At 64.7% G+C, this 47,581-nt stretch carries 48 protein-coding genes and 1 tRNA gene (1 of these 49 running past the window's edge); 29 read left to right on the plus strand and 20 right to left on the minus strand.

From position 1 onward, the window contains the following. The 4 genes in view from AB4Z38_RS14525 to AB4Z38_RS14540 are tightly spaced (at most 5 nt apart) and all read right to left on the minus strand, a layout consistent with a single transcriptional unit that may run on beyond the window. A protein-coding gene (locus AB4Z38_RS14525; RefSeq protein WP_441430362.1) for an FtsW/RodA/SpoVE family cell cycle protein crosses the window boundary here: on the minus strand, positions 1-713 show its 5' portion. Its footprint begins 655 nt before the window's first position; only the first 713 of its 1,368 coding nucleotides appear in the window; it begins with the start codon at positions 711-713; the stop codon falls past the left edge of the window. Next, on the minus strand, positions 710-2,413 hold the full coding sequence (locus tag AB4Z38_RS14530; RefSeq protein ID WP_441430363.1) for a protein phosphatase 2C domain-containing protein: 1,704 nt from the start codon (positions 2,411-2,413) through the stop codon (positions 710-712). The genes AB4Z38_RS14525 and AB4Z38_RS14530 overlap by 4 nt, the downstream gene beginning before the upstream one ends. Before the next feature lie 3 nt (positions 2,414-2,416). Then, complete coding sequence (locus AB4Z38_RS14535) at positions 2,417-2,899, minus strand: FHA domain-containing protein FhaB/FipA (protein WP_441430403.1); 483 nt, start codon at positions 2,897-2,899, stop codon at positions 2,417-2,419. Between the two features lie 5 nt (positions 2,900-2,904). Further along, complete coding sequence (locus AB4Z38_RS14540) at positions 2,905-3,648, minus strand: FhaA domain-containing protein (protein WP_441430364.1); 744 nt, start codon at positions 3,646-3,648, stop codon at positions 2,905-2,907. A gap of 362 nt (positions 3,649-4,010) precedes the next feature. Between AB4Z38_RS14540 and AB4Z38_RS14545 the strand changes: the two genes are divergently transcribed. After that, a tRNA-Leu gene (locus tag AB4Z38_RS14545) sits at positions 4,011-4,093 on the plus strand. A 124-nt stretch (positions 4,094-4,217) separates the two neighbouring features. Here the strand turns inward: AB4Z38_RS14545 and AB4Z38_RS14550 are convergent. Beyond that, positions 4,218-4,892, minus strand: a complete 675-nt coding sequence (locus AB4Z38_RS14550; RefSeq protein ID WP_236813984.1) for a TetR/AcrR family transcriptional regulator — start codon at positions 4,890-4,892, stop codon at positions 4,218-4,220. Between the two features lie 139 nt (positions 4,893-5,031). On the opposite strand from AB4Z38_RS14550, the gene AB4Z38_RS14555 reads away from it, so the two are divergent. The 5 genes from AB4Z38_RS14555 to AB4Z38_RS14575 all read left to right on the plus strand — a co-directional run bounded on the left by AB4Z38_RS14555 (position 5,032) and on the right by AB4Z38_RS14575 (position 11,430). Next, the gene (locus AB4Z38_RS14555; protein WP_441430365.1) at positions 5,032-6,423 is read left to right on the plus strand and encodes a flavin monoamine oxidase family protein; all 1,392 of its coding nucleotides are present in this window, start codon (positions 5,032-5,034) and stop codon (positions 6,421-6,423) included. Between the two features lie 164 nt (positions 6,424-6,587). After that, positions 6,588-7,346 carry a LamB/YcsF family protein gene (locus AB4Z38_RS14560; RefSeq protein ID WP_441430366.1) on the plus strand — a complete coding sequence of 253 codons (759 nt, stop codon included), beginning with the start codon at positions 6,588-6,590 and terminating at the stop codon, positions 7,344-7,346. Then, complete coding sequence (locus AB4Z38_RS14565) at positions 7,343-8,977, plus strand: 5-oxoprolinase/urea amidolyase family protein (RefSeq protein ID WP_441430367.1); 1,635 nt, start codon at positions 7,343-7,345, stop codon at positions 8,975-8,977. The genes AB4Z38_RS14560 and AB4Z38_RS14565 overlap by 4 nt, the downstream gene beginning before the upstream one ends. After that, the gene (locus AB4Z38_RS14570) at positions 8,974-10,707 is read left to right on the plus strand and encodes an acetyl/propionyl/methylcrotonyl-CoA carboxylase subunit alpha (protein ID WP_441430368.1); all 1,734 of its coding nucleotides are present in this window, start codon (positions 8,974-8,976) and stop codon (positions 10,705-10,707) included. The genes AB4Z38_RS14565 and AB4Z38_RS14570 overlap by 4 nt, the downstream gene beginning before the upstream one ends. A 36-nt stretch (positions 10,708-10,743) precedes the next feature. Then, positions 10,744-11,430, plus strand: a complete 687-nt coding sequence (locus AB4Z38_RS14575; protein ID WP_441430369.1) for a GntR family transcriptional regulator — start codon at positions 10,744-10,746, stop codon at positions 11,428-11,430. Between the two features lie 33 nt (positions 11,431-11,463). Here the strand turns inward: AB4Z38_RS14575 and AB4Z38_RS14580 are convergent, their stop codons facing one another. Both AB4Z38_RS14580 and AB4Z38_RS14585 read right to left on the minus strand, forming a co-directional pair. Then, complete coding sequence (locus AB4Z38_RS14580) at positions 11,464-12,081, minus strand: hypothetical protein (RefSeq protein WP_441430370.1); 618 nt, start codon at positions 12,079-12,081, stop codon at positions 11,464-11,466. Between the two features lie 152 nt (positions 12,082-12,233). Beyond that, positions 12,234-12,683, minus strand: coding sequence for a DUF5997 family protein (locus tag AB4Z38_RS14585; RefSeq protein ID WP_441430371.1), 450 nt, complete (start codon positions 12,681-12,683; stop codon positions 12,234-12,236). Between the two features lie 133 nt (positions 12,684-12,816). Here AB4Z38_RS14585 and AB4Z38_RS14590 point away from each other — a divergent pair, with 133 nt between their 5' ends. The 4 genes from AB4Z38_RS14590 (at position 12,817) to AB4Z38_RS14605 (ending at position 16,109) form a co-directional block, all read left to right on the plus strand. Then, a complete protein-coding gene (locus AB4Z38_RS14590) occupies positions 12,817-13,620 on the plus strand; it encodes an ABC transporter permease (protein ID WP_441430372.1) in 804 nt (267 codons plus the stop codon). Beyond that, positions 13,617-14,681: a sulfate/molybdate ABC transporter ATP-binding protein gene (locus tag AB4Z38_RS14595; protein ID WP_441430373.1), complete on the plus strand. Its 1,065-nt coding sequence runs from the start codon at positions 13,617-13,619 to the stop codon at positions 14,679-14,681. The genes AB4Z38_RS14590 and AB4Z38_RS14595 overlap by 4 nt, the downstream gene beginning before the upstream one ends. Before the next feature lie 69 nt (positions 14,682-14,750). Then, positions 14,751-15,485 (plus strand): LysR family transcriptional regulator substrate-binding protein, encoded by a 735-nt coding sequence (locus tag AB4Z38_RS14600; RefSeq protein WP_441430404.1) that lies wholly within the window; start codon positions 14,751-14,753, stop codon positions 15,483-15,485. 3 nt (positions 15,486-15,488) lie between these two features. Beyond that, positions 15,489-16,109 carry a LacI family DNA-binding transcriptional regulator gene (locus AB4Z38_RS14605; RefSeq protein WP_441430374.1) on the plus strand — a complete coding sequence of 207 codons (621 nt, stop codon included), beginning with the start codon at positions 15,489-15,491 and terminating at the stop codon, positions 16,107-16,109. 101 nt (positions 16,110-16,210) lie between these two features. On the opposite strand, the gene AB4Z38_RS14610 is transcribed toward AB4Z38_RS14605, so the two are convergent. Next, positions 16,211-17,710: a SulP family inorganic anion transporter gene (locus AB4Z38_RS14610; protein WP_441430375.1), complete on the minus strand. Its 1,500-nt coding sequence runs from the start codon at positions 17,708-17,710 to the stop codon at positions 16,211-16,213. Between the two features lie 6 nt (positions 17,711-17,716). Further along, positions 17,717-18,820: a GTP pyrophosphokinase gene (locus AB4Z38_RS14615; protein WP_441430376.1), complete on the minus strand. Its 1,104-nt coding sequence runs from the start codon at positions 18,818-18,820 to the stop codon at positions 17,717-17,719. Positions 18,821-19,331: 511 nt separating this feature from the next. On the opposite strand from AB4Z38_RS14615, the gene AB4Z38_RS14620 reads away from it, so the two are divergent. The 4 genes from AB4Z38_RS14620 to AB4Z38_RS14635 all read left to right on the plus strand — a co-directional run bounded on the left by AB4Z38_RS14620 (position 19,332) and on the right by AB4Z38_RS14635 (position 22,563). Further along, a complete protein-coding gene (locus tag AB4Z38_RS14620; RefSeq protein ID WP_441430377.1) occupies positions 19,332-20,141 on the plus strand; it encodes an alpha/beta hydrolase in 810 nt (269 codons plus the stop codon). 70 nt (positions 20,142-20,211) lie between these two features. Next, a complete protein-coding gene (locus tag AB4Z38_RS14625; RefSeq protein ID WP_441430378.1) occupies positions 20,212-21,177 on the plus strand; it encodes a carbohydrate kinase family protein in 966 nt (321 codons plus the stop codon). Further along, entirely contained in the window at positions 21,174-21,698 is a 525-nt protein-coding gene (locus AB4Z38_RS14630) for a YbhB/YbcL family Raf kinase inhibitor-like protein (protein WP_441430379.1), read from the plus strand. Before AB4Z38_RS14625 ends, AB4Z38_RS14630 begins: the two co-directional genes overlap by 4 nt. Before the next feature lie 46 nt (positions 21,699-21,744). Then, the gene (locus tag AB4Z38_RS14635) at positions 21,745-22,563 is read left to right on the plus strand and encodes an HAD family hydrolase (RefSeq protein ID WP_441430380.1); all 819 of its coding nucleotides are present in this window, start codon (positions 21,745-21,747) and stop codon (positions 22,561-22,563) included. Between the two features lie 17 nt (positions 22,564-22,580). Here AB4Z38_RS14635 and AB4Z38_RS14640 read toward each other — a convergent pair whose 3' ends face one another. After that, the gene (locus tag AB4Z38_RS14640; protein ID WP_441430381.1) at positions 22,581-23,894 is read right to left on the minus strand and encodes a LuxR C-terminal-related transcriptional regulator; all 1,314 of its coding nucleotides are present in this window, start codon (positions 23,892-23,894) and stop codon (positions 22,581-22,583) included. A gap of 138 nt (positions 23,895-24,032) precedes the next feature. Between AB4Z38_RS14640 and hxlB the strand changes: the two genes are divergently transcribed. The 4 genes from hxlB (at position 24,033) to AB4Z38_RS14660 (ending at position 26,641) form a co-directional block, all read left to right on the plus strand. Beyond that, positions 24,033-24,653: a 6-phospho-3-hexuloisomerase gene (gene hxlB, locus AB4Z38_RS14645; RefSeq protein ID WP_441430382.1), complete on the plus strand. Its 621-nt coding sequence runs from the start codon at positions 24,033-24,035 to the stop codon at positions 24,651-24,653. Between the two features lie 54 nt (positions 24,654-24,707). Beyond that, entirely contained in the window at positions 24,708-25,331 is a 624-nt protein-coding gene (gene hxlA / locus AB4Z38_RS14650) for a 3-hexulose-6-phosphate synthase (protein WP_059388908.1), read from the plus strand. A 237-nt stretch (positions 25,332-25,568) separates the two neighbouring features. Continuing rightward, positions 25,569-25,817: a hypothetical protein gene (locus AB4Z38_RS14655; protein ID WP_284990232.1), complete on the plus strand. Its 249-nt coding sequence runs from the start codon at positions 25,569-25,571 to the stop codon at positions 25,815-25,817. Positions 25,818-25,855: 38 nt separating this feature from the next. Continuing rightward, complete coding sequence (locus AB4Z38_RS14660) at positions 25,856-26,641, plus strand: glycerophosphodiester phosphodiesterase family protein (protein ID WP_441430383.1); 786 nt, start codon at positions 25,856-25,858, stop codon at positions 26,639-26,641. Here the strand turns inward: AB4Z38_RS14660 and AB4Z38_RS14665 are convergent. Beyond that, the gene (locus AB4Z38_RS14665; protein WP_441430384.1) at positions 26,583-27,872 is read right to left on the minus strand and encodes an RNA polymerase sigma factor; all 1,290 of its coding nucleotides are present in this window, start codon (positions 27,870-27,872) and stop codon (positions 26,583-26,585) included. The genes AB4Z38_RS14660 and AB4Z38_RS14665 overlap by 59 nt on opposite strands. Positions 27,873-27,879: 7 nt before the next feature. Continuing rightward, positions 27,880-28,230 carry a YciI family protein gene (locus AB4Z38_RS14670; protein ID WP_441430385.1) on the minus strand — a complete coding sequence of 117 codons (351 nt, stop codon included), beginning with the start codon at positions 28,228-28,230 and terminating at the stop codon, positions 27,880-27,882. 132 nt (positions 28,231-28,362) lie between these two features. On the opposite strand from AB4Z38_RS14670, the gene AB4Z38_RS14675 reads away from it, so the two are divergent. Both AB4Z38_RS14675 and AB4Z38_RS14680 read left to right on the plus strand, forming a co-directional pair. After that, positions 28,363-29,523: a glycerate kinase gene (locus AB4Z38_RS14675; protein WP_441430386.1), complete on the plus strand. Its 1,161-nt coding sequence runs from the start codon at positions 28,363-28,365 to the stop codon at positions 29,521-29,523. Positions 29,524-29,790: 267 nt separating this feature from the next. Further along, positions 29,791-30,255 (plus strand): GatB/YqeY domain-containing protein, encoded by a 465-nt coding sequence (locus tag AB4Z38_RS14680; protein ID WP_441430387.1) that lies wholly within the window; start codon positions 29,791-29,793, stop codon positions 30,253-30,255. 66 nt (positions 30,256-30,321) lie between these two features. Here AB4Z38_RS14680 and AB4Z38_RS14685 read toward each other — a convergent pair whose 3' ends face one another. Continuing rightward, positions 30,322-31,674, minus strand: a complete 1,353-nt coding sequence (locus tag AB4Z38_RS14685) for a uracil-xanthine permease family protein (RefSeq protein WP_441430388.1) — start codon at positions 31,672-31,674, stop codon at positions 30,322-30,324. A 188-nt stretch (positions 31,675-31,862) separates the two neighbouring features. On the opposite strand from AB4Z38_RS14685, the gene AB4Z38_RS14690 reads away from it, so the two are divergent. Both AB4Z38_RS14690 and AB4Z38_RS14695 read left to right on the plus strand, forming a co-directional pair. After that, on the plus strand, positions 31,863-32,468 hold the full coding sequence (locus AB4Z38_RS14690) for a malonic semialdehyde reductase (protein WP_078107055.1): 606 nt from the start codon (positions 31,863-31,865) through the stop codon (positions 32,466-32,468). 229 nt (positions 32,469-32,697) lie between these two features. Further along, on the plus strand, positions 32,698-33,198 hold the full coding sequence (locus AB4Z38_RS14695; protein ID WP_441430389.1) for a 2'-5' RNA ligase family protein: 501 nt from the start codon (positions 32,698-32,700) through the stop codon (positions 33,196-33,198). 7 nt (positions 33,199-33,205) lie between these two features. On the opposite strand, the gene pgm is transcribed toward AB4Z38_RS14695, so the two are convergent. Continuing rightward, positions 33,206-34,882: a phosphoglucomutase (alpha-D-glucose-1,6-bisphosphate-dependent) gene (gene pgm, locus AB4Z38_RS14700; RefSeq protein ID WP_441430390.1), complete on the minus strand. Its 1,677-nt coding sequence runs from the start codon at positions 34,880-34,882 to the stop codon at positions 33,206-33,208. Between the two features lie 207 nt (positions 34,883-35,089). On the opposite strand from pgm, the gene AB4Z38_RS14705 reads away from it, so the two are divergent. Then, positions 35,090-35,719, plus strand: a complete 630-nt coding sequence (locus AB4Z38_RS14705; protein WP_441430391.1) for a DUF4190 domain-containing protein — start codon at positions 35,090-35,092, stop codon at positions 35,717-35,719. Here the strand turns inward: AB4Z38_RS14705 and AB4Z38_RS14710 are convergent. The 3 genes from AB4Z38_RS14710 to AB4Z38_RS14720 are packed head-to-tail and all read right to left on the minus strand — an operon-like array spanning position 35,716 to position 39,395. Then, positions 35,716-37,137 carry a peptide MFS transporter gene (locus tag AB4Z38_RS14710; RefSeq protein ID WP_441430392.1) on the minus strand — a complete coding sequence of 474 codons (1,422 nt, stop codon included), beginning with the start codon at positions 37,135-37,137 and terminating at the stop codon, positions 35,716-35,718. The genes AB4Z38_RS14705 and AB4Z38_RS14710 overlap by 4 nt on opposite strands. 58 nt (positions 37,138-37,195) lie before the next feature. Next, the gene (locus AB4Z38_RS14715) at positions 37,196-38,653 is read right to left on the minus strand and encodes an amidase (RefSeq protein WP_441430393.1); all 1,458 of its coding nucleotides are present in this window, start codon (positions 38,651-38,653) and stop codon (positions 37,196-37,198) included. Continuing rightward, the gene (locus AB4Z38_RS14720; RefSeq protein WP_441430394.1) at positions 38,646-39,395 is read right to left on the minus strand and encodes a Type 1 glutamine amidotransferase-like domain-containing protein; all 750 of its coding nucleotides are present in this window, start codon (positions 39,393-39,395) and stop codon (positions 38,646-38,648) included. The genes AB4Z38_RS14715 and AB4Z38_RS14720 overlap by 8 nt, the downstream gene beginning before the upstream one ends. Positions 39,396-39,475: 80 nt before the next feature. On the opposite strand from AB4Z38_RS14720, the gene AB4Z38_RS14725 reads away from it, so the two are divergent. The 3 genes from AB4Z38_RS14725 to AB4Z38_RS14735 all read left to right on the plus strand — a co-directional run bounded on the left by AB4Z38_RS14725 (position 39,476) and on the right by AB4Z38_RS14735 (position 41,125). Then, the gene (locus AB4Z38_RS14725; RefSeq protein WP_234754882.1) at positions 39,476-39,802 is read left to right on the plus strand and encodes a rhodanese-like domain-containing protein; all 327 of its coding nucleotides are present in this window, start codon (positions 39,476-39,478) and stop codon (positions 39,800-39,802) included. Between the two features lie 27 nt (positions 39,803-39,829). After that, entirely contained in the window at positions 39,830-40,777 is a 948-nt protein-coding gene (pheA, locus tag AB4Z38_RS14730; protein WP_441430395.1) for a prephenate dehydratase, read from the plus strand. Positions 40,778-40,906: 129 nt separating this feature from the next. After that, a complete protein-coding gene (locus tag AB4Z38_RS14735; RefSeq protein ID WP_078107002.1) occupies positions 40,907-41,125 on the plus strand; it encodes a hypothetical protein in 219 nt (72 codons plus the stop codon). A 27-nt stretch (positions 41,126-41,152) separates the two neighbouring features. On the opposite strand, the gene AB4Z38_RS14740 is transcribed toward AB4Z38_RS14735, so the two are convergent. Next, positions 41,153-42,199 (minus strand): diacylglycerol/lipid kinase family protein, encoded by a 1,047-nt coding sequence (locus AB4Z38_RS14740; protein WP_441430396.1) that lies wholly within the window; start codon positions 42,197-42,199, stop codon positions 41,153-41,155. Between the two features lie 110 nt (positions 42,200-42,309). On the opposite strand from AB4Z38_RS14740, the gene serS reads away from it, so the two are divergent. The 3 genes from serS to AB4Z38_RS14755 all read left to right on the plus strand — a co-directional run bounded on the left by serS (position 42,310) and on the right by AB4Z38_RS14755 (position 45,654). Further along, positions 42,310-43,590, plus strand: coding sequence for a serine--tRNA ligase (serS, locus tag AB4Z38_RS14745; RefSeq protein WP_441430397.1), 1,281 nt, complete (start codon positions 42,310-42,312; stop codon positions 43,588-43,590). Between the two features lie 79 nt (positions 43,591-43,669). Next, complete coding sequence (locus AB4Z38_RS14750) at positions 43,670-44,704, plus strand: hypothetical protein (RefSeq protein WP_441430398.1); 1,035 nt, start codon at positions 43,670-43,672, stop codon at positions 44,702-44,704. 101 nt (positions 44,705-44,805) lie between these two features. Then, a complete protein-coding gene (locus tag AB4Z38_RS14755; RefSeq protein ID WP_441430399.1) occupies positions 44,806-45,654 on the plus strand; it encodes an HAD family hydrolase in 849 nt (282 codons plus the stop codon). Positions 45,655-45,694: 40 nt separating this feature from the next. Here the strand turns inward: AB4Z38_RS14755 and AB4Z38_RS14760 are convergent, their stop codons facing one another. Together AB4Z38_RS14760 and AB4Z38_RS14765 are read right to left on the minus strand one after the other, a co-directional pair. Further along, positions 45,695-46,774 (minus strand): FUSC family protein, encoded by a 1,080-nt coding sequence (locus AB4Z38_RS14760; RefSeq protein WP_441430400.1) that lies wholly within the window; start codon positions 46,772-46,774, stop codon positions 45,695-45,697. Between the two features lie 67 nt (positions 46,775-46,841). Next, the gene (locus AB4Z38_RS14765; protein ID WP_441430401.1) at positions 46,842-47,441 is read right to left on the minus strand and encodes a hypothetical protein; all 600 of its coding nucleotides are present in this window, start codon (positions 47,439-47,441) and stop codon (positions 46,842-46,844) included. Between the last annotated feature and the right edge of the window lie 140 nt (positions 47,442-47,581).

Raw genomic sequence — 47,581 nt, forward strand, 5'->3', positions numbered from 1 at the left:
AAAAGGATCGAGGTGCCGAGGTCCCGCTGGAACACGAGGATGCCGATGCTCACGAGCCAAGCGGTGATCATGGGGCCAAGATCCTTGAAACGCGGCAATTGCATGGGGCCGATTTTGCGGCCGGCAAGCAGGATGAGGTCCCGGTTGGAGGAAAGATAACCTGCGAAGAATATAGCCAAGGTGATCTTGGCGATTTCGCCCGGCTGGAAAGTCATGGGACCGATCCGGATCCAGACGCTGGCGCCCAGCACTTCGCCGGCGGAAATACCGGGAACGAGCGGCAATACAAGGAGAATTGCGCTGGCCGCTAGCGAGATAAAAGTGAAGCGGCGAAGGATGCGGTGGTCCTTGAGGAACCAGATCACGACGATTGACACGGCCATGGCCAGGAGGGTCCAGCGCAACTGGTTGTTACCCGTGTCCTCGCCTGGCTGGTCCATGCGATGGATGAGGGCCAGTCCCAAGCCGTTGAGGGCAACGACGATCGGGAGGATGATCGGATCGGCATATTTTGCGCGGAACCGGAGGATCATGTGGAAAGCGAATGCCGCCACGACCAAGAGACTCGACTGGAACCAGAAATCGCTGTCGAAAGCGGCCGGACTATTGAGCCCGACCATGGCGCTGGCACCGATTCCCACAGCAAGGGCAAGGACCAGCAGGACGAGCTCGACGTTGCGGCGCGGCTTGGGTGTAGTTATAGCCAGAATCATGGGGACACCGCGCACGTAGGGACCGCCGTGGACGTGGGTGACGATGTTGGCCGGTTCGAAGGACTCGGGCCTGACGGCGTGGGGGTGGGACTTGACGTCGGCTTGCCTGTGCCTGTAGGGCAATTGACGGGCAGCCCGGTGGTGCCCTTTTCCTGCAGGTTCTTCACAATCTGCTGGGCATCGGCCAGATCCCGCGCCGGAACGGTCTGGCGAACAACCTGTTGCGTGAATTCAGGCAAAGAGTCCATGCGGATGTTCGTCGTGGCCTCTACTTTCGAGAGCTGGAAAGGGCCAAGGCTCTGGGAAATGCCGTTGAAAATTGCGACGTGCTGCTCGAATTCACCGACGTAATAGCGTGTCTGGGTCCACGCATAGCCGAGCCACAGCCCGGCGACCACGAATATGGCCAGGACCGCGGCAATGGCCGGCGTCAACCAGCGCCGCTTCCGCGCGACAAGCAGTTGGGGATCCTGGCGGTCCTGTTCAGCCTTGTGCGTCAGCACCGTGGCGGCCCGGCGTGCAACGCTTCGTCCGGCTATGGTCGGGATCGAACCCGTGTCGGCGGCGGTCGCGGCAGCACCGACCAGTTCGTGCGGACGGCTTGCGAGCTCTTCGCGGAGGATCTCCGCCGACAGGTGCTCGCCAAGGTGGGGGTCTGTCGCCGTCGGAGGCTCAGTAGTCCCGGCGGGTTTCCCAGGACCCGCCGGTGCGGGCCCGGTGGCGGCGGAAGGCCCGGCGTCGGACGTTGTTTCCGGCCGCGTGACCGCCGGCGTGACCCGGCCAGCCGCGGGGCTGTTGGCTCCGGTCTCTTTGACCGGGGCTGCCGCATCGCTAGCGCTGTCCTTGCCCGGCGCGGACTTTACGGGATCCGCTTTCGGTAGCGCTGGCGCTTCCGGGACGACGTCGACGGCGGCTGTGCTCAGGTTGTCGCTGGTCTCTTCCACGATTTCCAACAGCACCACGGTGACGTTATCCGGAGCGCCGTTGGCGAGCGTGAGCTCAACAAGGAGGTCGGCGCACTCGGCGAGGTCCTTGGTTTCGCGGACTACTTGCTCCACGACTGCGCCTTGGACGTAGTTCAGGCCATCGGAGCAGAGGAGCCAGCGTTCGCCCGGTTCGACGTCGAGCTCGTCCAGGTCCAGTTCGGGGCTGGCGTCCACGTCGCCCAGAACGCGCATGAGGACGTTCTTGTGCGGGTGGGTTTCGGCTTCTTCCGGGCGGAGCCGGCCTTCATCGATCAGCCTCTGGACGAAAGTGTGGTCCACGCTGATTTGCTCGAATTTGCCATTGCGCAGGCGGTAGGCGCGGGAATCGCCGATGTGCGCGAAGTGCAGCCGCCTGCCTTCGAGCAGCAGGGCGGTGACCGTGGTGCCCATGCCTGCGAGCTTCGGGTCTACGTGGACGAGCTCGGAGAGGAGGGAATTGGCGGTCTGGATTTCGTCTGCCAGGACTGTTTCCGCGCCGTCCGGGTAGGAATCGTGATCGAGGTGGATCATGTCCAGCACGGTGGATGCTGAGGCGACGTCCCCGCCCGCGTGCCCGCCCATGCCGTCTGCGACGACGGCAAGATGCCGGCCGGCATACGCGGAGTCGTCGTTTTTCGAGCGGACACGCCCGACGTCGGACCGTGCCGCGTAACGCATGATGAGGGGGAGTTCCGGAGGCAGCGACTTGCCTTCGGAAGCCTGGGGGGAAGCCATGGGCTACGCCCTCAATTCGATGACCGTCTTGCCGATCCTCACGGGGACGCCAAGCTCCACCGGCAGGGCGCGGGTCAATTGCTGATCGGCGAGGTAGGTGCCGTTGGTGGAGCCAAGATCTTCGATGAACCATCGGCTGCCCTGGGGGAACAAGCGCGCGTGCCTGCCCGAAGCGTAGTCATCCTCGAGGACCAACGTGGCCTCTTGTGCGCGGCCCAGCAGAATGGGGCTCGCCGCCAAAGGAAGCGTGGTCCCCTTGAGTGGTCCCTCGACGACGACGAGTTGGTGCGCCTGCTGCTTCACGGGCTGGGATGGTGCGGGGGCGAGCTCCGGGTGCTTGCGTACTTCGCGCGCCGTCGGAGTTCCCATGGCTGCTTTGCGGCCGATCACGAGATCGCGACGCATGGTCGAGACGATGCTGAAGATCAGTATCCACAGCAACAGCAGGAAGCCGAAGCGGAGCGCGGTGATGGTCAGTTCGCTGATGTCGCTCACGGGCGCCCACCAGAGGGCTGGGGGAGAAGTCTGAAGATGATCTTGGTCCGTCCCATGCTGATGGTGGATCCGTCAGTAAGTTCCACACTACCGTCCACTCTGTGGCCGTTGACGTAGCTTCCGTTGGTGGAACCGAGGTCGACGGCGCGGATGACTCCGTCCGCCGTCTGGATTTCCAAGTGCTTGCGCGAGACGCCGGTATCGTCCACCATGATGTCGGCCTCGGATGACCTGCCCAGCACGATGGAAGGCGCGTTGAGGGAATAGCGTTGCCCGCCAATGTCCAGGACAGGCTGGAGCCGTGCGGGCTCCCGGCTCGGCGCGGCGGGGACTACGGGCCGGGGAGCAACAGGCGCCGCAGTCCCGTCGGATTTCTCCGTGCGGGACGTGATTTCGAAATGGCCTTCGCGCTGGGCATCGTCGTGACGGAAGGAGATCCGTACCGGACCCTGCAGGATATAACCCTGGCTGCGCACGTGCTGGATGACGACGTCGCACAATTCTTCGGCCAGGGGAGTTCCCCAGTCCTGGGCGCGTGCGAAGTCTTCATCGCTCAAGAGGACATCGAAGACGTTGGGAGCCAAGGTACGGCCGGCCGAAATAGTGATGGACTTGTTGTCCAGTTCACGGCGAAGCCTGCTCGCTATCTCCACAGGCTCCACCCGTGCCCGCGACCCGGTAGAGAAGACGCCGCGGACGGCCTTTTCGATGCCACGCTCAACCCTGTCAAGCAAGCCCATGGTCCTTCTCCTTCCGTTTCGTTGACCCTGCAGTATCAGTAGCCAAGACGAATCCCCGCAGTGGCCGGAGCGCATGCAAGAAGCCTGTCTTCAACCCCGATACTACTGGGCAAGACTGTGAATGGCCTTATTCCACAACGGCTGGAACACCGGAAAAGTTCGCCGGGCTGCATCATTTCGGGACGCTTGTCGCGTGATTTCCGCATCATGCGGGGGACCGGCAATCCGTGGCGTCCCGGGGTTTTATGGCCCCTTCCTTGGTCGATTGGCGTTTTCAACACGTTGTCCGTTATGCTTGATCTCGCTGCTTTCGGAGGGTTGAGGCCGGGGAAACCTGGTACGGCCCGGTCGAAAGAAGTTGCGCGCGAGTGGCGGAACGGCAGACGCGCTGGCTTCAGGTGCCAGTATCCGAAAGGGTGTGGGGGTTCAAATCCCCCCTCGCGCACGCAATTCTAAGGAACCCTGGTCTCTGACCGGGGTTCCTTTGTTTAACTCACCCAACTCCCAACTAGCTCGCATTTGTTGTCGTTATGCCGGCTCATAACGACAACAAATGCGAGTCAGTTGGGCTACACCCGCAGCGCCCCGAGTCCGGTGATCAGTGCATCCAAGCCCATGCTGAACGCGAGATCGGACGGGTAGTTGTTCCGTTCGGGTCCAAGGCTGCGGACCGCTGAGGTGAAGTGCGGCGTGGAGTCGGCCAAGCGGCCGGAATCGAAAATGTCCGCCGGCGCGTTCGCGTCGAAAGCGGCACCGAAAATGTAGGCCTCGAGAGCCACGATGCTCGGGATGATCTGCTTCTCAGGGAAACCCGCGCGGAGGAATCCCTCGGTGACGGCTTCGTACATGGCGAGCGTCTGTGGGGCGTCCGTCACGGGAAGGACCGCGATCACTGAGATCAGCGGGGTGTGCCTTGCGAAGATGCCGCGGTAGGAATACGCCCATTGCCGAACGGCCTCCTCCCAGGGGAGCGTGCTGAAACCTCCGAAGTCGACCTTGGACATCAGATCCTCTTCGACGAGCTTGAGGACTTCATCCTTGGAGGACACATGGTTGTAAAGGGCCGACGGCGCCACGCCCAGGGAGCGCGCGAGTGCGGCCATGGTGAGGCCGTCGTAGCCCTTCTTGCTGATCAGTTCCAGCGCCGCTGCAGTGATGCCGTCCTGGTCCAGGACCGCCGCCATTGGCCGGCCTGCCCTGCGACGCGCTTTAGTCTCGCCGGGAGCGGGGGTGGGTTCAGGCATTGCTGACCTTTCTGGAGGCTGTGTCAAAGCATTATTCCATTTGGGTCTTCACACCCGGGGCCAATCCAGCTACAGTTGAGATAAATGAACGTCATTCATTTATTGGTCAGCCAACGGGGGCGGCCACAGAAAGGACATCATGTTGAATCTTGATCGCGACGTCGTAATTGTCGGTGCCGGTCCGTCGGGGTTGACGGCCGCCCGCGAATTGAAGAAGGCCGGACTCAGCGTTGCCGTACTCGAGGCACGCGACCGCGTCGGTGGCCGCACGTGGACCGACACTATTGACGGGGCCATGCTGGAAATCGGCGGACAATGGGTGTCCCCGGACCAGACCGCCCTCATGGGGCTCCTCGATGAACTCGGCCTGAAGATGTACTCCCGCTACCGCGACGGCGAATCTGTGTACCTCGCGCCGGACGGCAGCCGCACCCGCTACACCGGGGCTTCCTTCCCGGTGAGCGAAACCACTGCGGCCGAGATGGACAAGCTCAGCGCCATTCTGGACGGCCTCGCCGCTGAGATCGGTCCGGAGGAGCCCTGGGCCCACCGCAGGGCCCGTGAACTGGACACCATCTCCTTCCACCACTGGCTGCGCCAGAACTCCACGGACGAGGAGGCCTGCAACAATATCGGGCTCTTCATCGCCGGCGGCATGCTGACCAAGCCGGCCCATGCTTTCTCCGCGCTGCAAGCGGTGCTGATGGCAGCTTCGGCAGGTTCCTTCTCCAACCTGACAGACGAAGACTTCATCCTGGACAAGCGGGTTATCGGCGGCATGCAGCAGGTCTCCCTGTTGATCGCCGCGGAACTGGGTGACGACGTCGTACTTAACAGCCCGGTCCGCACCATCAATTGGGAGCCGGCCGGCGAAGGCCATCGCGTCACCGTTGAATCCGAGCGTGCAACCGTCAATGCACGATTCGTGATCATGGCTGTCCCGCCGAACCTGTACTCCCGGGTGTCCTTCAATCCGCCGCTGCCGCGCCGGCAGCACCAGATGCACCAGCACCAGTCCCTGGGCTTGGTCATCAAGGTCCACGCTGTCTACAGGACGCCGTTCTGGCGCGAAGACGGACTGTCCGGTACGGGCTTCGGCGCCGACGCCCTGGTCCAGGAGGTCTACGACAACACCAACCACGGAGACACACGCGGGACCCTGGTGGGCTTCATCTCGGACGAAAAGGCAGACGCGGTATTCGAGCTCAGTGCCGAGGACCGCAAAAAGAAGGTCCTTGAGTCCATCGCGAGCTTCCTGGGTGACAAGGCCCTGGATGCCGAGGTCTACTACGAATCCGACTGGGGTTCCGAGGAATGGACCCGCGGAGCCTACGCGTCCAGCTACGACCTGGGTGGTCTGCATCGCTACGGCAAGGACCAGCACGCCAACGTAGGACCCATCTACTGGTCCTCCTCCGATCTGGCTGCGGAAGGCTATCAGCACGTGGACGGAGCAGTCCGGATGGGCCAGGCAACGGCCGCCAGGATCGTCACCGCCAACAACCGCGTCGCTGCGGTACCGGTGGCCTAGGAACAGGTACTGATCCACACGTGAGGTCTCGGCTCTTTCGCTCGGCGAAAGGGACGAGACCTCACTTTTGGAATACGGACAGCTGCTCCATAAGGCAGGATTGTTGAACAATCTTGACGTTTCAGGGATGATGGTGAGGTATTCAACCTGAGACGGGGATCACAATGCCTTATATCGACCTCAACAGCGACGTCGGAGAATCCTTCGGCAACTGGACCATGGGCGACGACGCTGCAGTCTTCCGCCACGTGTCGAGTGCCAATGTGGCCTGCGGATTCCACGCCGGAGATCCCAGCACCATCGCCAGGACCTGCCGCGAGGCCATCGCCGCAGGAGTGACCATTGGTGCCCACGTCGGATATCGCGACCTCGCAGGTTTCGGCCGCCGTTTCCTCGACTGCTCCGCGACAGAACTGGCCGACGACGTTCTCTACCAACTCGGCGCACTCGAGGCCTTGGCCCACGCGGCCGGCTCCGAGATCAAGTACGTCAAGCCGCACGGCGCCCTCTACAACACGATCGTCCACCACAAGGTCCACGCGCAGGCAGTGGCCGACGCCGTCCATGCATTCAGCCCCGGACTCGCGATCCTTCTCCTGCCGGGCTCCGTTGCACTCGCCAAAGCCGAAGCGAAGGGGCTCCGGGGAGTGGCCGAGGCGTTTGCCGACCGGGCCTACAACGCGGACGGCACCCTCGTATCGCGGCGCGAAGAAGGCGCCGTTCTGCACGACCACGCCGCCATCACCGAGAACATGGTCCGCCTGGCAACCGAGGGCAAAATCGTGGCCAGCGACGGTTCCATCCTGGACGTCCACGCAGAAAGCATCTGCGTCCACGGAGACACTCCCGGCGCCGTGGCCATGGCAGCCGCCGTCCGCGCAGGGCTCGAAGCCGCAGGCGTCACCGTACGGAGCTTCGCGTGAGCCTCACGGGAATACGCTGGGCAGGCCCGCGCGCCCTGCTGGTGGAACTTTCCGACCTCCCTTCGGTGCTGGCGTTTCACTCACGGCTGCTCACCGAGCCCCTGCCCGGCCAGCTCGATGCGGTCGCGGCGGCAGCCACCGTACTCCTTAAGTTCGGCACGCACGCCGAGGCACTCGCGGCACGCACCGCCGTCGGGCATGTTGACCTGGGCGCGGTGCCACGCGACAGTTCCCGCCACGTCACCATCGAAGTGGTGTACGACGGCGAGGACCTCGCCGAGGTGGGCATGCTCACCGGTCTGGGCCGGGACGGCGTCGTGGCCGCCCACACTGGACAGCTCTGGACTGCGGCTTTCGGCGGCTTCGCACCGGGCTTCACGTATTTGCTCGGCGAGAACCACAGCCTCGACGTTCCGCGCCGCAGCTCGCCACGCACCGCCGTTCCGGCCGGTTCCGTGGCGCTCGGCGGGACGTTCTCCGCCGTCTACCCCCGGCAGTCCCCGGGCGGCTGGCAGCTGATTGGACGCACGACGGCGGTCCTCTGGGATCTCGAGCGGGAGTCACCGGCGCTGGTTCGTCCGGGAGACAGGGTCCGGTATGTGGCCGTCCGCGAGGCCGTTGTCCTGACTCCCGTACCGCCTGCGTCACCCGCGGCCCGCGAAGACACCGGCCCCGCCCTGGTGGTGGACTCACCCGGACTGCAATCGCTGGTCCAGGACCTCGGTCGCCCCGGACTGGGGGACCTGGGAGTATCGGCCGCGGGCGCCGTGGACCAGCAATCGACCCGACAGGCCAATCGCTTGGTGGGCAACGAAGCCGGTGCCGCGGTTGTGGAAACGGTGCTGGGCGGACTTTCGGTTCGGGCCGTCGGCGACCAGGTGCTCGCTCTTGCCGGAGCGGTGGTGCCCTTGGAAATCCGCGATGCATCGGGGGCTCCGGCCCGCTGCGCCGCCATGTGTGCGCCCTTCGCTCTTCTGGACGGGGAAACCCTCAGCCTGGGGGAGCCGACGCTCGGGGCCCGAAGCTACCTTGCCGTCCGCGGCGGGATTGATGTGCATCCGGTGCTCGGCAGCCGCTCAAGCGACTCGATGTCCGGAATCGGTCCCGCACCGTTGTCGGCCGGGACCCGCCTGCCCGTCGGAAGAGCGCCGCTGTTCCAGATGGTCGGCGCCCCGGAGGAATCGACGCTGCGGCTAGGAGTGGCGTCCGCGGAACTCCGCATCACCTTGGGCCCGCGGGACGACTGGTTCGATTCTCGCGCCTTGGAGACGCTCACGGGGCAGGACTGGATCACCAGCGAGCAGTCCAACAGAATCGGTGTCCGGCTTGCCCCCGGAGGCAGCCGTGCGCTTGGACGAAACCCCGACCGCGGCGCTGGCGAGCTCCCCAGCGAAGGTGCCGTTGCTGGCGCACTGCAAGTGCCACCCAGCGGACACCCCGTCCTTTTTCTGGGCGACCACCCGGTGACCGGCGGGTATCCAGTGATTGCCGTCGTCGTACCCGAAGACCTGCCGACGGCGGCGCAATTGCCGCCCGGCCACAGCGTGCGGTTCACGATCGTGGACCCCGCAACCCTTGAACCCCTTGAACCTGCCGCTACCGGCGCTGTCCCCGAAGGAACCCAGCCATGAAAAAGGTCCTGATCGCCAACCGCGGCGAGATCGCCGTGCGGATTGCCCGCGCCTGCTCCGATGAGGGCTTGGAGTCTGTTGCCGTCTACTCGGACCCCGATGCCGATTCCCTCCACGTGCGGTTTGCCGACGAGGCCTATGCACTGGGCGGTTCCACCGGCGCCGAGACATACCTGGACATCACCAAGCTGATCGATGTCGCCCGCCGCGCCGGTGCCGACGCCGTGCACCCCGGGTATGGCTTCCTGTCCGAGAACGCCGACTTCGCGCAGGCCGTGATCGACGCAGGCCTTACGTGGATCGGCCCCGCGCCACAGTCCATACGGGAGCTGGGCAATAAGGTGACGGCCCGCGAGATCGCCGTCCGCGCCGGCGCTCCGCTTGTTCCTGGCAGCGACGGTCCTGTGGCCAACGCCGCCGAAGTACTTGCGTTCGCCTTGGAATACGGCATGCCAGTGGCCATCAAGGCTGCTTTTGGCGGGGGAGGCCGCGGGCTCAAGATTGCGCGGCGCCTGGAGGATATCGAGGACGCATTCGAATCGGCCGTGCGTGAATCCAAGGCAGCGTTCGGACGGGACGAATGCTTCGTGGAGCGCTTCCTGGACCAGCCGCGGCACGTCGAGGCCCAGGTCCTGGCGGATATGCTTGGCAACGTTGTGGTCCTCGGAACCCGCGACTGCTCACTGCAGCGCCGAAACCAGAAGCTCGTGGAGGAGGCCCCCGCACCCTTCCTGAGCCCTGAACAGCGCACGCTCATCCACGAATCGGCCAAGGCCATTTGCCGCGAGGCCGGATATTACGGTGCCGGAACCGTCGAATACCTCGTGGCCGTGGACGGCACCATCTCCTTCCTGGAGGTCAACACACGGTTGCAGGTGGAGCATCCCGTCACCGAAGAGACCTCCGGGGTGGACCTGGTCCGCGAACAGTTCCGGATTGCCGCAGGCGGCATCCTCTCCCTCACGGAAGACCCTGAGCCCAAAGGACACGCCTTCGAGTTCCGCCTCAACGCCGAGGATCCCGCGCGCGGCTTCCTGCCGGGCCCCGGCACGGTGGACGTGTTCGAAGCGCCCACCGGTCCGGGTATCCGCGTTGATTCGGGGGTTCGCTCCGGCTCAGTGGTCCCCGGAGAATATGATTCCCTCCTGGCCAAGCTGATTGTCCATGGCGAAAACCGGCAGCAGGCCCTGCGCCGCGCCCGGGCTGCCCTGGACGAGATGCAGATCAAGGGTTTGCCCACCGTGCTTCCCTTCCACCGGGCCGTGGTCCGCCACCAAGCCTTCACCTCGGACGACAAGCTGGGCGTCTACACCACGTGGATCGAGACCGAGTTCGCCGAAGAGCTGGCCGCGTCTCCGGAGATCGCCCGCGTGGCCCCCGGCTCCGAACGCAGCACGTTTACGGTGGAGCTGGATGGAAAGGCGGTCCAGCTTGGGCTGCCCCTTCGCTTGTTCGAAGCGCTGATGAGCGGAGGTGGCGGTTCCAAGGCTGCTGTTTCGGCTCCGGTTGTGGCCGACGACGCCGGGCTGGCCTCGCCGATGTCCGGCTCGCTGGTGAAGTGGCTGGTTGAGGATGGTGCGGCGGTGGAAGTCGGACAGCCCGTGGCCGTGTTGGAGGCCATGAAGATGGAAGCCACCGTTCCGGCCCACCGTTCCGGCACAGTGGCGCGTGGTCCGCACGGGCCGGGCACCGCCGTCGGGCGCGGGGAAGTGCTGGCGAGCATCGGCTGAGGTCCGTCGGCCATCGCCGTTCGGTAGATTTGGGGCATGCCCATGAACGCTGCCCTTCAAGGAATCGCCGACGCCGGCCACGCCACCCACGCCCACACTGGAGCGTGGGTTGCCGCCCAGCTTCGCCAGCGCATCTCCCACGGCTTGTTGCCGCCCGGAACGAAGCTCTCCGAACAGGCCTTGTCCGAGGCACTCGGCGTTTCCCGGAACACCTTGCGGGAGGCCTTCACCGTTCTGGCGGGTGAATCCGTGGTCCAGCGCATCCCCAACCGTGGCGTGTTCGTAGCCGCCCCCGGTGCCGACGACGTCCGCGAAATCTATCGGGTGCGGCGCCTGATCGAACCGGCGGCCGTGTTGTGGGGCGATGTCCCGGTGGGAGCCCTCGACGCCATGGACGCCATCGTCGACAAAGCCCGGGTCGCCCTCGCGGAGGGATCGGTGGCCGGCATGGCGGACGCCAACCAGGAGCTGCACAAGGCCTTGGTGTCGTTGTCCGGAAGCGCCTCCCTGGACGCACTGATGGAGAAGGTGCTGGCCGAGATGCGATTGGTCTTCCACGCCATGGCCACCACCCCCGACTTCCACGGACATTACGTGGAACGCAACGCCGCCTTGGTTGCCCAGATCCGTAACGGCCAGCGCGACGAGGCCGCGGCCGAGTTGCGCCGCTACCTCGACGGTGCCGAACACGAACTCCTGGTGCACATCGGGGCAATTCCGTAAGGCGTTCGCGCCACCACGCAGGGTACGAGCTAGTTACGGGGCAGAAACGCCCGCCGCTGCTTCGGCTTCGGCCATCGCAACATCCAGCTGCTCAACGGCGCGGGCGTAGTCCGTCCCCGCGGTGAGGCGGCAGCGTTGGGCTTCCTGCAGCGCGCGGACCAAGGCGGCGGTTTGCGGAACGTTGACGTCGCTCATGCCGGGGAAGTCGATGCCCTTGGCGGGATCCAATTCATACATTTGCCAACGAGCCAGGAGTGTTTCGTGACGCGCAGCCGCTTCCATGAAACCGCTGCGGTTTTGACGCCTCTGCTCCAGTTTCCGGCCGACGGCAAAGGCGGCAACAGCGGCAGCTATGCCGAGGAAGAGCATCAAGAGCCCGACGGCGGGTGAGGCCAAGGCGGGGATGACGACTGCGGGGACAACCACCACGAGTCCGGCGAAGATGTTCCAGAAGATGGCGTCCGGCTCTTTGAGCAGGTCCCGATCGCGGTGCCCGAGGGGCCCCTGCAAGGCGACGTGGCCGCCGTCGGGGGTTCCGCGGATGACCCCTTTGCGGACGGCGTTGACCGTAAAGGCCACCGCGCACATGAGCAAAACCGCCCACAGCCCGATCTCCCAGATCGTCAGCTGGATTCCAGTTGTGGCGGGCAATCGGACCACCTCCACGCGAACGCGCACCGCTTTGAATTCAGTATGCGCCGAGGAAGACCTGGAGGCGAGGGCCCCGATTTGGGCGTAAAGGCAGGAAGGCAGGACACTCCGGCCGGGGGTGTCCTGCCTTCCTGCGGAAGTCCGGTTGGAGCTTAAGCGTGGTCCCGCTTGGATGCCTTGGGCGCGTCCCGCTTGGCAGTGGCGTTGGTCTTGGCTTCCTTCGTAGCTTCCTTCTTGGCAGCTTCTTCCTTGATGCGCTTTGCCTCGGAGCGTACGGCTGCGTGCGTGGCGCGCTCGACGACGAGCCACTGCGGGGGAGCTGCCAGCAGTTCGGTGATTTCCGCCGTCGTGAGGGCTTCGGTGATTCCGCCTCGGGCGAGGCCGCTGATGGAGACATTCAGCTTCTGGGCTACCACGGGACGCGGGTGGGGACCCGTCCGGCGGAGCTCGGCGAGCCACTCCGGGGCGTTAGCCTGGAGCTCGGCGAAATCGGCGCGGGTGATTTCCGAATCCTGGAACTCCTGGGGTGTTGCAGGCAGGTAGATGCCAAGTTTCTTGGCAACGGTGGCCGGCTTCATGGACTGGGAGTTTGCAGAGGTCATGGTTCAAGGGTATCCGCCACCGCAGGGAAGTGGCACAGCCGCTGTTCTAGGATGAACCCATGCCGCACATAAGAGTCGCCCGGGCCGACCGGAAAGTCCCGGAGACGCAAGCCTCGGCGTACCGTAGGCGTTGATGGACTTCAGCGGGATTCCACGGTGGGTCTATGGCCTTGCGGTAGTGGGCGGGTTGTTCGTCCTGTTGCCGCTGGCTGCGATGGTCGCGAAGGTCAATTGGGCACAGTTCATCCCGCTGGTGACCTCCGATTCCTCGCTGACGGCGCTGGGGCTGAGCCTCCGTACCTCCGCCGCGAGCACCGCGCTCTGCGTCGTCCTGGGCATCCCCTTGGCCCTTGTCCTTGCCCGCCGGCCCTTCCAAGGGCAGCGGCTCCTCCGTGCCTTCGTCCTCCTGCCCTTGGTGTTGCCGCCGGTGGTGGGCGGCATTGCGCTGCTCTACACGTTCGGGCGGCAGGGTCTCCTGGGGAAGAGCCTTGAGCTCGCGGGCATCCAGATCGCCTTTTCGACGACGGCGGTGGTCCTGGCCCAGACGTTCGTCGCCTTGCCGTTCCTGGTCGTCAGCCTTGAAGGCGCCTTGCGGACGGCCGGCAACCGCTACGAAGCTGTTGCCGCGACGCTCGGCGCCCGCCCCACCACCATCCTGCGGCGCGTGACCGTACCTATGGTCCTCCCCGGGCTCGCGTCCGGGGCGGTGCTGTCCTTTGCCCGCAGCCTGGGCGAGTTCGGGGCCACGCTGACTTTCGCAGGGAGCCTGCAAGGTGTCACGAGGACCCTGCCGCTGGAAATCTACCTGCAGCGCGAGACCGACGCGGACGCCGCCGTCGCCCTTTCGCTGGTTCTCGTCGCGGTGGCAGTGATCGTCGTCGGGCTGTCCTACCGGCGTCCGCACCGCGCGGACATTCCCGCGGAGGCAGCCGCATGAGCTTCCACATCGACGCCACGGTCCGGGCACGCAACCTGGACGTGTCATTGAGCGTCGGACAGGCGGAAACCGTGGCAATCCTCGGACCCAACGGGGCCGGGAAATCGACGCTGCTATCCGTCGCGGCGGGACTCGTGCGGCCCGATGCCGGCTCTGCCCGCTTGGGCGAGCAGGTCCTGTTCAACCTCGACGGCGGCAGCCGGGTATGGACTCCTCCGCACCTTCGTGGCACTGCACTGTTGGCCCAGGAACCGTTGCTGTTCCCACACCTGAGCGTCCTGGACAACGTGGCCTTCGGCCCGCGCAGCGCAGGCGCTTCCCGGGCGGAATCACGCGAAACTGCGCGGCGCTGGCTCGCCGAAGTCGACGCCACCGAGTTCGCCGGCCGGAAGCCCGGGCAGTTGTCCGGGGGGCAATCCCAGCGCGTCGCGGTAGCCCGCGCGCTGGCGGCCAGTCCCGAGTTGCTGCTCCTTGACGAGCCGATGTCCGCGCTGGACATCCACGCCGCTCCGCACTTGCGCCGGCTCCTCAAACGCGTCCTGTCCGGACGTCGCGCCCTGATCATTACCCATGACGTCCTGGATGCGCTCATGCTCGCGGACCGCGTGATCGTCATGGAAAAGGGCAGGATTGTGGAGGAAGGCGCCACCCGTGAGGTCTTCCGGCGTCCACGAAGCCAGTTCGCCGCAGGCCTGGCCGGGGTGAACCTCATGGCGGGCACCGTCACGGAGGACGGACTCAGGACGATCGCTACCGCCGAGCTTCCCGGCCTGCTTGTCGCGGGACATCTCGATGACGAAGCGGAACCCGGCCAGCCCGGCGTCGCCGCCTTCCCGCCGTCGGCCGTTTCCATTTTCCTGGATGCCGCCCACGGCAGCCCGCGCAACTCTTTCCCGGTTGCAATCACGGATCTTGAACCGCATGGGGACCACATCAGGGTCCGGGCCGGCGATTTGGCAGCGGACATCACGCCCAGCGCGTCCGCCGAGCTGGGACTGGAACCCGGCTCCCGCGTCTACTTTGTGGTCAAAGCCACTGCGGTCCAGGTGTACGCGGCGTAGCCTGGGCAGGCGCTGCGTCGGCTACCGCCCGCGCGGTACTGTGAACTGGTGCCTTCCGATCAAGAATCCCTGCCCGCCGTCGGCGCCCCCGACGCCTCCGATACTGAAGCCGGCGATCCCCGGGGGCTCACTTTCGCCTACGTCGCCGGCGTGACGCCCGGGAAATGGATCCGGCGCTGGGAAGAGCGCATGCCCGGTGTTCCGCTGCACTCGTTCATGTCCGACGACGGTGCGCAGTTGGAGGTTCTGCGCGATGGTTCCGCGGATCTCAGCTTTGTGCGCTTGCCGGTGGATCGCGATGGACTCCACGTCATTCCGCTCTACGAAGAGCAGCCTGTGGTGGTGGCCCCGAAGGGTCACGAAATTTCGGTGTTCGAAGAGGTGGCACTGGAGGATCTCGCGGAGGAGAACTTCCTGGATGTGGCCGGGATGGGCGGGCCGGAGATGGCCATGCAGGTGGTGGCCTCGGGTGCCGGTCTCGTGATCCTGCCGATGTCCGTGGCCCGGCATTTCAACGTCAAGGACACGGTGGCGCGGCGCCTGACAGGGGCCGAAGGTACGCAGATCGCCCTTGCCTGGCCAAGCGACTCCACCAGCGAGGTCATCGAGGAATTCATTGGCATTGTCCGTGGCCGGACCGCGCAGAGCTCGCGGCAGCCTTCGGCGCAGCAAGAGAAGCCGAAGAAGGCACCCAAGCCGGACCGGCGCGGCACCGGCGGGAAGAAGCCGGCGGTGGCTCAGCGCTACGCGCCGAACCCCGACAAAGGCCGGGGCAAGGGCTCCCGCAAGAAAGGAAAGCGCTAGGCCATGGGACTTGGAGCGAAGCCGACCATCCGGGACGTCGCCAAGAGCGCCGGCGTTTCCCTCACCACCGTGTCCTATGTCTTGTCCGGGCGCCTTGGCGGCACCACCCGCATCAGCGAAGCAACACAAGAGCGTGTCCAGGCCGCGGCCAAGGAACTTGGTTACGTACCCAATCAGGCGGCCCGCGGAATGCGGCGCGGCAGGACCGACCTCGTGGCGATTGCCATTGGCGACCTGGAATGGCCGTGGGACCGGGCCTTGGCAACGGCCGCCGCACGCATTTTGCCCCAGCACGGCTACCAGCCCGTGATCCTCATCGGCGAAGGGTGGCGGCGGTTCATGCTCTCCGGCGGTGCCGACGGCGCCATTATCGGGGCTCTTCCGCCCGGCACCCTTCTTGACCTCACGGTGGGCGAGTTGGCCCGGCGCGGAGTAGCCCAAGTCATCATTTCGGACACGATGCAGCCTGCCGGCTTCGATGTCCTGGCACCTGGATCCGCGGGCGGGACCCCGGAACCGGAGGCCCTCGAAGGGGCCATCACCCTGCTTCTGGACCGGCTTGCAGGCCGCACCATTGGCGCGGGAACCACCAAGGCCGCGCCTTGGGAGTTCAAGACTCCGTAGCTTTCCCGACCCAACTGACTCGCATTTGTTGTCGTTTTGGCGGCTCATAACGACAACTAATGCGAGTCAGTTGGGGGGCGAGTCAGTTGGGCGCGGCGACGTTAGCCAGCGTTGAGCTTGCCCGCGAGCCGCTTGCGCATCCGTACGCTCGCCGCGTTGAGGCCTATCAACTCCACCTCCCGGCCGTGCCTGCGGTATTTCTCGGTAACGGAATCAAGTACGGCAACGGTGGAAGCATCCCAGATGTGCGAAGCATGAAGGTCGATGACAACGTGGTCGATTCCCGACGAGGAATCCTTTGCATAGTCGAACTGCGTGTAGAGGTCGTTGGAGGAAGCGAAGAACAACTCGCCGTCCACCGTGTAGCTCGCCACCGTCCGGCCGTTGAGCTCGAGTTCGCTCCGCTCCACCGTGGCGAAATGGGCCACTCGGCGGGCAAACAACACCATGGCCGTGAGGACGCCGGCTCCTACCCCGATGGCAAGATTGTGCGTCGCCACCACCACAATCACCGTCACGAGCATGACGCCCGTCTCGGACTTCGGGAGTCGCCTGAGCGTCGAGGGCCGGATCGAATGCCAGTCAAAGGTGATGAGGGAAACGAAGATCATCACAGCCACCAGAGCGGCCATCGGGATCATGCCGACCACGTCCCCGAGCACCACCACGAGCATCAGCAGGAAAGCCCCGGCCAGGAACGTCGACAGCCGGCTGCGGGCACCAGAACCCTTGACGTTGATCATGGTTTGGCCAATCACGGCGCAGCCACCCAGGCCACCCAGGAAACCAGTGACGATGTTGGCAACGCCCTGGCCCCAGGAAACCCGGGTCTTGTTGGATCGCGTGTCCGTAATGTCGTCCACGAGCTTGGCCGTCATGAGGGACTCCAGCAGGCCCACGAGCGCCATCGACAAAGCGAACGGGGCAATCGTTTGGAAGGTCTCCCAGGTCAAAGGCACGTTGGGCAGGAAGAAACCGGGAAGGCTGTTGGGGAGTTCGCCCTTGTCATGCACAGTGGGGACGCGGATGCCGGCCAGTGCCGTGACGATGGTGAGGGCGACTACCGCAACCAATGGCGCGGGCACCGCCGCCGTGATTCTGGGCAAACCGAAGACGACCAGCAACCCGACGGCCACAATCGGGTAGACCATCCAGGGAACGCCGATCAGCTCGGGCAACTGGGCCATGAACACCAGAATGGCCAAGGCGTTCACGAATCCGATCATCACCGAACGCGGAATGAAGCGCATGAGCCGCGTGACACCGAGGACCGCCAGGACGATTTGGAAGACCCCGGCCAGGATGACCGTGGCAATCAAGTAGTTGAGCCCGTGATCCTTCATGACCGGGGCAATCACGAGCGCGACGGCGCCGGTGGCCGCGGAAATCATGGCGGGCCGACCACCCACGATCGCCGTAGTGACTCCCATGGTGAAAGACGCGAAGAGCCCGATCCGAGGATCGACGCCGGCGATCACGGAGAACGCGATGGCCTCCGGAATGAGCGCAAGTGCCACCACTAAGCCGGCCAATGCTTCCGTCTTGAGCCTGCGGGGTGAGCGCAGGGTGAAACGGAGGGACTGGAGCTGCTCGGGTGTCATGGGTCCTTAGCTATTGGTCAGGCGGTACCGCTCAATCTGCTTGAGACGCCGCTGGAGGCTGTCCCGCCGGGGGTGGGGGACGACGTCGGGCGCCTCAGCAGTGAGGTCGATGTGTTCAGTGCCGTACTGCCACAGCAGGAGGTCATCCAGGAGGCGGTCCGGTCCAGGGGAGTAACGGTGGTCCAGGGCTTTGCGGACCTCGGTGATCCGGTTGGCGCTGAGGAGCCCGGCGAGTTCCACGGTCTTGTTCAGTCCGTGGGCCGCAAGAAGCTCGGCAGCCCAACCCCAGTCGTCATCAACTTTACGGTCAACGTGCGGAAGCAGCGTCCGCCACACGTCACGCACACGATTGGGGGTGAGGGGCATGGAACCTTCACCATCGAGATCCCAGTAGCCGCGAACTTCCTCGTAGCGTTCGTGGAGGTCGGCGAAGGCGCTCTCCACGGTTTCCAGCATTGCCGCCGTGGCAGTGAACTGGCGGTCGAAATGCGGCGTCCAGGCGCGCGGATCCTCGGCCTTGAAGCGGATGTCGTGTTCGATCTCGCTCCAGGCGTGCGCAAAAACCGTCCGGATCTGGCATTCGAAGAAGTAGCTGCCATTCGGCGGAATGTCCGGATTGAAGACCCGTTGGTACGCCTTCACGGACTCGTTCTGGATGGTGCGGAGGATAAGGTGGCGGCTCGAGTATCCGTAGGTGCCGGACTCGATGGAGCCGATGTCCTTCTCAAGGTCGCCGCGGCAATCGAAAAGCTGGCGCTGGCGCTTGATCAGGTTGGCCACCGCGGCGTTCTCGGCGGGAAGCTTGGTGATGACACGCAGCCCCACCATGTCGTTAAGGGTCCGGAACGGATCCGGGAACTTCAGGACCCGCGGACCCCCCTCCAAGGGCACCTCGGTGCGGGAAATCTTTTCCCGGAAAGATTCGACCGTCTTGGTGCGTCCCGTGACGAAGAGGGGCACGGACTCGCTGTTCTTGAGCATGTCCCGCAGGGTCAACAGGACATCGCGGGTGACGAGTTTCAGGGCAGGACGGACGCGCTCGTAAAGCTCCACGTTCGCCTGTACTGATTCGCGCAGCTGAGGATCCAAGCTGTCCCAATTGCTAGCCATGCCTCCAGCTTACGGTGGAGGGCCGACAGTGAAGGGGAGCCGGGGCCGCTGGCGTTACCGGTGCGACACCTGGAAGCAGGCAACATCGTATTGGGAGGTGGGGGAGTAGTTCTGTCCCCCCACGCCGCCGTTGATGCTGTTGATGCCTGGTTCATTGAAAGGCGATCCTGGGCTGTTGGCGGCGTTGCCCGGGGTGTTCGGTTCGAGGGATTGACAGGACTGATTAGGCTTTCCAGTTCCAGGCGGGTTTGCCGCCGAAGCCGGCGAAGCCACAGCCAGCACGCTCAAAATCAATGCCACAAGAACCGACGCGGAGATACGACGGATCATTGAAATCACCTCCGGATAAAGAAGCGTTCCCGCAAAAACACGGGGGTGAAGCGAGGGTCACGCTTCACCCCTGAGGGTACGCTCGGGCAGTGGCTTCAGGAAGGCTCCGCGTTGATCCTCAAACCATTGCTCCCCCTCCGCGGCGCTCCTCCGCGATAGGCTCGGCACAAAGGAGGACACGATGAAGCGGCACAAGTACTACTACGGCCAGCACTCCAGCCAATGGGGCGAGCTGTTCGTACCAGATTCGCTGCAGCCACACCGCACTCGACCAGACGGCGTGGTGGTGGTGATCCACGGGGGGTATTGGCGTTCCCAGTACGGCGCGGAACTCGGTGAGCCGATTGCCAGGGACCTCGCTGCGCACGGAATAGCTGCCTGGAACCTTGAATACCGGAGGGCAGGGAACGGTGGCGGCTGGCCGCATACGTTCGAAGATGTCCTCGACGGGATCGACCATCTGGGCGAGATTGCCGGCAAGCATGAACTCAATCTGAACAAAGTGGTGGCGCTGGGACACTCCGCAGGCGGCCATCTCGCGGTCTGGGCAGCGGGGCGGGAAAAGCTCTCCAAGATCGGTGCCCCCGACGCCGACCGTCAGCTCCATCGGCATGAGAACGGCGCGGCAGTGCGGTTGACCGGCGTCGTGAGCCAATCCGGACTGCTGAACCTGGCGGACGCCGAGCGGCTCAACCTTAGCAACGGCGCCGTTGACAACCTCATGGGTGGCGACTCGGTGAGATTCCCCAAACGGCATATCTATGCGGACCCCATGAGGTCGCTGCCTATCGCCGTTCCCGTCTTCGCAGTCCACGCTGCATCGGACGAGGATGTCCCGTGCAGCCAGTCCGAGGCTTATGTTGCCGCAGCCACCGCTTCCGGGGGAGCGGCCCAGTTCCTCAAGGTGCCCGGCGACCATTTCGACCTGATCGACCCCAGGGCCATTGCGTACAAGAAGTGCCGGGAGTTGGTGCAGCGGCTGCTGGTATGACCGGATTGCTGACAAAGTCACCGGCTGTCATCGTGAGACGCACACCACATCCGCGTGGCAGAGTTGTCCCATGCTGACAGTCATAGGTGAAGCGCTGGTTGATGTCGTCGAGCGTTCTTCGGGAATCGACGCCCACGTGGGCGGAAGTCCGCTCAACGTTGCCGTGGGTCTGGCCAGGCTGGACCATGCAGTCCAGTTCATTGGCCGCTTCGGCACGGACGCCTACGGGGATTCGATAGCGGCGCATCTGCGCTCCAGTTCCGTCATGGTTCCGCTGCCGCCGGACGAGAGTCCCACCAGTGTGGCCACCGCCCTGATTGACGACGACGGTGCTGCCAGCTACACCTTCGACCTCGCCTGGGAGCTTCCCGGCCTCGCAGCGCGCCTCCCCTTCATGCTTCAGGGGACATCGCTCCTGCACACGGGCTCGATTGCCACCATGCTGGAGCCGGGCGCAGCGGATGTCCTTGCCGCCGTCGAGCATGCCCATCCGAATGCGACCGTTAGCTTCGATCCCAACTGCCGGCCCAGCATCATCAAGGATCGCGACTATGCGCGCGCCCAAGTGGAGCGTTTCGTGGCGCTTGCCGACGTGGTCAAGGCATCCGACGAGGACCTTGAGTGGCTCTACCCCGGCGTCGACGTATTGGAATCGGCCCGGCGCTGGCTGGCCCTGGGCGGCAGTGGGGGACCCGCCGTCGTGGTCGTCACGAGAGGTGCGGGCGGCCCCTGGGGCGTCACGGCCGCGGGCGAGGCCCAGGTGGACGCCCCGAAGGTAGAGGTGGCGGATACGGTGGGTGCGGGCGATTCCTTCATGGCGGCGCTGCTCTCGGGGATCGTTGACTGCGGACTGGCAGGGGCCCAAAACCGGGAAGAGCTGCACGCCATGCCCGTCGAAGTGCTCGAAGGGCTCCTCAACCATGCGGCGCGCGCCGCGGCTATCACGGTCTCCCGGCCGGGCGCGAATCCGCCGACGCGCGCGGAACTCAACGCTGTGGGCGTCCCGGAGTCGGGGGCAGGCGGAAGGCAGTCATGAGCTACGCCGACCTTCCACAGGTCCCATCCTTCGTTGTCACCAGCAAGTCGCTCAAAGATGGCGACGTGCTCAGCAGCGCGCAGACCAGCAAGCGCTTCGGCGTGGCGGGCGGCAAGGACGAATCCCCGGAACTGAGCTGGAATGGAGCCCCGGCGGGAACCAAGGGTTATGTCGTCACCGTCTTCGACCCCGATGCCCCCAGGGCCGGCGGCTACTGGCACTGGGCCGTGGTCGACATACCCGCCGGTACGAACTCCTTGCCGGCCGGCGCCGGCGTTCAGGGCGGCTCGCACTTGCCCGCGGGCGCGTTTCAGCTAAAGAACGACGGCGGGTTCCCCGGCTACCTGGGTGCCGCGCCTCCGCCCGGGCATGGCCCGCACCGGTACATCGTGGCCGTGCACGCAGTCGACGTCGAAGAACTGGGGCTCGACGCCGGTGCCTCCACGGAAGCCCTCGTCCGCAGGCTCGCAGCACACACGCTGGGCCGGGCCGTCATCACGGGCCACTTCGAGCGGCACTAGCTTTGGGCGCGGATCCGACGGCCGCCGCCCCACGTAGACTGACATAATGCGGCTCGTAGCAAGTGACATTGACGGCACCATCCTTGGACATGACGGCAAGATCAGCAGCCGCACCATCCGCGCTTTCCATGCCTGCCGTGACGCGGGCATCGAGGTGGTGTTCGTGACAGGGCGGCCGCCGCGCTGGCTCTACCCCCTTCGCGAGCAGATCGGGCACAGCGGCATCGTGATTTGTTCAAATGGGGCAGTCGTGTGGGATCTTGAAGCTGACAAGCTGATTTCGGCCAATGCTTTGAGTATCGAGTCCGTGCTGGAGGCCCGCCGGATCATCAAGCAGCTCCGGCCCGACGCCTTGTTCGCGACCGAAACCCTTACCGGATTCCATCTCGAGCCCGGGTTCATCGAGAACGAAACCAGCGAGCTCCTGGCCGAGTTCACCCCTGCTTGGCTGGACGAAACGCTGACCGCGGACGACGCCGTCGTTAAGTTCCTTGCCGTGACGCGCAGCGGCACTCCGGATGATTTCCTTGCAAAGGTGCAGCCCGCCGTCGCGCACCTCGTGGAAACCACCCACTCGGCGCCGCGGACCGCGCTCCTGGAAATGTCGGCGCCCGGTATCAACAAAGCCGTCACACTCGCCGAATATGCGGCGTCCCGGGGCATCGGGGCCGCTGAGGTAGTGGCTTTCGGCGACATGCCCAACGACGTCGAGATGCTGCGCTGGGCCGGCGACGGTTACGCGATGGCCAGCGGCCATCCGGAGGCAATCAGCGCAGCCGGCCAGCAAGCCCCCCATTTCGACGACGACGGCGTGGCCCAGATCCTCGAGGCAAAGCTCGCTTCCCTGCGGGTCTCCCCCAAGTAGCTCGCATTTGTTGTCGTTTAGACGCGTTTTAGCGACAACAAATGCCAGTCAGTTGGGTCTAGCGGCGCCCGCAGCCCGTGGCTGTGCGCCAAGGCGATGGCCTCCGTTCGTGAACTGACGCCGAGTTTCCTGAAGATATTCCTGACATGGAATTTAACGGTGTTTTCGCTGATGTGCAGCTTGGCGGAGATGGCTCGGTTGCGCTGTCCGGCCGCCAGCAGTTGAAGAACTTCCATTTCGCGCTCGGCCAGGCCCCATCCACCGATATCGCCGACGGGGGCTGATGGCGGGTCCAGCGGCAGGACCACCTGCACGTCCGCTCCCCAGCCGGCCATGACTTCGATGTTCATGCGGCCGTCGAGTGCTGCGACCCTGCTGTTGAGCCGGGCAATGTTGGGCGAATCCGCAGTCAGTTCACCCAGGCCGTCGTCGCGCACATTGATGAGCAGATTCACGCCGTCGCAGTCCCACTGAACCCGGACACGCCTTACCGCGGGCTGCTCCACGATGGCCAGTACCAGACCCCGCACGATCGCCCTGGCAGCGTGCGCGACTTCGCCGGGCAAGGCGCGGCCGTTGACCGGCGGTTCGATGAACTGGACGTCGAGCCCGCTGAAATGCATGAGTGGCCGCAGGTCCTCCCGCAGCCTTTCAAACGCGGTGGCTACAGGCTCTTCCACGAGATCCGATGTGCGGTCGCTCAAGGTCCGCAGATTGACGAGCGAGGTCGCGGCGAGGTCCGTGACTGCCTTGCGGGCCGCGGCGTCGTCGAGGGAGCTTGATCGTAGGGCCGCCAACATCGTCTCAAGTGTGGTGGAATGCCTGTCCACGAGTTCGGCAGTGACGCGGAGCCGCTCGGCGGACGCCGCCCGGGATTCCAAGAGGTACGACGGCGGCGCGTCCGCCACCTTCTCCTGGATGCGCCGCGCCGTCAATTGCCAGAGGTAGTCGAGCATCCGCAGCGCTGACTCACGCTCCACTGGCCCTTCGGGCAGGACGGGTTCAGTGAGGGTGAGCAGCGCATTGGTCTCGGACGTCAAGGCAAGAACGGGAAGCTGGCCTCCGGCGATGGTTGCTTCTCCTTGCCATTCCTCGCGTTCCGCAACGTGGGAACGCAGCTGGTCCAGTTCGGGTATGGAGACGCGGCTGATGATGCCTTCCGCTCCGGCCTTCTTCTGTGGCCGGCCAGTGCAGTCTTCGGTGAAAATGATCAGCGCGCTGCTACCAACGTAGGGCAGTGCTGCTTCACGAAGCCGCTCGGCGATGCTCATCAACGGCGCGTTCGCGAGTGCGGCAATTGCTTCGAGGAGGGTCCACGTGCTGGGAGTCATCCCGCCACTGTAGCGCCTCACGTCTTGGGCATACTACCCAAACGGGTAGCTAAGACTGCCCATGTACAGCGTTACACCTATCCGTTCAATCCTGAACGATTGATTCAAACGGAGCATTCACTGAGTAGGAGGAAACGCATGACCACCACCGCAGAGACGTTCCACACCGCCTCGGACGGCGAGTCAACCCAGGTCCTCGATCTAAGCCTGGCCCTCGTGGGCAGCGAGATCGCGGAAACGGCCGCTGAAGTGGACCTGGGGCAGCTGTCCCGCCTGGCCACGGAAGTCCAGACCGCTGGGAACTCGACCACCGGACGGACCTTTGTTGCAGGAGCCGGCCGCAGCGGCCTTGTCTTGCGGATGGCCGCGATGCGGCTGATGCATCTCGGATTCGACGTGCACATCGCGGGGGACACCACGACGCCGGCCATCCGCTCGGGCGACCTCCTGCTGCTTGCCTCGGGCTCCGGGAAGACCTCCGGCGTCGTGCGTGCTGCCGAGACGGCCTCCAAAGCCGGCGCCAGGATCGCCGTGTACACCACGAACGCCGCGTCCCCGCTCGCGGAACTGGCCGACGTCGTCGTCGTGATTCCTGCGGCGCAGAAGACAGACCACGGTTCCACACTGTCCCGCCAGTACTCCGGCAGCCTGTTCGAGCAGGTGCTCTTCCTCGCCTCCGAAGCAGTCTTCCAGACCCTGTGGGACAACGACGCAACCCCGGCCGAGGAACTCTGGCTTCGCCACGCCAACCTCGAATAGCCCCTGATTTCCACTGCACCAACACCACAACAAACGACAGAAAGAGATCCCTCCATGAAGCTGCAAGTCGCTATCGACGTCCTCACCACCGAAGCCGCCCTCGAGATCGCCGGCAAGGTCGCCGAATACGTTGACATCATCGAACTCGGCACCCCCCTCGTGAAAAGCGAAGGCCTGTCCGCCGTGACCGCCATCAAGGATGCCCACCCGGACAAGGTCGTGTTCGCCGACCTCAAGACCATGGATGCCGGTGAACTCGAAGCCGACATCGCTTTCAAGGCCGGCGCAGACCTGGTCTCCGTGCTTGGCGGCGCAGATGACTCCACCATCGCGGGTGCAGTCAAGGCAGCCAAGGCCCACAACAAGGGCATCGTGGTTGACCTGATCGGCGTGGCTGACAAAGTGACCCGTGCCAAGGAAGCCCGGGCCCTCGGTGCCAAGTTCATCGAGTTCCATGCCGGCCTCGACGAGCAGGCAAAGCCGGGCTACAACCTGGATGTGCTCCTGAGTGCCGGCGAGGAAGCCCGCGTGCCGTTCTCCGTGGCTGGCGGCGTGAACCTGTCCACCATCGGAGCGGTCCAGCGCGCCGGAGCTGATGTCGCCGTCGTCGGCGGTTCCATCTACGGTGCAGACGACCCCGCCCTTGCCGCGAAGCAACTCCGCGCAGCTATCATCTAGGCCCCACTTTCCGGCCGGGCGGGCCCAACTAACTAGCAGTTAATGTCGTTTTCAGGCCTCTAAACGACAACAATTGCGGGGGCCCACGCCGCCAGGGTTCCCTGGCCGAGCTTGCGAGGCGAGGGTGGCGGTGGGGACCAGTTGGGCCCGCTCACCCATTACACAGCTTCAGTCCAACTGCCGTTCAACTACTCCCCGTAGGCTCTTGTCGTATTCGATGCCGATCAAGGGGACATGATGGCCAAGAGAAAGACGACGGGATGGCCCGAGGCCCCCGTTCGCCGCGCAGTGCCGGCCGAACATTGGAAACAGTTGCGCCGCGGAGACCGCGTGAGCGTCAAGCTCGCGCCCGGGTTTGAGAACCCCGGCCAGGTGGACGCCGTTTCGAGCGACCATAGCGTGGTCTGGGTAAACCTCGACGGCGGTCGCGGCCGCACGCTGGTGCACTGCGGCGACGGCGTGGAGATCGTCCGGCAGGAATCCTGACGGGGTCGCGGGCGGCACGGCCGGGTTACGCTACCCGTGTGAGCTCGCATTTGCCCTTCTTCAGTCGCCCGGACGGACAATCCGCTCCGCTTGCTTTCGCGCACCGCGGGTTTTCGCCGGATCGCCTTGAGAACTCGGCCGCGGCATTCAGGGCCGCGCTTGAGCTTGGCTTCACGCACCTTGAAACCGATGCCCGCACCACTGCCGACGGCGTGGTGCTCCTTTTTCACGACGACACCCTCGACCGTGTCACAGATGCCCACGGCCCCATCTCCAGCCTCAGCTCCACCGAGATCGCCAAGGCCCGCATCGGGGGCCGAGAAGCAATTCCCCGCTTGGCAGACGTCCTGACGGCATTCCCCGGGGCCCGGCTGAACGTCGACGTCAAGGATTGGCATACCGTCAAGCCCCTCGCCGGAGTCATTGAACAACTCGATGCCCATGACAGGGTGCTGATCGCGAGCTTTTCCGACCGCAGACGCCGTGCGGTCCTGCGGCTGCTCCGCCGTCGAACCGGATCGTCAGCGGGAATCGTCTGCAACGCTGCCTTTACTCTTTTGGGACCGCTTCTTCCCGAGCGCTGGCTGCGCAAGATTCTGCACGACGTCGATGCCCTCCAGGTACCCGTCCGCTACGGCCCCCTGACGGTAGTGACGCCCGGTTTCCTGCGGCGCGCGCATCGGCTTGGGCTGCAGGTTCACGTCTGGACGGTCAACGATTCCGCCGAGATGGCCAGGCTGCTGGACATGGGCGTGGACGGCCTGGTCACCGACCGTGCGGATCGTCTGAAGTCGGTGCTGCAAGGCCGGGGCCAGTGGTGGTGAGTGCCCGGACGCGCCCTTCGAGGAAGTCTCTCTCGGCGTCGTTACCGGTGTGCTCCTCCGCGGCGCGGTAGGCGGCGACAGCTTCTGTGTTGCGGCCCAGGCGCCGGAGCAGATCGGCCCGCACTGCGTGGAAAAGATAGTAGTGGCCCAGCTCAAGGACGTCGACGGCGGCAAGCCCAGCCGCGGGTCCTTCCACTTCCGCGAGGGCAACGGCCCGGTTCAAGGCGACCACCGGGGTTGGCTCCATAGCTAGGAGTTGCCCGTACAGCGCCAGGATTTGGCGCCAATCCGTGTTCGCGGGCTGTGCGGCATCGCTGTGCACCGCGTTGATGGCAGCTTGTAATTGGTACGGGCCGGGCTGGTTCCTCTTCAGGCATTGCCGCACGAACGACTGCCCTTCCGCAATTTGGTCCGCGTCCCAGAGGCTGCGGTCCTGGTGCGCGAGGAGCACAAGGCCGCCGTCGGAAGTTGTCCGTGCCGCGCGGCGGGCATTTAGCAGAAGCATGAGGGCCAGGAGCCCTTTGGCTTCGGGCTCGTCAGGCATGAGTTCCATGATGAGCCGGCCCAGGCGCAGGGCCTCCTGGCAGAGGTCTTCGCGCACCAGCCCTGGCCCCGAGCTTGCCGCGTAGCCCTCGTTGAAGACCAGGTAGACCACGGCCAGCACCGACTTCATGCGCTCAGGCAGCTCGGCCCCGCTCGGTACCCGGTAGGGGATACGGGCGTCGCGGATCTTGCCTTTCGCCCGCACCAGGCGCTGCGCCATGGTTGGCTCAGGCACGAGGAAAGCGTGCGCGATTTCGGCGGTGCCGAGCCCGCCCAGGAGCTTGAGTGTCAGCGCTACTTGGGCTGACCGGTTGAGTGCGGGGTGGCAGCACGTAAAGATCAGCCGGAGCTGGTCATCTACCACGCTGTCCACCTCGATTCCTTCGGGTTCATCGCCGGGTTCATCACCATGTTCATCGCCGCGCAGGAGCGCGGCCTGGGCGAGCTTCTCCCTGCCGGAGGCCTCGCGGCGGAGCCGGTCGATGGCGCGGTTGCGGGCGGTAGTGATGATCCAGCCGACGGGACTTGGCGGCAGCCCGGCGTCGGGCCAACGGGCCACAGCTTCGGTGAAGGCGTCCTGGACCGCGTCTTCGGCGGCATCTATGCTGCCTAAAACGCGGACCAGGACCGCCACGGAGCGTCCATACTCTTCGCGGAATATTTGTCCGATCTCCGAAATATGGACCATGGGGAAACTATTCCCGGTAGCCCGCGAACGGCCGGACCTCGATAGGCAGCGTGGTGGCTTGGGCGGCTTTGCGTCCCCAGCCGAGTGCCACGTCCAGGTCCGGGGCTTCGATCACCCACAGGCCGCCCACATGTTCCTTGGCCTCGGCGAAGGGGCCGTCCGTGGTGAGTACTTCGCCGTCGTTGACACGCACCACTGTGGAGGTGCTGGCCGGGTGCAGGCCGCCCGTGAAAACCCAGACGCCGGCATCGCGCATTTCCTGGTTCAGGACGTCAAGATCGGCCATGATCTTGTTGAGGGCTTCGGGTTCCGGGGCGGGGCCGTCGGGCTGGTAGATGCTGAGCAGATAGCGTGACATGACTGTTCCTCCTTGGGATGTGGCGCTGGCTCCTTGCCTGCGTCTCACCCTCTATACGAACGGCGTGAGCTGTTTTCGACATCTCCACGTACGAATCTGCGAAAAGCTTAGCCCCGCTGGCAGGATGGGAGCATGCGTATCCTGATTGCTCCGGACAAGTTCAAAGGTTCCCTCACTGCCGCAGAAGCAGCTTCGGCGATGGCCGAAGGGGCATTGCGCGTTTATCCGGATGCCGTGGTGACGCAGTTTCCGATCGCCGACGGTGGCGAAGGAACATTGGAAGCAGCCGTGGCGGCAGGCTACGAAGAGCGGATCAATGCCGTCGTAGGCCCCATTCTCAAGCCGGTGGGCGCCGCGTGGGCCATCCGGCAAAATGCTTTCGGCGGAGCCACTGCGGTGATCGAAACAGCGCAAGCGTCCGGACTGGCACATATGGAGCCGACGCCGGAAAACGCCTTGCGCGCCCACAGCTACGGTTGCGGCCAGCTCATCGCGGCGGCCCTCGACGCCGGAGCCACCGAGATTGTGCTCGGCGTGGGCGGATCTGCGATGTCCGACGGCGGCAGCGGGGCCCTGCGTGCGCTCGGACTGAAGCCCCTGGACGCGGTCGGAAATGTGGTTCCGCTCGGCGGTGGCTCGCTCGCCGACGTCGTGTCCCTCGACGTCTCCGGGCTTGATCCGCGCCTGACCGCGGTGAGGTTCCGGATCGCCGTCGACGTCCAGAACCCACTCTTTGGCAGCGACGGCGCCGCCTATGTGTTCGGCCCGCAGAAGGGTGCGGACGAAGACGCGGTGGAACTGCTCGACGCCGGCCTCCGCAACTGGGCATCCCTGCTGCGGGAAGCGGGCGGACAGGACGTCAACATTCCGGGCGCCGGGGCGGCCGGCGGATTCCCGGCGTCGTTCTTGGCCTTCACCCAGGCGACGCTGGAAGGCGGGTTCGCCCTCGTGGCGGGACTGACGGGGCTTCCCGAACAGCTGGGCGGCGCCGACCTGGTGATCACCGGCGAAGGATCCATGGACTCACAGTCGCTGACAGGCAAGGCCCCCATCGCTCTCGCGGATTCGGCCCACGGGCAAGGCATACCGGTGATTGTCGTAGCCGGCAGGATCCTGGTGACCCCCGAGGAACTAGCCGGCCACGGAGTGGTTGCCGCGGCGCAGCTCCTCGACATTGCCAGATCCAGGGACGCGGCGCAGCGCAAGAACGGACTGCCCGACGCAGACGACGCCGTAGCCAACGCGGCCAAGTACCTCGCGTGGGCCACGAGCCAGGTGCTCGAGGGGGTCTAAGCTCCTGTCCACCGGGGGACATGCCCCTCGTTGGGTGCGAAGAGTGGACATAGTGCGAATATGTCCATTCCTCGCGGCTAAGAGGGTGCATGCCTGTGTTGGATTGCGGGGCTGTTAGCCGTAGCCACCGGGCAGATAATTAACGTACAAAGCATGGCTCTGACTTCTGCCATGCACCTACGATGCGACGACCCCGCCCGGGACGCCGTCACCGCCTGCCGGGCTGGCAACCGGCCAGCACGGCACCATCGAATCGAGGAGCACACCATGTCCACCTTGAAAGAGCGGCTGCACGCAGACGTCGTCAGCCACATGAAGGATGGCAACCGCATCGCCCTAAACGCCACACGGAACGTCCTCAGCGAGATTGACACCCGTGAGAAAGCCGGCCAGACGCCGATCCACCTGGACGACGCCCAGATCACCACCATGTTGCAGAAGGAAGCTTCCGAGTATCACGAGGTCGCCAGGCTTTACCAGGAGGCCGGAGAGTCCGAGCGTGCTGCCACGGAGATCGCGGATGCCGAGGTAATCGAGGCCTATCTGCCGGAACCACTGACTGTCGGGGAAGTTGAGTCCATCGTTGACGAGGTCATCGCCTCGCTCAAGGCCGAGGGCGTGGAGTTGTCCCTTATGCACATGGGCTACGTCATGAAGCCTGTCACGGAAATGGTCGCCGGACGCTTCGACGGCAAGGCCGTCAGCGAGATTGTTCGCACGCGGCTCCCATAGCTAACTGTCCTCGGCGGGGAGGGCTGCCATCCCCGCCGAACACATGAATTGCCCTGGAACGGGCCCCTACTTCTTCTTCCCGTTCCTCTTTGCCGCCGCGTTCATCGCTGCCTTCGCCGCCGGCGGCAGCCCTGCCGTCTCCATCTCCGGCTCGGCAACCGTTCCGCGCCAACGGGCCAGGCCCTTCATGCCGTGGTAGACCGCCAAGGCAGCGGCCGAGCCCAGTGCGATGCCCGTGAACTTCAGTTCGCCGATGGTCCACGTGTAATCCGCGATCCCGATAATCAACGCGACGGCGGCCGTGGTCAGGTTGATGGGGTTGGAGAAGTTGACCTTGTTCTGCACCCAGATCTTTACGCCCAGGACGCCGATCATCCCGTAGAGCATGGTTGCTGCACCCCCCAGCACGCCGGCGGGAACTGTGGCGATCAGTTCGCCGAACTTGGGCGAGAAACTCAGGAGGATGGCGAAGGTCCCGGCAACCCAGTAGGCCGCCGTCGAGTAGACCTTTGTGGCTGCCATGACGCCGATGTTCTCGGCGTAGGTGGTGGTGCCGGAGCCGCCGCCGAATCCGGCGAGGACCGTCGCGACGCCGTCGGCCATCAACGCGCGGCCGGAGACGTCGTCGAGGTTCCGTCCAGTCATCGCGGCCACGGACTTCACGTGCCCCACGTTTTCGGCCACGAGCACCAAGACAACCGGCACGAACAAGCCCACGACGCCGAGGTGGAATTCCGGAGTCTGGAAGTGCGGCAGGCCAATCCACGAGGCCGAGTCCATCTTGGAGTAGTCCACTTCGCCGCGCGTCATGGCGGTGAAGTAGCCCACCACGACGCCCACCAGGATGCTCAAGCGACCCAGAATGCCGCGGAAGAGGACGCTCACCAGGATGATCGTCACCAGCGTCACGAGGGCGGTGACCGGGGCCTTGTCGAAGTTCGCTTTTGCGGCCGGCGCCAAGTTCAGGCCGATCAGGGCGACGATTGCGCCCGTGACGATCGGCGGCATGGTCCGGTTGATCCACTCAGCACCGAACTTCTGCACCACTGCGCCGACAAGAGCCAGTACGACGCCGGCGAGCACCACTCCGCCCAGCGCGCCGGGAACACCGAACTGCTGCTGGGACGCCAGGATGGGGGCGATGAAGGCAAAGCTCGAACCAAGGTAGCTGGGTACGCGGCCCTTGGTGATGACCAGGAACAACAGGGTGCCGATGCCGGAAAAGAGCAGTGTGGTGGCCGGCGGCATGCCCGTGATGATGGGCACCAGGAAGGTAGCTCCGAACATCGCGACGACGTGCTGCATGCCGACGCCGATGGTCAACGGCCACGCCAGCCGTTCCTCGGGTGCCACCACGTGTCCCGGCCGGATCGTCTTGCCGTTGCCGTGCAGCTTCCATTTGGTTCCGAGCATGCTCATCTACGGGAGCCTTCCCTGAAAGTTGTGATTGTCCGGGTGCAACCTTACCGCCCGGACGGCCTGCTGATTCCGCTGTGTGGAACGTCACGCGGCTTCACGGGAAGAGGCGCGGGGAAGTTGAAGTTGCAACCATGGAAAGCATAAACGCCCGGCCGTCCATGGCTGCGGGCACAGCGAAAGGTACGCGAATGACGATCGCCCACGAAGAAGCAGTCATTGACGCCGCAGCAGTCGACGCCATTTTTGCCGAAGCCCGCACTGCCAACTCCTTTGCCGGGGAGGTCTCGGAGGAGCAGGCACAGGCGATCTACGAACTGACAAAGTTCGGCCCGACGGCGTTCAACTCCCAGCCGTTGCGCGTCACCTACGTCCGTTCGGACGAGGCCCGGGCCAAGCTCGTCGAGACCCTCTCCCCGGGTAACAAAGCCAAGACCGCTTCTGCTCCGTTGGTCGCCGTGCTTTCCTACGACACCGCTTGGCACGAGCAGTGGGACAAGTTCCTCCCGGTCTACTCCGCCCCGAAGGCCATGTACGACGCCAACCCCGAGTTCACTGCAACCACGGGCAACAACAACGCCCACCTGCAGGCCGGCTACTTCATCCTCGCCGTCCGCTCCCTCGGCTTCGCTGCCGGCCCGATGACCGGTGCCGACTTCGCTGCGATCGACGCCGAATTCTTCCCGGCCGGTGACCAGAAGAGCTTCCTCGTGGTCAACATCGGCCAGCCTGGTCCGGACGCTTTCGGCGAAGCCAAGCCGAAGTTCGCCTACGAGGACGTCGTCCGGACTGTCTAACCCTCGGTCACTTTGACGTCCTTTTCGCCGACGCCCGCTCACTTGTGAGCGGGCGTTCGCGCTTAAGGCGGCATATGTGAGCGGGCGTCGGTACGAAAGGCGGCATATGTGAGCGGGCGTTTTCCTCGCCTGACGCTAGCTCACCTTTGAGGCCCTTTCCGCAGACGCTCGCTCAGCACCGTGGGCAGGCGTCGCTGTGGGAGGGGCGCCGCAGTGGCAAAATTTCCTTATGCGGAACCTGATTCTGGTGGCCTTTGTCGAAGCCGTGGCCGACGGGCTGGTCTTCCCGCGTAGTGACTGGCCGCTGCACATCACCCTTTTGAGGTTCGACGTCGAGCCCTCCGATGGTGACGACGTCGCCGCGCGCCTCACGGAGCTTGTTGCGGCGCCCGCGATGGGCGCCTTAGGGGCGGCTCTCACGGTAGGGCCCGACGCCGGATTCGGTCACCAGGGGTCCATTCCGGTCAGCCTTGTGGAACACCATCCCATTTTGCAGGGTCTGCACGAGGAGTTGTTCGACGCCGTGGCAAGCGTCGGAGGGCGCGTGGCTACCCCGCGTTACGTCATGGAGCACTACCGCCCGCATATTTCGCATCACGACGGCAAGCGCCCCAGGCCGGGTGACGCCGTCGTGCTCGACCAGATCGCGCTGGTGGACATGGCGCCGGAAGGCAACCACACCATTCGCCGAATCCTCAAGCTGTGGCGCCTCCCGGCGGAGTCGAACTAGCTAGGGGCTAGGAGATCACGCCGTCCACGAGCGCCTTGGCCTCTTCCTGGACCTGCTTGAGGTGGTCGGCACCCTTGAAAGACTCGGCGTAGATCTTGTAGACGTCCTCGGTTCCCGACGGGCGGGCCGCGAACCAGGCGTTCTCCGTGACAACCTTGAGGCCGCCTATTGAGGCGCCGTTGCCGGGAGCCTCGGTCAGCTTGGCGGTGATTTCCTCTCCCGCCAGCGTGGTGGCCGTGACATCCGCAGCGGAGAGTTTGCCGAGCTTGGCCTTCTGCTCACGCGTGGCAGCGGCGTCGATCCTGGCATAGACTGGCGCGCCGAACTGGTCCGTGAGGCCCTTGTACAGCTGGGACGGCGACTTGCCGGTGACCGCCGTGATCTCCGACGCCAGGAGGGCCAACAGGATGCCGTCCTTGTCGGTGGTCCAGACGCTTCCATCGCGCTTGTTGAACGAGGCGCCCGCCGATTCTTCGCCACCGAAGGCACCCTCGCCGGAGAGCAGGCCGGGGACGAACCACTTGAAGCCCACGGGAACTTCTACGAGCTTGCGGCCCAGTCCGGCAGCTACCCGGTCAATGATGGACGAGGACACGAGGGTCTTGCCGACCACGGACTCCGGGTTCCAGCCTGTGCGGTTGCGGTACAGGTAGTCGATCGCGACGGCGAGGTAGTGGTTGGGGTTCATCAAGCCGCCTTGCCCATCAACAAAGGGCGTGACGATGCCGTGGCGGTCGGCGTCGGCGTCGTTCCCCGTAGCGACGTCGAAGGCACCGGTGCCGGCCGAAGCACTGTCGGACATGCGCCTGATGAGTGAGGCCATGGCCGACGGCGAGGAGCAGTCCATGCGGATCTTCTCATCCCAGTCGAGGGTCATGAATGCCCATTGCGGGTCCACGGTGGGGTTGACCACGGTCAGGTCGAGCTGGTGACGCTCGCCGATTTCACCCCAGTAGTCCACGGACGCGCCGCCCATGGGGTCCGCGCCGATGCGCACGCCGGCGGTACGGATCGCATCGAGGTCCAGGACGGATGGGAGGTCGTCCACGTAGCTGCTCAGGAAATCGAATTTGCCCGTGCCATCCGCTTTGAGGGCGTCGTTCAACGGAATCCGCTTGACGCCGCGCAGCCCGTTTTCCAGAAGCTCGTTGGCGCGGTTGGCGATCCAGCCGGTGGCGTCCGTGTCGGCAGGGCCGCCGTGCGGGGGGTTGTACTTGAAACCGCCGTCGGCGGGAGGATTGTGGCTCGGGGTGACCACGATGCCGTCCGCCTGGGGCTGGCCGGGGCCGGCTTCGTTGTTGTACTTCAGGATTGCGTGGCTCAGGGCAGGGGTGGGTGTGTAGCCGTGCCGCGCGTCGATCAGCACGTTGACGCCGTTGGCAGCGAGCACTTCAAGGGCGGAATTCTGCGCTGGTTCGCTGAGTCCGTGGGTGTCCTTGGCCAGGAAGAGAGGGCCGGTAATGCCCTGCCCTGCACGGTATTCCACAATCGCCTGCGTAATGGCGAGGATATGCCCTTCATTGAATGAGGCCTTGAGGCTCGACCCCCGATGCCCGGAGGTGCCGAAGGCAACGCGTTGCGCGGGATCATTCAGATCCGGCGTTACGTCGTAGTACGCGTCAAGAAGAGCGGTGATGTCTACAAGGTCCTGGGGAAGGGCAACAGTGCCCGCACGGCTAGCCATTGACCCAGCATGCCAGACCGTCCGGTGCGCATGAAGAGAAAACCCACTATTGCGGTGCCTGTGACTTCGTATTTCCGCTCGACCGAGGAAGATTCACTGCCCGTTTACCGGAGTGCGGCATGGGGTTGGGGAGCTGGGGCTCCGGAGCTTATGTGCGCCTTCGCTCGGCGGTAGGCTGGGCACAAAGACTCGCAAGGGGGATTTTCCATGACCGACCAGCCAGCTAAACCCGAGAACGCTCCGGAGGGCGACGAACCGCCCAAGGGCGACGAACCGCCGTCGTACATTCGGCCCGCACCCCAACCCGGCGAAAACCCGTACGGCGAGCAGCCGTTTGCCTCGCCGGCGGCCTCTGGCCCCTACGGCCAGCCCCAGGCGCAGCAGCCGCCTTCGCAGCAGCCGCAGGAACCGTACGGCCAGCCCCAGGGCGGTCCGGCTCAATTCGGCCAGCCCGCCTACGGACAGCAGTCGGCCAGCCCCTATGGACAGCCTGCTTCGACGTATGGGCAACCTCCCCAAGGGCCGCCTGCATACGGGCAGCCAGCCAGCCCTTACGGCCAGCCCGCTTACTATGGCATGCCCGTCGAGCCCAAGGGCCTGAGTATCGCGAGTATGTGCTGCGGGATCGCTGTCTTCGTGGGCCTTGGCTTCTTCGTCCTGCCCCAAATTGCCGCCGTGATCCTCGGCCACATGGCCCTCAGGAAGGAACCGGCCGGCAAAGGCATGGCCATTGCGGGCCTTGTAATGGGGTACCTCGGAATTGTTGGCGTGATCATATTCTGGGTCTTTATCGCGATTTTTGCCGCCACCGCTTCGCGTTACAACTACAACTACTAACAACAACGACGGCGGCCGGTGCGTCTGGYGGGAAACCCACCAGACGCACGTTCGTTGTCAGGGTTGTACAGTCCGGCCAGGATTCCGGCCAGCGCGGTGCCGAGAGATACCGAGAGGAAGAAAAGGGCCACCATCTGGGTGTGGAAGGCCTTGGGGGCCAGCTTGGTGCTCACGGACAGGCCGATGGGGGACAGGAACAACTCGGCCAAGGTGAAGAGGAACAGGATTCCCACAAGCACCAGCAGCGGGGTCTTTCCTGCCCCGGTCAGGGGGATGAAGGCCAGGAATGCCAGGCCCATGACGAAGAGTCCGGCAGCGAACTTGATGGGGGATCCCGGCTGCTTCGGACCAAGTTTTGTCCACAGGGCAGCCATGACGCCTGCGAAGACGATGATGAATACAGGGTTGATGGACTGTACCCAGGCTGCCGGCATTTCCCAGCCGAAGAGGTTGCGGTCCAGTTTTTCCTCCGAGTACACAGCAATGAACGTGAACTGCTGCTGGAAGAGTGCCCAGAACGCTGCCGACGCGATGTACAGCGGAATGAACGCGACAACACGCTTGCGCTCAAACGGCGTGACCTTCTTGCTCCTGAAGATCAGCGTGAAATAGATCAGCGAGGCGACTATCGCTGCGTAAGCCATGCTGCGGGCCAGGTTGCCGGGGTTCACCACACCGGTCATGAGCAGCACTGCGATCACGACGGCGATGCCGAAGAAGATGAGCCCGTAACGGCTCCGCTGTGCGGAGGGAAGGGGGTTCGGGATGCGGTGGGCTTCTTCGGGGAGCTTGTTTCGGCCCAGTGCGTAGATGACGAGGCCGATCGCCATGCCGATTGCGGCTGCGCCGAAGCCCCAGTGGAAGCCGTTGCTTTCCTGTAGCCAGCCGGTGACGAGCGGTCCAATGAGGGCGCCGAGGTTGATACCCATGTAGAAGATCGAGAAGCCGGCGTCACGGCGTTCGTCCTTCTCCCCATAGAGGGTGCCGACCAGCGCTGTTGCGTTCGCCTTGAGGCCACCGGATCCGATGCCCACCAGCACCAAGCCCGCCACCAGGCCCGGGATCCCGGGCAGGAGGGCAAGTGCGATGTGGCCGGCCATGATCATGATGGCGGAACCGAAAAGTACCCGTTCGGAGCCGAAAAGCCGGTCCGCCAACCATGCGCCCAGGATCGTGGAGAGGTATACACCTCCGCCGTACGCGCCAACCAGTCCGGCGGCGAGCGATTTGTCGATCGAGAGTCCGCCGTGGTCCGCGGTGAAGTACATGTAGTAAAGCAGGATGCCCTGCATGCCGTAGAAGGAGAATCGTTCCCACATTTCTACGGAGAAGAGGCTGGCCAGCATCTTTGGGTGGCCGAAAAATGACGAATCGCCCACGTTTTTGGCGGGCGTCCGCGTGTCTAGAGTTGTGCTCATCTAATCCATGGTGACATTGACTGAGCGTGTTGTCACATCATTTAGATGCCTAGGGCAACTATTCGGCGGGGTGGAACGCCCGTTCTTGCTGCCGCTCAAGCTGCCTCGCGAGCCGCAGGAGCAGAAGCTCGGATCCCGGGCTTCCGATGAGCTGGATGCCCATCGGAAACCCCGTTCCAGGCGTTGGACCGGTCCAATGAACCGGCACTGTGATGGCCGGCAGTCCGCACACGTTCACCATGGAGGACCAGGGCGCAAACTCGCATTGCTTTCGGTAGTCGTCGTCCGCGTCGCCGGGCCAATCGGGGCCCGGCCACTGCCCGCCTCCGGGCATTGTCCCGGTGAACCAGCCCACGGGCCGGGGCGTCTGTGCCAGCGACGGCGTCAGGACGAGGTCCCACTGTGCGTACTGGGCGACGGTGTCGTGGGTGAACTGCCGCAGGAAGCCGAGCGCTTCGTTGACCTTGCCCGCGCTCCGCTGTTGCGCCCGACGCCGGAAGGTCCGGGTCAGCGGGGTCAGCAAGGCTTCGCGCTGGGGCAGGATACGGGCGCTCCCGACGCCGGCGGTCCATGCGGTGGTGAACGCTTCCGGATAGCGATTGTCGTAGCGGATCTCGGCGTCGAGCACTGAATGGCCCGCTTCCGTCAGCAGTTCGATGCCCTTGGCGAGGGCATCCAGGGCCTCCCGCTCCGGGGCGAAGGGGAAGGCGGTGGACCACGGGCTGTCCAGGCTCGCGCCGATGCGCAAGGCAACGGGCGCTTCCTCGAGACCCGCGAGGTAGCCCCGCTCCGGCCGGATTCCCTGCGGGACGAGGGCATCCATCATGAGCGCGGCGTCGGCTGCGGAGCGCGCCAAGGGCCCGGCCACCACGAGGCGTGCCGCGTCCCCGACGCTTTCCCCGGCCGGCACCAAGCCCCGGCCCGGCTTCAGCCCCAGCAGGCCACATGCAGCAGCTGGAATACGTATTGACCCGCCGCCGTCGCTCCCGGGCGCGAAGGGAACCAGGCCCGCGGCAACCGCGGCAGCGCTCCCTCCCGAAGACCCGCCGGAACTGCGGCTCAATGCGTGTGGATTGCGCGACGGCGGTGCGATGCGGTTTTCGCTGTAGGCCGTGAGTCCGAATTCCGGAACCTGAGTCTTGCCCAGTGAGATGGCACCCGCGCCTTTAAGCGTTGCGGCAAGGGCTCCGTCTTCCGGGGCGGGCTTACGGTCGAGGGCTCCACTGCCGTGAGTGGTCACGACTCCCGCAACATCGGTGAGGTCCTTGAAAGCCAGCGGCACGCCGTGCAGGAGGGGAAGCTCCGGGCCGCCGCTGCGCCGGCGAACGTACGCTGCGTCGGCGGCCCGGGCGTCGAGCACGGCCTGCTCCGCCGTGACCGTGACAAAGGCGCCCAGCGTATGGTTCAGCCGTCCGATCCTCGCGAGGAAGTGTTCCGCCACCTCAGTTGCGGAGAGCTGACCCGTGGCCAGGGCCTTGCGCAATTCGACCGCGCCGAGGTCGTGGATGTCAGCCAAGGAAGCGGGACTCCAAGCGCTCCTCCACGGCGACGGCAACGGCGTCGGCCGAATCGCCGGGTGCCGCGGTGACGCGATAAGCAGCCTTGCCCTTGACTTCGGCAACCACGTCAACGAGCTCCGTGCCTCGGTAAACCAGCCCGACGCCGTCGTCGGTGCAGTGCGTTTCGCCAAGCACGCCCTCTGCCACCAACCGGTGGACCAGCGGGCGGCGGCCCGGTTCGGAGTCATAGTGGACACCGTTGGCGTAGGGGAGGAAGCCCAGCCCGTTGGTCACTGCGCGCAATTCAGGGCCATAGGAATCCGTGGTGCCGCCCTGGAACCAACAAATAGAGCCCGCGGACACTCCGGCCAGCACCACACCCTGTTCCCAGACGCGGCTCAAAATGCCATCGAGCCCGTGCGCACGCCATACGGCCAGAAGATTGACCACGGAGCCGCCGTTGACCCACACCACGTCCTGTTCCAAAAGGTAGGCCTCTGGATCGCCGTAATTGGGCATCGTGAAAAGGTTGAGGTGGCTGAAATCGAATCCCGAAACCCGTGCGGCTTGGTCCAATTCCGCGGCGAACCAACGCTGGTCTCCGGAGGCCGTGCCAATATGCGCCACTCGCGGCGCGCGTCCGCTCACCCCTGAGAGTTCGACGGCGTGGTGAACCAGGAGGTCGAACTCCATCCTGCTGCGATGGCCGGACTTATAGCCGCCGGAGGTTGCCAGGATTGTGGGCTCGCCAGCAGCCATGGTGCCTCCTGCCTTGTGTGGTCGCGGTCCCTGCAACGGTAGGCTTGATTGGAGATCTGAATCAACTGGAAGGGACTCACGTGAGCGATTTCGAGACCGTGCCTGTCGGCGACGTTCCGGCGGACGCGAAAATCTTGGATGTCCGGGAGGATTACGAATGGGTAGCGGGCCACGCCGAGGGTGCATTGCATATTCCCCTTGACCAGATCCCGGCCCGGCTTGACGAACTTGACCCCGACGATGACCTTTATGTCATCTGTCGTACGGGTGGGCGGTCCTATCGGGCAGTTCAGTGGCTGGTGGGGCAGGGCTACACCGCCACCAACATCGCAGGAGGCATGGACATGTGGTTCGAGTCCGGCCGCCCGATGGTTTCGGAGAACGGCCTCAAGCCGGTTGTCCTCTAGTCACGTATAACACCTAAGGAATATTCAATGTCCGCATCCGCGCTCACCTACACCTTCCTGGGTCCGGAAGGCACCTTCACCGAGGCTGCCCTCCTGCAGGTCCCCGGCGCGGCCGATGCCAACAGGGTGCCTTGCACCAACGTGAACACGGCTTTGGAGAGGGTTCGCCAAGGCGAGGCGGATGCGGCCATGGTGCCGATCGAGAACTCGGTGGAAGGCGGTGTGACCGCCACCCTGGATGCTATTGCCACCGGAACCGAACTACGGATCATCCGTGAAGCCCTCGTTCCCATCACGTTCGTGCTGGTTGCCCGGCCCGGCGTTAAGATCTCGGACATCCGCCGGATATCCACCCATGGCCATGCCTGGGCCCAGTGCCGGCTGTGGGTCGACGAAAATATCCCGAATGCGGAATACGTGCCGGGCTCCTCCACGGCGGCAGCGGCCGTCGGGCTTCTTGAAGGCGAGGCGCACTATGACGCCGCCATCTGCGCCCCCCTTGTCGCGGCCGAGCGGCCGGGCTTGGATATCCTTGCAGAGAACATCGGCGACAACCCCGGCGCAGTTACCCGCTTCGTCCTGGTCAGCCGTCCCGGTGCACTGACTGAACGCACAGGCGCGGACAAGACGAGCGTCGTCGTGCCCCTTCCCGAAGACCGCCCCGGCGCCCTGATGGAAATCCTGGACCAGTTTGCCACCCGCGGAGTCAACCTCAGCCGCATCGAATCCCGGCCCACCGGCCAGTATCTGGGGCACTACTTCTTCAGTATCGACGCCGACGGCCATGCCTCGGACGCCCGGGTAGCCGATGCCCTGGCGGGCCTGCACCGGATCAGCCCGGCCACCCGCTTCCTGGGGTCCTATGCACGAGCGGACGAGCAGAAGGCCTTGGTTGCGCCGCATACTTCCGACGCCGCGTTCGCATCCGCGCATGCCTGGGTTCGGGGCATTCTGGGTGGGGAACCGGGCGCTTGACCGGCCCGAATCCGCTTCGCAAAGCGTTGGATAATTGACTCTTCAACCCCTATCGCGGGGATAAAACTGTGCGTATGCTTGCTTGATCCACAATTGATGGACGCATGCCCCTAACGGAGGGAGCGGGCCATGTCAGGAAATAGCAATGACACCAGCGGCCAGGGAATGATCGTCAACCCCAAGCCCAAGGCGGACAACCAGGACTGGGACGGCGACGACGCCGACCGGGCTGATCGGCTGCGCTTTGAGGAAGAACAGGCCATGATTCGCGAGCAATCTGAAGCGCGCGCGGCCGCCAAAGCATTGGCAGAACACAAAGCAACTGAAGCGGCGAAGAACGCCAAATAGCGCGTGCCGCTATTTCGCGCGCACGGCTTATTGCACGCGCACGAGGAGGGAACGCGGCTCCACCTTGACTGTGACTTTTGTGGCTTCGCCCGAGGGATCACCGTCAAGTTGCGTGGCCATCGGTTCGCTGCTGCTGATGACCACCTTGCCCGAACGGTAGTAATTCATGACCGGCAGGTTCCGGTTGTGCTTGAACAAGATCTTGGCGTACACCGCGATCCAGCCGATGGCGCTGCGCGGGCTCATGACCACAACGTCCAGGACGCCGTCGTCGATCATCGCCCCGGGGATGAAGTCGATGCCGCCTGGAATCAGGCCGCAGTTGGCGAACAAGACGCTTCGGATTTTCCGGGATTGCTCGGGCGCGTCGTCCATGGCAATGGTGACCCTTTTGCGCCGGCCGGGCAGGTGGCGGACGCCCGCCTCGGTGTAGGCCAGCCAGCCGACCGCCTTCTTGAGGCCGTCGTTGGTATCGCCCACAACCTCGGCATCCAGGCCCATGCCGGCGATCACCAGGAAAGCATGCTCGGAAGAGACGCCTGTCCGCTCGTTGTGGATCGCCATTCGGGCGGTGTCGATGTAGCGCTGGTGGCCGAAGAGCGCTGTGTGGACGTTGCCGCGGAGATCGTTGACATCCAGATTCACGTTTCGCGCCAGCAGGTTTCCGGTTCCCAGGGGAATCAAGCCCATCGCGACGTCGGTGTGTGCGAGGGTCTCTGCCACCACGCGCACCGTACCGTCGCCGCCGCCCACGAGTACGACGTCGGGCTTATACGCGAGTGCCGCCTTGGTCTGCGAATGGCCTGGGTCCTCCGCGGTGGTGTCGAAGAAACGGGGTTCGTCCCAGCCCGCAAGATGGCAGGCTTCCCGGATGATCCTCCGCGCGTCATCGGCCTTCGCCTTCACCGGGTTGAGGATCACGGCCACCCTTTGCAAGCCGGCTTCGGGCTTGTGTGCGTCTTCGCGCACAGCGCTGCGGGTATGCCTGGCCCTGAGTCGGCGCACGCCCCACCAACTGGAGACGGCGAAGACCACGCCCCCAGCCAGAATCACGTACAGGATCCAGTTGCTCATGGTGCTTCAACCCTATCCCGCTGCAGGTGCGGCCGCGCACGGCGGCAGGGGTGCCTGCCGCCGTGGGGCACTGGCCGCGGAGCAGCGCGCTCATTCGATACTCTTGTCTGGTGATCGACGTAAAAGACCTCAGCGAAAACCCGGACAAGTTCCGTGCCAGCCAGCGCGCCCGCGGCGCCGACGAGTCCGTGGTGGACGCGATCATCTCCGCCGATGCAGACCGCCGCGCGGCACTGATCCGCTACGAGAACCTCCGTGCGGAACAGAACGTCTTCGGCAAGAAGGTGGCACAGGCCAAGGGCGAGGAAAAGCAGGCGCTGCTGGCCGAGGTCAAGGAACTGGCCAACTCGGTCAAGGCTGCCTCCGCCGAAGCCGACGCCGCCCAGGCCAAGCAGGAAGAGCTGCTCCGTGTCATCCCCAACCTGATTGTGGACGGCGTGCCCGAGGGTGGCGAGGACGACTTCGTAGTGGTCAAGACGGTCGGCACACCACGCGAATTCCCTGATTTCGAGCCACGGGACCACCTGGAAATCGGCGAACTCATCGGCGCGATCGACATGGAACGCGGCGCCAAGGTGTCCGGTGCGCGCTTCTACTTCCTCCGCGGCGTCGGTGCCCGCCTGGAGATGGCATTGCTGCAGATGGCCATGGACCAAGCCATCGAGGCCGGCTTCGTGCCGATGATCACCCCCACTTTGGTGCGTCCGGAGACCATGCAGGGCACCGGTTTCGATGTAAAGCACGACGCCGAGATCTACCGTCTCGCCGAAGACGACCTTTACCTCGTGGGAACCTCGGAAGTGGCCCTCGCCGGCTACCACGCGGACGAGATCCTGGATCTTTCCGCCGGGCCGATCCGCTACGCAGGGCAGAGTTCCTGCTACCGCCGCGAAGCAGGTTCACACGGCAAGGACACCCGCGGCATCATCCGCGTCCACCAGTTCAACAAGGTGGAGATGTTCATCTACACCACGGTTGAAGAGGCCGCTGCCGAGCACGAGCGCCTCCTGGCTTGGGAAGAGGAAATGCTGGCCAAGGTCGAGCTCCCGTACCGCGTGATCGACACTGCGGCGGGCGATCTCGGCATGTCCGCCGCCCGGAAGTTCGACTGCGAAGCCTGGGTCCCCACCCAGAACGCGTACCGCGAGCTCACCTCGACGTCCAACTGCACCACCTTCCAGGCCCGTCGGCTCAACATCCGCGAGCGTGCGGTCAATGAGGACGGCGTAGCGAAGGGCACCCGCGCCGTCGCCACCCTGAACGGTACGCTGGCCACCACCCGCTGGATCGTGGCCATCCTGGAGCATCACCAGAACCCGGACGGCTCGGTCAACGTCCCCAAGGCACTCCAGAAGTACATTGGCGGACTTGAGGTCCTGCCCGTTCTGTAGCCCTTTGTAGCGGACTGGTCCTCCACAGCCTCGCTTGTCCACATAGAGCCAAAGCACGGCTGACGCCGCGGAACGATCCATGGATAGTAATTCCATGGACATCCCTCCGCAGCTCATTGTCTCCGCCGAGCGGCTGGCTCTCACCGGCTCCACGGCTGTGATTCACCGGCCGTTCAGGGCAGGACGCCTCGTCCGGTTAAGGCGCGGGTACTACGTGAAAACTTCCACCTGGGTGGAAGCGACGCCTGCCCAGAGGTTCGAGTGGTCTGCAGCGGCGGTGGGTCTGGCATTCGACCGGCCCGTCTTTTGCGGTGAGTCCGCAGCTGTCGTGCTCGGCGTCCCGACACTTCGCCCCCCGGAGTTCGTCGATCTGGCCACTTCCTCGGAGCGGATCACCGGACGGCGGCCAGCAACGTTTGTGGTCCACGGAAACAGCGCGCTTGCCGAAAGAGCCCGGAATGCAGGCAACCATCCCATGCGCTACGTTCTTCGCCGCGACGCGCAGGCCGTGGTTTCCGGCCAGTTTTCGTGCACAAGTCCGGTGCAGACGGCCATCGATGTCATGTGTACCTCGTCCTTCAGCCGCGCGCTGGTTGTGGCTGACGGAATCGCACGAATGCTGTGGGAACAAGGTCTGCTAGGGCAGGATGCCTGCTTGGTCGAACACCCTGGGATCGCCTTGGCACTGGACGGGATTGTGGCTGATGCCACCAAGCACCGGGCACTCCGCATCGCGAGCTTGGCCCGCACGAAGGCCGAATCAGCCGGCGAGTCGTTCAGCAGGGCTGTCATCGAACTGCTGGGCTTTGAGCAACCGCTCCAACAGCACACGATTGTTGACAACGGCCAGTTCATTGCCAGAACCGATTTCTGGTGGCCGGAGCAATCGATCGCGGGCGAATTCGATGGCAAGCAAAAGTACGCGGACGAGGACACTCGGGGGGATTGGAGTGCGGACGAGGTCGTTTATCGGGAGAAGCTACGTGAGGACAGCATCCGTGCCTTGGGGTTCACCATGGTCAGGTGGAACTGGACGGATCTGGAGCAGCCAGGCCGTCTCCGGCAGAAGCTCCTGCGTGCCGGAGTGCGGCCTCGCGCCAGGGCCTCAAGTTAACATTCACACTGTGGACAAACATGGGAGTATTCACCGCGTGTTAATCAGTTGCTGTGTCCTGCGTCCTAGCTGGTGTCGGTGAGGTCTGCTTCACTGGAGGCATGACTATTTTGACTGGTAGCTCAGTGGCTGGCATCGATGACCAGCGGAATTTGAATCACAAACTCATGATCGCGTTGGACGTCGACGGAACCCTCGTGGATCACGATGGCCACATGTCGCCAAGTGTCCGCGACGCCGCAAGGGCAGTCGTCGCCCACGGCCACGACGTCCTGATCGCCACCGGCCGCTCGTTGAACGCCACCTTGCCCATCATTGAGCAGATCGGACTGGAACGCGGTTATGCCGTGTGCTGCAACGGTGGCGTCACGTTGCAGCTCGACCCCCGGCTGGACGCGGGCTACGAGATCATTCACAAGGCCACTTTTGATCCCGCCCCGGCGCTGATGGCTCTTCGCGAGCAGCTTCCGTCTGCCAAGTACGCGCTCGAGGACGAGGACGGGAACTTCCTCTCGACAGAGCGGTTCCAGGACGCCAGCTTCGGCGTCGAGGCAATCGGCGTCGACTTCCAGACCATGCTCGATGCCACTGCGGTGCGTGTCGTGGTGTTCAGCAGCGAGAACACGGCCGAAGAATTTTCCACAGCCATCCGCAAGATCGGGCTGTCCGGGGTCACCTATTCAGTGGGCTGGACGGCCTGGCTGGATATCGCCGCCGCCGGGGTCACCAAGGCCAGCGCCTTGGAGCAGTTGCGCCAGCGGCTCGGCACCCACCCCCGCCACACGGTTGCTGTGGGGGACGGCCGCAATGACATCGAGATGCTCAGCTGGGCCGGGTGCGGTGTCGCTATGGGCCAGGCACCTGAGGAAGTCATCGCCGTCGCGGATGAGGTCACAGCTTCGGTGTACGACGACGGCGCGGCCCTCATCCTGCGTCGGCTGGTGTACTAGCCCCGCCGGGCGGGGCCAGCCGGCGGACGCTCACGGCAGCTCAGGCGTCGGAGACCACGGTGATCATACGGCGCAGGCTCATGGCAACCGACGCGGTGGCGTTCACGGGCGCTTGGCCGGCGGCCGCCTCCGTGACGGTTTCACTTAGTGTTGCCACGCTATCCCGGGCCTCGTCCAGGGCATTCTTGAAATCCTCGGCGTCCCCATGCCTCCATTGCCGGATCATTTCCGCAACGTCTTCCAGCGCCTCAGCCAAATTTGGCGGGACACCCTCCGGAATGACCGTTCCCGCGTCCTCTTCCCAGATGACGCTCGCCAGGACGTCAGTGACGTCCTGGACGTGAAAGGTGAGCCGTTCCACCGTGCGCAAACCGGCGAGGTCACCCGGCAGGCGCCTGGCTCGACGTCGAGACCGCGGGTTCGCTTTGGCACTCAACTTCGCCGCCTGGACGGCCGTCCGCACCGCGGTCGCGGTGCGTGCGAGCTCGCCGCTTCGGCTTGCCCAATCCTCATGGTTCGGCGGCCAGGATTCCGTCATGGCGCTGGCCATGTCCCTGAGTTGCCTGGACAGTGCCCGTTGGTGTCCGTCGATGGCGGGATCGATGCCTTCAAGATGCAGGGGAGGGAAGACCAGCCAGTTCACCGCGAAACCGACCGCGACCCCCATAGCCATTTGGAGGACGTACGCGAAAGAGAATCCCTGCGCATTCGAGTAACCCAGGACCAATACGAACAACGCCGCCATCGGAACCCATTCGGAGGCGCTTCCAAGCCTTGGCAGGCCGCCGATAGCCACGCCCAGGCCGACGACGACGGCCACCGCCAGTGCGTTCGGGGTGGTGACAGTGGTCACTGCGAAGGCCATGGCAATGCCTAATCCGAGTCCCAGCAGGCTTTGCAGCCCGTGCTTGGCGGAAGCCGCAACGGTGGGGTGCATGCTGACCAAGACGCCCAAGGGCGCGTAATACGGATAGGAGGCGGCTGTCCCAGGCATAAGCGGCGCGAGGTACCAAGCCATCCCGGCCGCGACGGCCGTCTTTGCGGCAAACAGGAGTCGGTGGCCCGTGACGGCCTGCCTGAGAGCGGGAAGAAGCCGCCCAAGCTTTGGCTTGGAGATCATGGACTCAAGGTAGGCCGGGAGGAATGGGCGTGTCGAGGACTATATGGCTGAAGGCGTGCCGACGCCGTCAGTAAACCTCGAGGATCAACTGCAGCAAGCGGGCTGCGGCCGGCCTGGCGGCGTGCTCCTCCACCCATTGGGCGCGGGCCAGGGCCTTACTCACGGCTTGGGTGCTGATTCCCAGTTCCTGGGCCACGGCTTTCTGTTGTCCACGTACGCCCGGTGTCAGCAGGTCCAGGACGCGCCACTCAGCGACGCTCCGATGCTGCACAATGTGCCCCAGGAGCCGCAGTACTGCCTCCGATTCGGCAGCGAGGGCAGCGAGCGGCCCCTCGACGGCCACAGGAACCCGCTCTTTGCCATTCCGCAAGCGGTCAACGGCGCGGCGTGCGTAGACCAGGCCGTGTCCGGAGGCGTCTTTGATTTGCTTGGGCAGGGGTTCGTTGATGGGGCCGACGCCGATTCCCACGTACCACTGTCCGCTCCGCAGGGCGATGAGCGCTGAATCCACGGCCTGATGCGGTAATTCCACGATGCCCTGGACTTCGTCCTCCACGGAGCGGTCAAAGTCCAAGCACGCCGGGATGTGGCGCAGGTCTTTGAGCAGCTGCGGTACGAGGTCTCCGTTGCCGCGGCTGTCCCGTTGGTTGATGGTCAGGGTGAACATGGTGGATCAAACATTACCGGCAGGTAGCGGACTTTCAAGCGGTTAATCCAGAGCCAATTGCTCGTTACGACGCCGGGTGCCCGGCGATTGTGAGCCGATCCGTTACGCGTCGGGGACCTACGCATTAACGACGGCGGCGG

It is taken from the genome of Arthrobacter sp. 2RAF6, assembly GCF_052115205.1.
In the GTDB taxonomy this organism is placed as follows: Bacteria; Actinomycetota; Actinomycetes; order Actinomycetales; family Micrococcaceae; genus Arthrobacter.

Coding starts and splice junctions, on each gene's coding strand:
- AB4Z38_RS14585 (WP_441430371.1), bottom strand. CDS start 12,683: ATGACCTCTGCAAACTCCCAGTCCATGAAGCCGGCCACCGTTGCCAAG.
- AB4Z38_RS14630 (WP_441430379.1), top strand. CDS start 21,174: ATGAGCTACGCCGACCTTCCACAGGTCCCATCCTTCGTTGTCACCAGC.
- AB4Z38_RS14640 (WP_441430381.1), bottom strand. CDS start 23,894: ATGACTCCCAGCACGTGGACCCTCCTCGAAGCAATTGCCGCACTCGCG.
- AB4Z38_RS14655 (WP_284990232.1), top strand. CDS start 25,569: ATGGCCAAGAGAAAGACGACGGGATGGCCCGAGGCCCCCGTTCGCCGC.
- AB4Z38_RS14625 (WP_441430378.1), top strand. CDS start 20,212: ATGCTGACAGTCATAGGTGAAGCGCTGGTTGATGTCGTCGAGCGTTCT.
- AB4Z38_RS14555 (WP_441430365.1), top strand. CDS start 5,032: ATGTTGAATCTTGATCGCGACGTCGTAATTGTCGGTGCCGGTCCGTCG.
- AB4Z38_RS14695 (WP_441430389.1), top strand. CDS start 32,698: ATGCGGAACCTGATTCTGGTGGCCTTTGTCGAAGCCGTGGCCGACGGG.
- AB4Z38_RS14590 (WP_441430372.1), top strand. CDS start 12,817: ATGGACTTCAGCGGGATTCCACGGTGGGTCTATGGCCTTGCGGTAGTG.
- AB4Z38_RS14735 (WP_078107002.1), top strand. CDS start 40,907: ATGTCAGGAAATAGCAATGACACCAGCGGCCAGGGAATGATCGTCAAC.
- AB4Z38_RS14755 (WP_441430399.1), top strand. CDS start 44,806: ATGACTATTTTGACTGGTAGCTCAGTGGCTGGCATCGATGACCAGCGG.
- AB4Z38_RS14560 (WP_441430366.1), top strand. CDS start 6,588: ATGCCTTATATCGACCTCAACAGCGACGTCGGAGAATCCTTCGGCAAC.
- AB4Z38_RS14620 (WP_441430377.1), top strand. CDS start 19,332: ATGAAGCGGCACAAGTACTACTACGGCCAGCACTCCAGCCAATGGGGC.
- AB4Z38_RS14690 (WP_078107055.1), top strand. CDS start 31,863: ATGACGATCGCCCACGAAGAAGCAGTCATTGACGCCGCAGCAGTCGAC.
- AB4Z38_RS14675 (WP_441430386.1), top strand. CDS start 28,363: ATGCGTATCCTGATTGCTCCGGACAAGTTCAAAGGTTCCCTCACTGCC.
- AB4Z38_RS14575 (WP_441430369.1), top strand. CDS start 10,744: ATGCCCATGAACGCTGCCCTTCAAGGAATCGCCGACGCCGGCCACGCC.
- AB4Z38_RS14740 (WP_441430396.1), bottom strand. CDS start 42,199: ATGAGCAACTGGATCCTGTACGTGATTCTGGCTGGGGGCGTGGTCTTC.
- AB4Z38_RS14750 (WP_441430398.1), top strand. CDS start 43,670: ATGGATAGTAATTCCATGGACATCCCTCCGCAGCTCATTGTCTCCGCC.
- AB4Z38_RS14615 (WP_441430376.1), bottom strand. CDS start 18,820: ATGGCTAGCAATTGGGACAGCTTGGATCCTCAGCTGCGCGAATCAGTA.
- pgm (WP_441430390.1), bottom strand. CDS start 34,882: ATGGCTAGCCGTGCGGGCACTGTTGCCCTTCCCCAGGACCTTGTAGAC.
- AB4Z38_RS14665 (WP_441430384.1), bottom strand. CDS start 27,872: ATGGTCCATATTTCGGAGATCGGACAAATATTCCGCGAAGAGTATGGA.
- AB4Z38_RS14685 (WP_441430388.1), bottom strand. CDS start 31,674: ATGAGCATGCTCGGAACCAAATGGAAGCTGCACGGCAACGGCAAGACG.
- AB4Z38_RS14605 (WP_441430374.1), top strand. CDS start 15,489: ATGGGACTTGGAGCGAAGCCGACCATCCGGGACGTCGCCAAGAGCGCC.
- AB4Z38_RS14610 (WP_441430375.1), bottom strand. CDS start 17,710: ATGACACCCGAGCAGCTCCAGTCCCTCCGTTTCACCCTGCGCTCACCC.
- AB4Z38_RS14670 (WP_441430385.1), bottom strand. CDS start 28,230: ATGTCACGCTATCTGCTCAGCATCTACCAGCCCGACGGCCCCGCCCCG.
- hxlB (WP_441430382.1), top strand. CDS start 24,033: ATGACCACCACCGCAGAGACGTTCCACACCGCCTCGGACGGCGAGTCA.
- AB4Z38_RS14760 (WP_441430400.1), bottom strand. CDS start 46,774: ATGATCTCCAAGCCAAAGCTTGGGCGGCTTCTTCCCGCTCTCAGGCAG.
- AB4Z38_RS14570 (WP_441430368.1), top strand. CDS start 8,974: ATGAAAAAGGTCCTGATCGCCAACCGCGGCGAGATCGCCGTGCGGATT.
- AB4Z38_RS14680 (WP_441430387.1), top strand. CDS start 29,791: ATGTCCACCTTGAAAGAGCGGCTGCACGCAGACGTCGTCAGCCACATG.
- AB4Z38_RS14705 (WP_441430391.1), top strand. CDS start 35,090: ATGACCGACCAGCCAGCTAAACCCGAGAACGCTCCGGAGGGCGACGAA.
- AB4Z38_RS14765 (WP_441430401.1), bottom strand. CDS start 47,441: ATGTTCACCCTGACCATCAACCAACGGGACAGCCGCGGCAACGGAGAC.
- AB4Z38_RS14540 (WP_441430364.1), bottom strand. CDS start 3,648: ATGGGCTTGCTTGACAGGGTTGAGCGTGGCATCGAAAAGGCCGTCCGC.
- AB4Z38_RS14550 (WP_236813984.1), bottom strand. CDS start 4,892: ATGCCTGAACCCACCCCCGCTCCCGGCGAGACTAAAGCGCGTCGCAGG.
- AB4Z38_RS14595 (WP_441430373.1), top strand. CDS start 13,617: ATGAGCTTCCACATCGACGCCACGGTCCGGGCACGCAACCTGGACGTG.
- pheA (WP_441430395.1), top strand. CDS start 39,830: ATGTCCGCATCCGCGCTCACCTACACCTTCCTGGGTCCGGAAGGCACC.
- AB4Z38_RS14635 (WP_441430380.1), top strand. CDS start 21,745: ATGCGGCTCGTAGCAAGTGACATTGACGGCACCATCCTTGGACATGAC.
- AB4Z38_RS14530 (WP_441430363.1), bottom strand. CDS start 2,413: ATGGCTTCCCCCCAGGCTTCCGAAGGCAAGTCGCTGCCTCCGGAACTC.
- AB4Z38_RS14720 (WP_441430394.1), bottom strand. CDS start 39,395: ATGGCTGCTGGCGAGCCCACAATCCTGGCAACCTCCGGCGGCTATAAG.
- hxlA (WP_059388908.1), top strand. CDS start 24,708: ATGAAGCTGCAAGTCGCTATCGACGTCCTCACCACCGAAGCCGCCCTC.